At 41.9% G+C, this 57671-nt stretch carries 50 protein-coding genes, 1 tRNA gene and 1 pseudogene (2 of these 52 running past the window's edge); 34 read left to right on the top strand and 18 right to left on the bottom strand.

Annotated features, from left to right (window positions below; genetic code table 11):
- A protein-coding gene (locus LRM44_RS00585) for a hypothetical protein (protein ID WP_243804083.1) crosses the window boundary here: on the bottom strand, positions 1 to 263 show its beginning. Its footprint begins 328 nt before the window's first position; the window shows 263 of its 591 coding nt (coding positions 1–263); it begins with the start codon at positions 261 to 263; its stop codon lies beyond the left edge, outside the window.
- Between the two features lie 53 nt (positions 264 to 316).
- The gene (locus LRM44_RS00580) at positions 317 to 2320 is read right to left on the bottom strand and encodes a DUF7657 domain-containing protein (RefSeq protein ID WP_243804081.1); all 2004 of its coding nucleotides are present in this window, start codon (positions 2318 to 2320) and stop codon (positions 317 to 319) included.
- 136 nt (positions 2321 to 2456) lie between these two features.
- Here LRM44_RS00580 and LRM44_RS00575 point away from each other — a divergent pair, with 136 nt between their 5' ends.
- Genes LRM44_RS00575 through LRM44_RS00555 form a run of 5 tightly spaced genes read left to right on the top strand, consistent with a single transcriptional unit; the run spans position 2457 to position 7168 of the window.
- A complete protein-coding gene (locus LRM44_RS00575; RefSeq protein ID WP_243804079.1) occupies positions 2457 to 3551 on the top strand; it encodes a DegT/DnrJ/EryC1/StrS family aminotransferase in 1095 nt (364 codons plus the stop codon).
- Positions 3544 to 4539: a Gfo/Idh/MocA family protein gene (locus tag LRM44_RS00570; RefSeq protein ID WP_243804077.1), complete on the top strand. Its 996-nt coding sequence runs from the start codon at positions 3544 to 3546 to the stop codon at positions 4537 to 4539. The genes LRM44_RS00575 and LRM44_RS00570 overlap by 8 nt, the downstream gene beginning before the upstream one ends.
- 9 nt (positions 4540 to 4548) lie before the next feature.
- On the top strand, positions 4549 to 5634 hold the full coding sequence (locus LRM44_RS00565) for an ATP-grasp domain-containing protein (protein ID WP_243804075.1): 1086 nt from the start codon (positions 4549 to 4551) through the stop codon (positions 5632 to 5634).
- Positions 5635 to 6528: an NAD-dependent epimerase/dehydratase family protein gene (locus LRM44_RS00560; protein WP_243804072.1), complete on the top strand. Its 894-nt coding sequence runs from the start codon at positions 5635 to 5637 to the stop codon at positions 6526 to 6528.
- Positions 6512 to 7168, top strand: a complete 657-nt coding sequence (locus LRM44_RS00555) for an HAD family hydrolase (RefSeq protein WP_243804070.1) — start codon at positions 6512 to 6514, stop codon at positions 7166 to 7168. The genes LRM44_RS00560 and LRM44_RS00555 overlap by 17 nt, the downstream gene beginning before the upstream one ends.
- A gap of 9 nt (positions 7169 to 7177) precedes the next feature.
- Here the strand turns inward: LRM44_RS00555 and LRM44_RS00550 are convergent, their stop codons facing one another.
- Positions 7178 to 8134 carry a glycosyltransferase family 2 protein gene (locus LRM44_RS00550; protein ID WP_243804067.1) on the bottom strand — a complete coding sequence of 319 codons (957 nt, stop codon included), beginning with the start codon at positions 8132 to 8134 and terminating at the stop codon, positions 7178 to 7180.
- A 32-nt stretch (positions 8135 to 8166) separates the two neighbouring features.
- On the opposite strand from LRM44_RS00550, the gene LRM44_RS00545 reads away from it, so the two are divergent.
- Positions 8167 to 8616, top strand: a complete 450-nt coding sequence (locus LRM44_RS00545) for a GtrA family protein (protein WP_243804065.1) — start codon at positions 8167 to 8169, stop codon at positions 8614 to 8616.
- 130 nt (positions 8617 to 8746) lie between these two features.
- Here the strand turns inward: LRM44_RS00545 and rfbA are convergent, their stop codons facing one another.
- From rfbA to rfbB, 3 genes and pseudogenes are all read right to left on the bottom strand, one after another.
- Positions 8747 to 9592 carry a glucose-1-phosphate thymidylyltransferase RfbA gene (gene rfbA, locus LRM44_RS00540; protein ID WP_243804466.1) on the bottom strand — a complete coding sequence of 282 codons (846 nt, stop codon included), beginning with the start codon at positions 9590 to 9592 and terminating at the stop codon, positions 8747 to 8749.
- A gap of 89 nt (positions 9593 to 9681) precedes the next feature.
- Positions 9682 to 11104: pseudogene (locus LRM44_RS04190) on the bottom strand (sugar nucleotide-binding protein).
- Between the two features lie 2 nt (positions 11105 to 11106).
- Positions 11107 to 12120: a dTDP-glucose 4,6-dehydratase gene (gene rfbB, locus LRM44_RS00525; RefSeq protein WP_243804058.1), complete on the bottom strand. Its 1014-nt coding sequence runs from the start codon at positions 12118 to 12120 to the stop codon at positions 11107 to 11109.
- Between the two features lie 47 nt (positions 12121 to 12167).
- Here rfbB and LRM44_RS00520 point away from each other — a divergent pair, with 47 nt between their 5' ends.
- The gene (locus LRM44_RS00520; RefSeq protein ID WP_129631885.1) at positions 12168 to 12605 is read left to right on the top strand and encodes an adenylyltransferase/cytidyltransferase family protein; all 438 of its coding nucleotides are present in this window, start codon (positions 12168 to 12170) and stop codon (positions 12603 to 12605) included.
- On the opposite strand, the gene LRM44_RS00515 is transcribed toward LRM44_RS00520, so the two are convergent.
- From LRM44_RS00515 to LRM44_RS00500, 4 genes are read right to left on the bottom strand one after another with little or no spacing between them, the layout of a single operon-like run.
- Positions 12602 to 13705 (bottom strand): glycosyltransferase family 4 protein, encoded by a 1104-nt coding sequence (locus LRM44_RS00515; protein WP_243804055.1) that lies wholly within the window; start codon positions 13703 to 13705, stop codon positions 12602 to 12604. The genes LRM44_RS00520 and LRM44_RS00515 overlap by 4 nt on opposite strands.
- Positions 13689 to 14831, bottom strand: coding sequence for a glycosyltransferase (locus LRM44_RS00510; RefSeq protein ID WP_243804052.1), 1143 nt, complete (start codon positions 14829 to 14831; stop codon positions 13689 to 13691). The genes LRM44_RS00515 and LRM44_RS00510 overlap by 17 nt, the downstream gene beginning before the upstream one ends.
- Positions 14831 to 16252, bottom strand: a complete 1422-nt coding sequence (locus LRM44_RS00505) for a sugar transferase (protein WP_243804050.1) — start codon at positions 16250 to 16252, stop codon at positions 14831 to 14833. The genes LRM44_RS00510 and LRM44_RS00505 overlap by 1 nt, the downstream gene beginning before the upstream one ends.
- Entirely contained in the window at positions 16236 to 17633 is a 1398-nt protein-coding gene (locus LRM44_RS00500; protein WP_243804048.1) for an O-antigen ligase family protein, read from the bottom strand. Before LRM44_RS00500 ends, LRM44_RS00505 begins: the two co-directional genes overlap by 17 nt.
- A gap of 34 nt (positions 17634 to 17667) precedes the next feature.
- Between LRM44_RS00500 and LRM44_RS00495 the strand changes: the two genes are divergently transcribed.
- From LRM44_RS00495 to LRM44_RS00475, 5 genes are all read left to right on the top strand, one after another.
- On the top strand, positions 17668 to 18000 hold the full coding sequence (locus LRM44_RS00495) for a LexA family protein (RefSeq protein ID WP_243804045.1): 333 nt from the start codon (positions 17668 to 17670) through the stop codon (positions 17998 to 18000).
- A 41-nt stretch (positions 18001 to 18041) separates the two neighbouring features.
- Positions 18042 to 18116: transfer RNA gene (locus LRM44_RS00490), tRNA-Asn, on the top strand.
- A gap of 101 nt (positions 18117 to 18217) precedes the next feature.
- Positions 18218 to 18595, top strand: a complete 378-nt coding sequence (locus LRM44_RS00485; RefSeq protein ID WP_243804043.1) for a hypothetical protein — start codon at positions 18218 to 18220, stop codon at positions 18593 to 18595.
- 65 nt (positions 18596 to 18660) lie between these two features.
- Positions 18661 to 21306: a mannosyltransferase YkcB-related protein gene (locus tag LRM44_RS00480; RefSeq protein ID WP_243804041.1), complete on the top strand. Its 2646-nt coding sequence runs from the start codon at positions 18661 to 18663 to the stop codon at positions 21304 to 21306.
- Positions 21307 to 21335: 29 nt separating this feature from the next.
- Positions 21336 to 21767, top strand: coding sequence for a hypothetical protein (locus LRM44_RS00475; protein ID WP_243804038.1), 432 nt, complete (start codon positions 21336 to 21338; stop codon positions 21765 to 21767).
- 64 nt (positions 21768 to 21831) lie between these two features.
- On the opposite strand, the gene LRM44_RS00470 is transcribed toward LRM44_RS00475, so the two are convergent.
- Positions 21832 to 23496: a family 16 glycosylhydrolase gene (locus LRM44_RS00470; protein WP_243804036.1), complete on the bottom strand. Its 1665-nt coding sequence runs from the start codon at positions 23494 to 23496 to the stop codon at positions 21832 to 21834.
- A gap of 241 nt (positions 23497 to 23737) precedes the next feature.
- A complete protein-coding gene (locus LRM44_RS00465; protein ID WP_243804033.1) occupies positions 23738 to 24931 on the bottom strand; it encodes a glycoside hydrolase family 16 protein in 1194 nt (397 codons plus the stop codon).
- Between the two features lie 238 nt (positions 24932 to 25169).
- Here LRM44_RS00465 and LRM44_RS04185 point away from each other — a divergent pair, with 238 nt between their 5' ends.
- From LRM44_RS04185 to LRM44_RS00390, 16 genes are all read left to right on the top strand, one after another.
- Positions 25170 to 25343 (top strand): winged helix-turn-helix domain-containing protein, encoded by a 174-nt coding sequence (locus tag LRM44_RS04185; RefSeq protein WP_445083026.1) that lies wholly within the window; start codon positions 25170 to 25172, stop codon positions 25341 to 25343.
- 47 nt (positions 25344 to 25390) lie between these two features.
- Positions 25391 to 26959: a hypothetical protein gene (locus LRM44_RS00460; protein WP_243804031.1), complete on the top strand. Its 1569-nt coding sequence runs from the start codon at positions 25391 to 25393 to the stop codon at positions 26957 to 26959.
- A gap of 88 nt (positions 26960 to 27047) precedes the next feature.
- Positions 27048 to 28052: a class F sortase gene (locus LRM44_RS00455; protein WP_243804028.1), complete on the top strand. Its 1005-nt coding sequence runs from the start codon at positions 27048 to 27050 to the stop codon at positions 28050 to 28052.
- 24 nt (positions 28053 to 28076) lie between these two features.
- Positions 28077 to 29078 (top strand): aminoglycoside phosphotransferase family protein, encoded by a 1002-nt coding sequence (locus tag LRM44_RS00450; RefSeq protein WP_243804025.1) that lies wholly within the window; start codon positions 28077 to 28079, stop codon positions 29076 to 29078.
- 185 nt (positions 29079 to 29263) lie between these two features.
- Positions 29264 to 31390 (top strand): ribonucleoside triphosphate reductase, encoded by a 2127-nt coding sequence (locus LRM44_RS00445; RefSeq protein WP_243804023.1) that lies wholly within the window; start codon positions 29264 to 29266, stop codon positions 31388 to 31390.
- Positions 31341 to 32081: an anaerobic ribonucleoside-triphosphate reductase activating protein gene (locus LRM44_RS00440; protein ID WP_243804021.1), complete on the top strand. Its 741-nt coding sequence runs from the start codon at positions 31341 to 31343 to the stop codon at positions 32079 to 32081. Before LRM44_RS00445 ends, LRM44_RS00440 begins: the two co-directional genes overlap by 50 nt.
- Positions 32066 to 32728, top strand: a complete 663-nt coding sequence (locus tag LRM44_RS00435) for a ferredoxin--NADP reductase (RefSeq protein ID WP_243804019.1) — start codon at positions 32066 to 32068, stop codon at positions 32726 to 32728. Before LRM44_RS00440 ends, LRM44_RS00435 begins: the two co-directional genes overlap by 16 nt.
- Entirely contained in the window at positions 32725 to 34668 is a 1944-nt protein-coding gene (locus LRM44_RS00430) for a hypothetical protein (RefSeq protein WP_243804016.1), read from the top strand. Before LRM44_RS00435 ends, LRM44_RS00430 begins: the two co-directional genes overlap by 4 nt.
- Before the next feature lie 97 nt (positions 34669 to 34765).
- Positions 34766 to 35410, top strand: coding sequence for a RadC family protein (gene radC / locus LRM44_RS00425; RefSeq protein ID WP_243804014.1), 645 nt, complete (start codon positions 34766 to 34768; stop codon positions 35408 to 35410).
- Positions 35411 to 35479: 69 nt separating this feature from the next.
- On the top strand, positions 35480 to 36445 hold the full coding sequence (locus LRM44_RS00420; RefSeq protein ID WP_243777890.1) for an ATP-binding protein: 966 nt from the start codon (positions 35480 to 35482) through the stop codon (positions 36443 to 36445).
- Complete coding sequence (locus LRM44_RS00415; protein WP_243777891.1) at positions 36442 to 36747, top strand: STAS-like domain-containing protein; 306 nt, start codon at positions 36442 to 36444, stop codon at positions 36745 to 36747. Before LRM44_RS00420 ends, LRM44_RS00415 begins: the two co-directional genes overlap by 4 nt.
- 1 nt (position 36748) lies before the next feature.
- Positions 36749 to 38590 carry a site-specific DNA-methyltransferase gene (locus LRM44_RS00410; RefSeq protein ID WP_243804011.1) on the top strand — a complete coding sequence of 614 codons (1842 nt, stop codon included), beginning with the start codon at positions 36749 to 36751 and terminating at the stop codon, positions 38588 to 38590.
- A complete protein-coding gene (locus LRM44_RS00405; protein WP_243804009.1) occupies positions 38590 to 41736 on the top strand; it encodes a TrlF family AAA-like ATPase in 3147 nt (1048 codons plus the stop codon). The genes LRM44_RS00410 and LRM44_RS00405 overlap by 1 nt, the downstream gene beginning before the upstream one ends.
- Before the next feature lie 13 nt (positions 41737 to 41749).
- Entirely contained in the window at positions 41750 to 44506 is a 2757-nt protein-coding gene (locus LRM44_RS00400) for a restriction endonuclease (RefSeq protein ID WP_243804007.1), read from the top strand.
- Positions 44507 to 44596: 90 nt separating this feature from the next.
- On the top strand, positions 44597 to 45199 hold the full coding sequence (locus LRM44_RS00395) for a hypothetical protein (protein ID WP_243804004.1): 603 nt from the start codon (positions 44597 to 44599) through the stop codon (positions 45197 to 45199).
- Positions 45200 to 45205: 6 nt separating this feature from the next.
- Complete coding sequence (locus LRM44_RS00390; RefSeq protein WP_243804002.1) at positions 45206 to 45427, top strand: DUF167 domain-containing protein; 222 nt, start codon at positions 45206 to 45208, stop codon at positions 45425 to 45427.
- A 2-nt stretch (positions 45428 to 45429) separates the two neighbouring features.
- Here the strand turns inward: LRM44_RS00390 and LRM44_RS00385 are convergent, their stop codons facing one another.
- A complete protein-coding gene (locus tag LRM44_RS00385) occupies positions 45430 to 46866 on the bottom strand; it encodes a polysaccharide deacetylase family protein (RefSeq protein WP_243803999.1) in 1437 nt (478 codons plus the stop codon).
- 95 nt (positions 46867 to 46961) lie between these two features.
- Here LRM44_RS00385 and LRM44_RS00380 point away from each other — a divergent pair, with 95 nt between their 5' ends.
- Both LRM44_RS00380 and LRM44_RS00375 read left to right on the top strand, forming a co-directional pair.
- Positions 46962 to 47723, top strand: coding sequence for an ABC transporter ATP-binding protein (locus LRM44_RS00380; RefSeq protein WP_243803997.1), 762 nt, complete (start codon positions 46962 to 46964; stop codon positions 47721 to 47723).
- 1 nt (position 47724) lies between these two features.
- On the top strand, positions 47725 to 48843 hold the full coding sequence (locus LRM44_RS00375) for an ABC transporter permease (RefSeq protein WP_243803995.1): 1119 nt from the start codon (positions 47725 to 47727) through the stop codon (positions 48841 to 48843).
- Between the two features lie 107 nt (positions 48844 to 48950).
- Here LRM44_RS00375 and LRM44_RS00370 read toward each other — a convergent pair whose 3' ends face one another.
- From LRM44_RS00370 to LRM44_RS00355, 4 genes are read right to left on the bottom strand one after another with little or no spacing between them, the layout of a single operon-like run.
- Positions 48951 to 49667: a DsbA family protein gene (locus tag LRM44_RS00370; protein WP_243803993.1), complete on the bottom strand. Its 717-nt coding sequence runs from the start codon at positions 49665 to 49667 to the stop codon at positions 48951 to 48953.
- Positions 49664 to 50266, bottom strand: coding sequence for a hypothetical protein (locus LRM44_RS00365; protein ID WP_243803991.1), 603 nt, complete (start codon positions 50264 to 50266; stop codon positions 49664 to 49666). Before LRM44_RS00365 ends, LRM44_RS00370 begins: the two co-directional genes overlap by 4 nt.
- Before the next feature lie 8 nt (positions 50267 to 50274).
- Positions 50275 to 51150, bottom strand: coding sequence for a class I SAM-dependent methyltransferase (locus LRM44_RS00360; RefSeq protein WP_243803988.1), 876 nt, complete (start codon positions 51148 to 51150; stop codon positions 50275 to 50277).
- A 7-nt stretch (positions 51151 to 51157) separates the two neighbouring features.
- On the bottom strand, positions 51158 to 53305 hold the full coding sequence (locus LRM44_RS00355; protein WP_275973366.1) for an ATP-dependent Clp protease ATP-binding subunit: 2148 nt from the start codon (positions 53303 to 53305) through the stop codon (positions 51158 to 51160).
- 149 nt (positions 53306 to 53454) lie between these two features.
- On the opposite strand from LRM44_RS00355, the gene galE reads away from it, so the two are divergent.
- Positions 53455 to 54468 (top strand): UDP-glucose 4-epimerase GalE, encoded by a 1014-nt coding sequence (gene galE, locus LRM44_RS00350; protein ID WP_243803986.1) that lies wholly within the window; start codon positions 53455 to 53457, stop codon positions 54466 to 54468.
- Here the strand turns inward: galE and LRM44_RS00345 are convergent.
- Complete coding sequence (locus LRM44_RS00345) at positions 54465 to 56030, bottom strand: LTA synthase family protein (protein WP_243803984.1); 1566 nt, start codon at positions 56028 to 56030, stop codon at positions 54465 to 54467. The two genes, galE and LRM44_RS00345, sit on opposite strands and share 4 nt — an antisense overlap.
- 52 nt (positions 56031 to 56082) lie before the next feature.
- On the opposite strand from LRM44_RS00345, the gene LRM44_RS00340 reads away from it, so the two are divergent.
- The 3 genes in view from LRM44_RS00340 to LRM44_RS00330 are tightly spaced (each overlapping or abutting the next) and all read left to right on the top strand, a layout consistent with a single transcriptional unit that may run on beyond the window.
- Positions 56083 to 56874: a basic amino acid ABC transporter substrate-binding protein gene (locus tag LRM44_RS00340; RefSeq protein ID WP_243803982.1), complete on the top strand. Its 792-nt coding sequence runs from the start codon at positions 56083 to 56085 to the stop codon at positions 56872 to 56874.
- The gene (locus LRM44_RS00335; protein ID WP_232272879.1) at positions 56871 to 57581 is read left to right on the top strand and encodes an amino acid ABC transporter permease; all 711 of its coding nucleotides are present in this window, start codon (positions 56871 to 56873) and stop codon (positions 57579 to 57581) included. The genes LRM44_RS00340 and LRM44_RS00335 overlap by 4 nt, the downstream gene beginning before the upstream one ends.
- Positions 57568 to 57671 carry the start of an amino acid ABC transporter ATP-binding protein gene (locus LRM44_RS00330; RefSeq protein WP_232273264.1) on the top strand. Its footprint extends 613 nt past the window's final position, so the window shows 104 of its 717 coding nt (coding positions 1–104); its start codon is at positions 57568 to 57570; its stop codon lies off the right edge, out of view. Before LRM44_RS00335 ends, LRM44_RS00330 begins: the two co-directional genes overlap by 14 nt.

The following is a 57671-nucleotide window of genomic DNA, read 5'->3' as shown; positions in this document are numbered from 1 at the left end:
GAAGGATCGCTTCCTTGTAGTGTTTTAGATTTTTGACCTGATGACTCTTTTTCTGACTTATTGGATGCATCATTTAATGATCTTTTTTTTATGTCTTGACCAGCTGTTTTTTGTTCCTCGGTGGCTGTGTTAAATTGATTCTGGATGAAGGGCCAGAACTTAAATTTATAGGAAATTAAGCCATAGCCTGTTATAGACAATAGTATAATAGCTATCAGAATCAATACTTTATTTTTTTTATTTTGTTTTTTCTGTATTTTCATAATTGTTACCTAATCAACACTACTATAGCAGATATAGATAAAACGGTAAAGCTTTAAAAAGTTCTTTTATAGAATAAAATATCTCCATTATGTACAGTGACTTTATCGATTAGTTCGTAACAAGGTAGCTGTAGTGGCGTCGTAGATAATACACGAGTAACAGATTTTCCTATATGATTACTACAACTCAATTTTGCAATAAATACGTCCGGCTGAATAAGTGCGAGATCTTTATCTATGGTATCAGATAGAAGTATATGTGCATACCTGTTATAAATTGTCCTATCTTTTGATATTTTTGACCAGAAATCTTTATCAGGGTAAGTATTGACTCCCGTAATTGATTTTCTATTTGCCATTTGAGGGAAATTTTCTAGCACGCTTGTGCCAGACAATCCCCATATATCGTCACTAGACGAGGTAGAGATAATCTTTTTGGTTATAATATTATCGTTATATCCACTTCCTAGACCTCTATATAACGGCTGTATAGTTATTGTCGACATAATACATAAAGAAGAAAGCACTAACAGTCCGAGTTTTTTCTTTTTTATAAATATAAGAGCTAGTCCACCAGAAAGGCTTATTGCGGCTAATAATAATACGCGAAGATCTCCGGCAAAGTTACGATTGAACTTTACGACATATACGATGGTGCAGACGTAAATAATAATCACCATTGTTGAATATAGATATGGTAAATAGCGATATTGTGATGAAAATTTTATAGTATTGGCAAGCGTGTATATTAATGAAAAGATTCCTATAAAACCTAATCCAAGCTGCAATCTTGTTATCGGTACGAGATGCATCATGAAAGGCTTTGCTATTGAAGAGAATCCTGGAATAAATAAATGAGATATGAATATTAAGCAGGAGACAAAAATAGCAACCCCAACCCAATCTATAGTTTTATTTTTACGCCATTTGCTATATAAAATAAACAGTATGGGAATGATAAATGCAAAAGGCGTGATGATAAATGCAGACATTTCACTTTGATTAATGGATCCTTTACTTGGATCTATCGATGAAATGGATGCGTCATCCATAAGTCGGTATTGACTATAGCCAGTGAGACCGATTAGATCAGCCTGTGATGGAATTCCCGAATGTACGAATCGCGCCCCGGGATAATCTGTACCAGAAATGGCTTGTACGGCATCTATTCTGGTGATTAAAAATATACCAACTATGCCGATCGCTGCTAGAGCGGATCCTACTATGAATGCTGTATTTACATATAATATTTTTCGCACTTTTTTGGGTGTTTTTTTCCAAGTATTTATGTAATAGCCAATCGCCACTAGAAATACAGTGATGACAACAGGTATCTGAAAGGCTGGATACAATAGTAGGGCGAAGCTTACCATTGAATAGGTTAATAAAAGTGATAGTGCGAGATTCGATATTATATCACCATGTTTATATCTCTTTAAAAAAGGCAAAGGTTTATTTTCTATTAATTTCATTATTAATAGCAGTATGACAATTCCCCAGACGATACTCATTATAGTAATGGTTTGATACCACCAGAATATAAAAGGGGCAAAAGAGCCTATGATGGCGATAGATCCTGACAGCGCGTATTTATTGGGAAGAAATTTTAACGATAGAAAGTATATACTTAATAATAATGATGCCAATAATAGCCACCACTTAAAGGCAAAAGCAAACTCGAAAGGAACTATTAAAAAGGCAAGATTTTGAGGTCGGAATACTGTTGACCATTCTTTATATGGAGCATCGGACACAAGGCTCATATTCTTGCCAGAATTGCCAAAGTTCTTATTTATTAGTGGATATCCAGCTTCTTTTTGTGCAATTGTGAATTGTGTAACGACTAGCCACTCGTCGCTGCGAATAGGTCGAGCTTCGCCTGATATGAGATTAGATGATTTGCCATTAAGGAAAGAGTCATAATATAAGCCAAATGAAGATCCAGATATCTTAAATCCTGTCGCAAAAATTAGACAAAAGATAATAGTAGACGGGAAAATCCATTTTTTATACGAATCGTCTTTTAATTTTGTAAAAATAGAACGTAGAACTTGCATAACATTTATTAGTATACAATAAAAATAGCAAGTATAAAGATTGTGTTTTTTGAGAACAAGTCTAAAAAACGAAAAATAAAAAATGAGTAATGTGCTATAATTGTTGAAGGTAGTAAGAGTATAAGGAGGCTACGTAATGATAAATATTGCATCACCCGTTATAGAGGAAGAGGAGCGTCGGGCAGTAAATGAAGTTATAGAGTCAGGTATGCTGGCTCAGGGTCCGAAAGTCGCTGAACTTGAAGAGAGTTGGGCTAAATATTGTGGAGTGAAGCATGCTTTAGCTGTGAATAGCGGCACGGCTGCTATCCACTGTGCTTTATATGCAGCAGGAGTTGGTGAAGGCGATGAAGTTATCACTACGCCATATAGCTTTATTGCTACGATCAACCCTATACTAATGTTGGGTGCTCGACCAGTTCTTGTAGACATAGATGAGGAAACATTTAATATCGATGTTTCAAAAATAGAAGCAGCTATTACAGATAAGACTAAGGCTATAATCCCAGTTGATTTGTATGGTCAACCTTGCGATTGGAAGGAATTGCGAGAAATTGCAGATAAGCACGAACTAAAAATTATTGAAGATGCATGTCAGGCAATTGGCGCAGAATATGACGGCGTGAAAACTGGTGCCTTGGGTGATTTTGGATGTTTTTCACTGTATGCTACAAAGAATATTATGTGTGGTGAAGGTGGCGTTGTTACCACTAATAGCGATGATGCTGCGGCTGCTATTCGCTCATTCAGACAGCACGGAATGACTTCATCTTACGAGTACGCTGATTTGGGATATAACTATCGTATGTCAGACTTGCACGGTGCTATCGCCGTTGAGCAATTAAAGAAAGTAGAAAACTTTACGAATAGGCGACAGCATAACGCTAATATGTTAAATGAAGCGTTGGCTGGAATTGAAAAGATAGTCCTACCGAAGATTGCAAGCAACAGAAATCACGTATATCACCAATATACTATTTTACTAGATAAGAGTATACGAAGAGATGATTTTATAGCTAAATTAAGAGAAAAAGGAGTTGGTACTGGAGTTTATTATCCAAAACCGTTGCACGTATATCCACATATTTCAAAACTTGGGTATAAAGTGGGAGATTTTCCTGTTGCCGAAGATTTGGCTGCAAGAGTTGTGTCTTTGCCTGTTCATCCAAAAGTTACAGATGCTGATATTGAAGTAATTGCTAGCGCAATTAAGGAAGCTGTAAATGACTAATAATAAAGAAGGTAAAATAAGGGTTGCTGTCATTGGCACTGGAAATATGGGGCGCAATCATGTGCGTAATTATTTCATGCTTCCAGAATCTGAGCTAGTGGCAATAGCAGACGTTAATCCAGCCGCAAAATCGCTAGCTGACGAATACAAAACAAAATTCTTTACTGATTACAAGGAAATGCTTGAGAGAGTTCATCCAGATGCCGTGTCTGTGGTTGTGCCTACTCCATTTCATCTTGAAGTTGCAACTGAGGTGATGTCTCGAGGTATTAATTGTATGCTTGAAAAACCAATTGCATCTTCGGTGGAAGAGGCTGATAAGCTAATTGCTTGTGCTGAGGAAAATGGAGTTACGTTTACAGTTGGTCATATAGAGAGGTTTAATCCAGTTATTAAGAAGCTGAAGCAGATGATCGATGATAATGCTATAGGTGACATAACATCGGTAGTATGTAAGCGTGTTGGTGGTTTTCCTGCTGTCGAGCCAAAAACGGATGTGATTATTGACCTTGCAGTTCATGACGTTGATATAGTTAACTATCTATTAGGACAAAAACCTAAAGCTATTCATAGCCACGGATCGCGTACTCGTCATAGTAAAAAAATTGACTCAGCAGAAATATTAATGGATTATGGTAGAGCGTCAGGATTTATTCAGGCTAATTGGCTGACTCCAGTAAAAATTCGCACCATTGCACTGACTGGATCGTTAGGTTATCTAGAGGCTAATTATATAACACAGGAGCTTACATATTATAAACATAATATGAAAGAAATTCAGAAAGATGGATTTACTGAATTTGTTTTGCAAGTTGGTGATCCAGAAAAGCGTGTGATAAAAGTTGATTTTGAAGAGCCTTTAGCTGCTGAATTGAAAGCTTTTATGGCTAAATCTATGGGCAGGACGGCATCAATTGTTGATCCGGTAGATGCGCGCGAAGCGTTAAAAATATCATTAGAGGCTGTTGCGCCTTTTGACGTTAAATAGGAGGATAATATGAAAAGAATTTTAGTAACAGGTGCTGGTGGATCGCCTTCTGCAAACTTTATTCGATCCCTTAGAGCTGCGGATGAAGAATATTACATTGTTGGCACAGATGCTGATAAATATTATTTACAGCGTGCTGAAGTTGATGTTAAATATCTAGCACCGTTGGCAAACGACCCAAAGTACATTGATTTTTTGAATTACATTATAGAGAAGGAAAATATTGAGTTTGTACACGCTCAAAACGATGTTGAGGTTGGGTTTTTGAGCGAGAATCGAGAGAAAATTAAAGCCAAAACATTCTTTCCAGCCAAAGAAACCGTTAAGATCCTTCAAGATAAGTTTGAGTCGTTTAAACTATGGGAAAAGGCCGGTATTAAAGTTCCTAAGACTAAACTAATTGAAGGTAAAGATACTGATTTAGATGCTCTATTAGAGGAGATGGGTGGATCTATGTGGATTCGCGCAATATCAGGAGCTGGTGGTCGTGGATCTCTTCCAGTTCACGATGTTAAGACTGCTAAGAACTGGTTAGATTTCCAAGAGAAAAATGGCTCTTGGTCTGGTAATTTTACAGCATCAGAATTGCTTGAACCAGAGACGGTTACTTGGATGTCGTTGTGGAAAGATGGCGAGTTAGTTGTTGCCCAGGGACGCAAGCGCTTATATTGGGAGTTGTCAAAAATTTCTCCATCAGGTGTTACTGGTGCTACTGGAACGGGATTAACTTACTCGGATGCTGAACTTGATGATATTGCTCGTAGGGCTGTGTTGGCTGTTGATAGTAGACCAGATGGTCTATTTGGTGTGGATATGGCTTACGACAAAAATGGTGTACCAAATCCAACGGAAATTAATATTGGCCGATTCTTTACGACTCACGAATTCTTTACACAAGCGGGTCTTAATATGCCTGAAATGTTTGTTAAGCTTGGCTATGGTGAAGAGATTCCTGCGATTGATAATAACACCAATCCTCTACCAGACGGTCTAGTATGGATTCGAGGAATGGACTTCCGACCAGTTTTGTCGGATATGGGAGTTGTAGAAGAGAGTGTTGCTCAGCGTGATCGTATCCTTAAGGAAATATCATAGGTGAAAATTCTCGTTACTGGTGCATCTGGTTTTGTTGGCAGGCGTTTTTTGGAAATGGCGCCTGCCAGCTGGGAGATAATTTGTTTAGGCAGATCTAATATTGATTATGATGATGTTAAGTGGGTTGAATGCGACTTGTCTAGTAAGGAGAGCTCAAAGATAGCTGCTGATGTATTGGCTGATAAAGAGTTTGACGTTATAGTTCATTTGGCGGCTTTTGTACCAAAAAAATCTATCGAAGACAGTTTAGAGAAGTGCAAGGAAGGTAATATAGATGGGACTATTAATCTTCTAACGTATTTTGGTAAAAAGGCAAAAAAGATTATTATCGGCAGTACTGTAGAAGCTTATGATAAAACAAAAATTAATGGTCCGATTACGGAAGATAATGTCGTGTCTGGTAGTTCATATTATAGTTCCACTAAGATAGCTAGCGAAGTAATTGCTCAATCATTTGCGCAAAAAAATAATAAAGAGCTTACCATTCTGCGATTTTCAATAATGTATGGCGGATATGACCCAATTGCTAGAGCTATCCCTAATTTCATTAGAGCGGCTAAGTCTGGAGATAATCTGACTATCAATGGTCCACTAGTTCTTCGCGACTATGTACATATTGACGATGTAGCTAGTAGTATTATATGTGCAGTTAATTCGGCGGGTGCTGGAGTGGTCAATATTGGGACGGGTAGGGGAGTCTCTATTAAAGAAACAGCGGAGTCAATTATTAAAAGTATGCGATCTAGTAGCTGTATAAATATTATGTCCGATAGCGGTGGTTGCGATATAGTGATTGATATATCAAAGGCAGAGAGTCTACTTGATTATCATCCTAAAGTGTTCTTTCCAGATAAAATTAAGGAGATGGGTGATCTCTATGAAAATTGCAAATAGAAATATATTTATAGATTTTGACGGTACTTTGGTCGATATTGCTCCTCGTCATTATAGAGTATATAAGAAGTGTGTCGAAAAAATGGGCGGCACACCTCTTGATCGGAAGAAATATTGGGAATTGAAACGTGATAATATTTCCTGGAATGAATTATTGCCGATGAGTGGACTTGAGGTAAATAATAGGGATGATTATCTCAAATTATTTATTGATCGCATAGAATTGTTGGAAGAATTGTATAGAGATGAGCTTTTTGTGGATAGCTTGTCTACGCTAAAAAAGCTATCCTCGAATGGTAATAAGCTATACTTACTTAGTTTAAGGCGAAATTCAGACGCTCTAGATAAGCAGATTGAAAAGTTGGGGATTGGGCGCTTTTTTGAGAAAATTTTATCAGGACATAGCGACACAAAAGAAGGCACATTATTAAAAAAGGCAGATATAGTTAAGCAAACAATAGATAATCCCGAAGACTCTATTATTATTGGAGATACTGAAGCTGATGTTGCTGCGGCTCAGCAGCTCAATGCGACCAGTATTGCTCTTTTGAGTGGAATTCGTAGTAAGGAGTTCTTGAAATCAATGGAGCCAGACTATTTAGTTGACGGTATTGGTGACGTGGCTAACATTAATCTTTAATCTGGTAGCCTATTTCTTAAAGTTATTATTTTCGTTGGATACATCGATTGTAAGGGCTGTCAACGTTAGCTGTATTCCTAGTATAAACGGCAGTACAGCTAGCATTACGCTGCCTGCGGTTGGTGATTGGTGGGCGAATAACTTAACGTATAACAGAAATATAGCCAATAATAGCGATATTATTAAGAAAAACATACCTGTAAATAAGAATAGTGCTACGGGATGAAAACCGTATAATACATATTTGTAATAAATCCTGCGCCAGAATCCTTTCCATACAGCCTTTAGATTTCTCCAGGCTGTCGGGATTAGTTTGATGGTTGATTTTTCGTCGCCGTAATGTGCTGGTACAGCATGGTCAATGACTTTAGCGTTAGCTATCGACAGAGCAGTCAGCATACTAGTTTCGTAATCATAACGTTTTTCTACTATAGAAAAATCGACTTTTTCGATTATTTCACGACGTAGCCAACCGCACCCGTTAGTGATGTCTGTAATAGAATAATACCCAGTAGAAAATTTGGTGAGTAGAGATATGAATATGTTTCCAAATTGGCGATATTTTGGCATAGTCTTGAAGGCTTCTCGATGGAAAAACCTACTTGCTTTTACGTAGTCTGCTGATTGATCTATGAAATCATCCAGCATTGCCTTTAGATATGATGAATCAAACTGATCATCTCCTGCGACTATACCGATAGCTGTTGCTTTAGTATTTTTTATCGCATAATCATATCCAGCGATAAGAGCTCCTCCGACACCTTGATTTACCTTATTATCAACAATAATAAGTTTGCTATATTGTTTTTTTAGTTTTTTCAAGACTCCAATAGTGTTATCAGTGCTAGCATCATTAACGGCTATAATGTGGTCTATGTATTCTGGTATTTTCTTTATTGTTTGAGTGATCATTTTCTCTTCGTTATAACAAGGTATAACGACTGCGGTCTCTAGTTTTCTGTACATATAATCAATTATACTACAATCGTATATGCATTATGAACGAATATGATATTCTTAATAAAGATAATATGAAAAATGGTATATTTTTAAAAATCTTTTTATTTCTTGTTGTAGGCGGTATTACGCTGCTAATAGATGCGTCAATATCGTATATTTTATATCACAATATACATTTGCCGGCTTTTTTAGCTAGTAGTATTGGCTTTTTGTCGGGATTTGTTTTTAACTTTCCTGCGAATCGTAAGAAAGTTTTTAATCATAGTCAATATGATAGATTCTCTTTAAGGTCGCAAATTATTCTCTATGCACTACTTAGTATTTTCAATATGGTGGCAACTTCAGTAATTATTGCTACATTAGTAAACTCTAACATACTGGATATCCAATGGGCGAAAGTTATAGTGACTGCAGTATTTGCAATTTGGAACTTTCTGGTTTTTAATTTATTTATTTTTTCAAAGGATAATGACAAAAATGTGGAATAAAAAATGGCTTATTCTAACTAGGGATGATTTAACTAAGAATACTGTATATAACACCCTCGGCTATGACAGAGCTGTGGTTGTGAATGTGGACGGATTGTCTACGAACGATGTCATCAGTGCTTGTAGGAGTTTATAGATATTTGCCGTACCCAGATTTTTTTAATGGTTCGGCAAGTATTTCTAACTGCTCCCTGGAAATCCAACCGTTTTGAAAGGCGGTTGCCTCGGGTGATCCGACTATTTGTCCAGTCCTTGTTTGGATTACACGTACAAAATCTTCGGCATCGGTTAAGCTATTTATCGTGCCAGTATCAAGCCATACATCACCGTTATCTAAAGTCTGCACTTTGAGTTTTTTGCGATTTAGATATTCAGCATTTACGGATGTTATTTCCAGTTCTCCTCGGTCGGATGGCTTTACATTTTTAGCAATATCTACTACGTCATTGTCATAAAAATATAAGCCGACAACTGCGAAGTGGGATTTTGGATGCACTGGTTTTTCCTCGATGGAAACAGCTTGATTATTCTCGTTAAATTCAACCACTCCATAGCGTTCAGGATCAAGCACTTTATATGCAAATACAATGCCGCCGTCGGGGTCTGTGCATTCTTGTAGTGAATTATCAAGGGCGGCTCCGTAGAATATATTGTCGCCAAGTATTAATGCCACTTTATCATTGCCGATAAAGTTTTCGCCGATAATAAAAGCTTGTGCTAGACCGTCTGGTGTAGGTTGAACAGCGTATTCTAAATTTATGCCCCACTGCGCGCCATCACCAAGAAGTTTCTTGAAGCCGTTTTGATCGTCTGGAGTAGTGATTATTAAAATATCACGAATTCCTGCTTGCATTAACGTGGTTAGCGGATAGTAAATCATCGGTTTATCATAAATGGGCATCAACTGTTTACTTATGGCTTTTGTAATTGGCCATAGACGCGTACCCGAGCCACCCGCTAAAATTATTCCCTTCATCATATTCTCCTTTGTGTTGTATGATTATATATCTATGATTCGACAGTATCAAGGTTAAACGGTTTTGATATTAATGGAGGTTGTATTTTTTAGGCGTTATTTGAGATGTATTGCCTTAGATCTTCCTCCCAGTTACGGCTTTGAAATCCTGTAGAGTGTAGTTTATCTAGGCTCATATCACTATTGAGCGGTCGTGGCGCAACCCCCGGCTTGTTGGCAAAATATTCTGCGGTAGTTGTATTAGAAACGATTAAGTCTTTATGATTAGATAATTCAAATATTTTTCTAGTAATGTCTGCCCAAGAAGCGAGTGGTCCGTCATTTGTCGCATTGTAAGTTCCGAATGGAGCTTTAGTTGACAATAAATGATCTATAATACGTACTAGCTCACTGGTGAATGTTAAGCGACCTATTTGGTCATTAACAACGGTTGGCGAGATGTTTTTTTCCGCCAATCCTAGCATGGTGCGGACAAAATTTTTGCCTTCACCAATTACCCATGTGGATCGAAGTAGATAGAAGCGGTCTAATTGCTCAACTAATAGATCTCCCGCAGCCTTGCTCTGACCATAGACGCTAAGCGGGCTAAGTGGCTCGTCCTCTGTGTGGGGTTTTTGGGTTCCGTCGAATACGTAATCGCTGGAAATGTGAACCATTGTCATATCATATTTTCGGCATACTCGAGTAAGGTTAGACACCGCAGACGCATTAACCTTCCAAGACGCTACGCGACCTTCTTCGGTTTCTGCTCCATCGACATTAGTAAAGGCAGCAGCGTTAAGTACAATATCAATGTTGGACCAGTCGAAAGACTCAACTGATTCTAAGTCTGTGATATCAAGAGTATCAATGTCAGCAGATTTGGCATTAGGGTATTGTCTTTGTAGGGCTAATCCTAGTTGTCCGTTAGCACCAATAATGAAAATTTTATTATCGTCCATAATTTTATACCTCCATAGGAATTACATTACTTAATAGTGGATGTGCAGCGTCTTTTTCGGAAATAATTGCTTGATCCTTATTGATTGGCCAGTTGATCTTTAGTTCTGGATCAAATAAATTAACAAAAGTATATTTAGCATCCGGGAACCAATGAGCGTCAACTAGATATGTGTAGGCTACATTATCATCAAGTGTTTGATAGCCGTTAGCTACGCCTTTAGGAACGAAAATTGCCGTACCCGGATTAATCTCGTGGGTAAATACTTGCCCAAAGCTATCTCCTTTACGGAGGTCACACCAGGCACCGAAAACGCGACCGTTAGCAGTTGAAATGAATTTGTTCCAAGGCTCAGCATGAAGTCCACGAGTGGCGCCAGTTTCGTCATTGAAACTGATATTGTTTTGTACGATATTAAACGATGGTAAGCCTAAGGTTTCCATTTTTTCTTTTTGATAATTCTCTTTGAACCAGCCGCGATTGTCGCCATGTACGGGTAATTTAATAACAAATAACCCTGGAATTGACGATTCAGTAACTGTAAGTTCATTGTAATCAGTCGGGTCAAACATAATTATTGTCCTTGTTTTGCATAAGCTGCTTCAACGGCGTCTTTTTGGGCGCGCCACCAGTCTTCGTGTTCGCGATACCAGTTAATAGTTTGCATTAATCCATCGTGCATACCGGTTTTATTATCTGTGTATTGCGGTTGCCATCCTAACTCGCGGCGTAACTTGCTGGAGTCCATTGCGTAGCGCATATCATGACCTGGACGATCGTTAACATGCTCGTACCAATCTTTACCTTTGCCCATTAGTTCACAAATCAATTCAATCACCATCTTATTATTAACATGATCATTATCTGCGCCAATGATGTAGGTTTCTCCTAGAACGCCTTTTTCTAGGATTAAATGAACCGCTGAGTTATGATCATCAACATGAATCCAGTCGCGTACTTGTTCGCCGGTACCATAAAGTTTTGGCTTGATATCACTTAAAATATTGGTAATCTGACGCGGAATAAACTTTTCAATGTGTTGGTATGGCCCGTAATTGTTAGAGCAGTTTGAGATAGTTGCTTTAATACCAAAACTACGAATCCAGGCACGAACTAGCATGTCGCTGGAAGCTTTAGTACTAGAGTAGGGGCTGGAAGGCTTGTATGGAGTATCCTCTGTGAAGCGATTTGGATCATCAAGCTCTAGATCACCAAAAACCTCATCAGTTGAGATGTGATGTAGTCTCTTATCATGTTTTCGAATAGCTTCTAGGATGGTATATGTTCCAATTATATTTGTTTCAACAAATGGCCATGGATTACGCAGAGAATTGTCGTTGTGACTTTCGGCAGCGAAGTGTACAACTATGTCATTTTCAGCGACTAATTTGTCTATTAATTCGGCGTCACAAATATCGCCCTCTACGAATGTAATTTGGTCGGCTACAGTTTCCAAATTAGCACGATTTCCGGCGTAGGTTAATTTGTCAATAACAGTGACTTCATATTCTGGCTTGTGTTTTACGGTGTAATGCACAAAATTCGAGCCAATGAATCCCGCGCCTCCCGTGACTAGCATCTTTGTCATAAGTATAGTATATCAGGTATAATAGAGAAGTTATAGAGGAGGATGTTATGAAAGTTGTAATTGTTAGCGGCTATTTTAATCCATTACACGGTGGACATTTAGATATGATTGAAGCAGCTGCAAAAATGGGTGATTATTTGATTGTAGTGGTGAATAACGACAAACAGCAATTGCTAAAAAAAGGAAAAATTATCCTTAATGAAGAAAATCGACTCCGCTTAATGCGAGCATTAAAAGGCGTGGATCAGGTGATGCTTTCTATTGATGAGAATCCTCCGGTTACAGAAACCTTAGAGATGATCGCTCGGCAATATCCGGGATGTCAATTGGTGTTTGCAAATGGTGGCGATAGATCGGCACCGGAAGTCGTTCCAGAACGTGATGTTTGCGAAAAGTACAACATTGAAATGGTCTATGGGGTTGGCGGCTCAAATAAAGCAGACTCGTCTACTCGAATTAATCAAGCTACTGGACAGGAAAGCTAACTTCGACTTTTCCGACCATATTTTTCATATACAGCTAAAGTTTGCTCTGCCATGCGTTGCCATGAAAATGTCTTAACGTGTTTCTTGCCTTTTTTAATGAGTTCATTACGTAACTTGTCATCAGATAAGATGTCGTCAATTGATTTTGCTATATCCTCGACACTGAAAGGATCAAAATAGTGAGCGGCATCGCCGTGGGTTTCTGGTAAGCAAGTGGCTGTGCTCGAAGCGACTGGCGCGCCGTGTAACATTGCCTCTAATCCTGGCAAACCAAATCCTTCACTGAGCGAAGGGAAGCAATAAACTGCCGTATTTTCATACATCCAGCGCAATTGTTCGTCTGATATAAAGCCAGTAAACACGACGTTTTTAATTCCGTGATCATTTACATATGTCTCGTGGCGAGCGTAATTGCTATCTTTTTTACCCGCCAGAGCCAGCGTTAAATCTGGATATTTTTTCTGTAACAAAGCGAACGCGTCAATCAGCCGTCGAAGGTTTTTATGTGGCGTCGGTCTACCGATATACATAATGAATTTTTTACCAATCAACTCGTCAACAGGCTCGTTACCTTTTGGCAACTCATCCGCTGATTCCAAAGTTACAGTAATTTTCTCTGGGTTTACGCCGGTGAATTTAATCAAATCATTTTTTACGAAGTTAGAAATTGTGATGATGTGCGAAGATTTTTTCGCGACTTTTTTATTGACCCATTTGTAAATTTGCTGCTTAATCCAGAAAACGATAGGATTTTTATCTGGATTCCTGAATCTAACAGTAGTCAAATCTTGCATCGTAGTAACAACTGGGCTGGAATTATACCAAACAGGTTGCTGAACCATCGCAAAATGAACTAAGTCTGGATGGAGACTTTCAAGTTGTTTTTTAAAGCCGATTTGTTCAGCAAAAGTGTATTCTTTATATGGGCAAATAACTTTTTTAAAGTGTGAGTTGCTCGGCTGCCAACTATCAAAATCCTTTGACTTGAGCAGAATAACATAATCGTTTTTATTATCAATTTTCTGCAAATAATGAATCAGCCGTTCGATGTACCGACCAGTGCTAGTCCTTAATGTTCGGGCGTCAATTACGATTTTCACGATAATGTTCCTTCCATGATTTATCAACTATATTTTTTATCGCTTTATGGAAAATTGCAGCTGAAAATTCGTTTGCCGTGGCTGAGATTTTTGTTGGTGAAACTTTTTTACCAGGAAGTTTCTCTAAAGTTTCTATCAATGAAGAATCTGTTTGCTCGGAAAAGAACCAGCCGTTTTTCTCAGATTTTATATAATCAAGCGCGCCGCCAGCTTCATACGCAACCACTGGAATACCAGACGCCAACGCTTCAACTGGCGCGATTCCAAAATCTTCGTGTGAACAAAAAATAAACAAATCTGCCTTTTTAATATATTTTTCTCGCGTGGCATTATCGACGAATCCTAAGAAATTAGTATGTTTATCGGCGATATTTTTTAGGCTATCAACGTCTGGACCTTTTCCAATAATATTTAATTGCCAGCCAAGTTTCTGGCAAGCTTTAATAGCAATGTCAAGCCGTTTCATCGGTACAATTCGCCCCCAAATCAGACAGCGAGGTTTTTTTGGGATGGATGTTTGCTTGCGATTTTTAGCAAGTGGCGAAAAGCTCGATACGTCAATTGGCGGAAAAATAACCGTACTTTTTCGCTGGTAAAACTCTTCAACATCAGCCTGAATTCCCGTAGAGTTGGCGATAAAAATATCAACTTGCTGAGCAGCGTTAAAATCTCGTTTTTTCAGTGGTCGGACTAGGGTCTTTAAGCCTAGGCGCGCCAGCCATTGCGGACGGAAACTTGGTCGTTTGATATATTCGTCGTAGTGCCGCCAATAAAAATGCGTCGGCGTGTGGCAATAACAAATATGAAGTTGATCCGGTCTGGATTTACGGACGAATTTTGCCTCGCCATTTCCCGAACTGGAGATGATAATGTCAAATTCGCTAAGATCAAGCTTGGCGAACCACCATTGTCTGAGAAGTGGCAATAATCGTCGAATTTTTGAAAACGGCCATCGCTGTAAATAGCCAGTAACGACTTTATTATCTAATCTTTCTCGCCATTCATCGCTACAAAAAGAAGTGTAAATTGGCGCATCTGGGTACAATTTGTGAATTTCCAAAACGACCTTTTCGGCTCCGCCTCCGTAAATCCAATCGTGAACTATGGCAATTTTTGGCTTACTCATTAATTATCTTTCTGGAAAATAACCAAGCAGGTTTTTAATAAAATCGTGATGTCCATCCAGATACTCCAGTTCTGGACATAATATAAGTCAATTCGTCGCCGTTCTTCAAAGCTGATACTGCGCCGACCAGACACTACAGCCAGTCCAGTGAGTCCTGATTTGACCGCTAATAAAACGTGTTTTTTGTCGTAGGCGCTTAATTCGTGTGGCACCAGCGCTCGTGGTCCAACTAGGCTGATATCTCCTTTAACAACGTTGAATAATTGTGGCAATTCATCAAGGCTGAAGCGACGAATAAATCGACCAACTGGCGTCACGCGGAAATCATGGTCAAGCTTGTCGCCGTTTTTACGGTATTCTTCAATTAGTTCAGGCTTGCCAACCATTCGAAAGACTTCTTCGTCGGTTTTGCCGTCAAACTTTGCGTAATGCGAGCGAAATTTGTAGACCTTAAACGGTCGATTGTAGCGAGTGAGACGTTTCTGTTGTTTGCCGTGCATTAAAATCGGTCCCGCTGGGTCGCTGATTTTTACGGCGATTGCCACCAAGAGCATAATTGGCGAGGCGATGATAATTCCAATTGTCCCGCCTACAACATCCATAATCCGCTTAACAATTCGCCCATAGCCCATTAGCGGTGTCGGATGAGTGTGAATTAGCGGTACGGAGTCGATGATATCAATAGTGTGTTTGGTGGTCATAATTCCGTCGAATTCTGGCGCTTGATAAAAATCCAGATAATGTTTCTGGGCAATTTGATAATGTTCGCTAACGTTTTTTGAATCGGTTTGGATGATGACGTCAATTTTATCTCTGGTGAGCGCCGATTCTAATGACGAGCGTCGAAGCTTTTTTAATTCAATAGGAATGAACTGAGTTTGCGCAACAATTCCGCTAATCTTAAAGCCGGTCAGCGGATTGGTTTCTATAAAATCAGCCAAAACGTGAGTTAAATCACAATTGCCAATTAATACAACACGGCGAGCTCCTAAACCGCGTTTTAATAGTTTCAGACGAACAATATTGGCGGCGCTGCGGAAAATCATTAGTAAAATAAAACCAATTCCTGTGGCATAACCAGCGACGAGTTTGGCTGGGAATAACGGAGTGTTAGTAAAGAATGTCACGGAAATCATAATCATAATTCCAGTTATTGATGCCAAAAGTATTCGCCCGAAATTTCGTAATGGGTGCGTGTAAACCTCTCGGTCGTATAAGCCAAAGAAATAGAACATCACGATCCACAACGGCAGTGTCATAAAGATGGAAGTAATAAAATCTATAGCATTGATGCTGATATGGAATGGTCTAGGGTCTAGGGAAATTCGCAAAATATAGGCAATAGTAAATGCACTTAATAAAGCTAAGATATCAAGAATGACCAGAGCAATTTTGAAGTAAAAATCAGACTTTTTCCGCATAATCTCTGGGGTAATTATACAAAAATATGCCGATTATAGCAAAACAATGAATCGTATTTATAAAACTGCCAAAAAACCAGAAATGCACAAACATCGCGATGGTTAGAGATAAGATAAATTGAGCTTTAATTTTATGGATGTTTTTTATGGCGAGAAATATGATTATCAATGGGGTAATTAGAAGGGCAAATAGCCCGATGATTCCCAGTCCGCTGAGTAATAATATGTAAAAAACGTAGACCGTTTGGTCCGCTGGGACGTTTATATGAAGGTGTTTTTGTATGAAATTTCCTAGGTTGCCGAGTCCGACGCCAAAGAAGAATGTTCGTGGCGATGACAGCCAAGATTTTATAGCTAAGTCACTGGCGCTGAGCCTGTCATTGGCGGAAGCTTCAACAAAACCGGCAGGTTGGAAAGAATTGTTGCTTGACGGAATGTTTTCGGCGGGTTTTGGCGATGGATTTTTGGCGATGGATTTTTGCGGAATCTTAATTTTCCCGAGAGATAATTGATCGACCATACTGACGAAGGTATTGTGTGCGATGAAGGGCGTGTTGGCATATCTAATGTTGGCTGATGAGAATAATAAGATGAATCCAAATAATAATCCAGCGAAGATGATTGGAAGTTTTTTACGGATAAAAGATGCGTCAATTCGTTTTACAAAAGCGATTATAAATAAGGCTGTGATGGCGATAAAAATTGCCAAAAATCCGCCACGGGAAAATGTTAAAGATATGGCAAGAGTCGTGAAAAATAGGCTAAATTTGGCTAGGCGAGATTTTGATTGAAAGAGCGCAAGGAAGAATGCTGGAAGTAGAGAATTGGCGAAGAATTGCGGTTCGGCGGCTAATAAATTGATTCGTGGAAACCCAAAAACGTCGGCCTTACAACCAGCGCAAAGCGTACCAAACCCTGTTGGTTCAAAAGTGGCGACGATGAGCTGAATGATTGCTAAAATCCCAAAAACCAGCCCGCTCCATAATCCGACATTGATGAGTTTACGTTTTTCTGATTTTGACAATTCGCTGTAAATTAAGCCAGCGGATAATCCGACGGCGAGTAAGAATAATAGCGATAACGAATATAACGTGGTGCGCAGGCGTGCTTCTGCGAAAAATACGCCGACGGTAATGGCGATAAAAATTGCTAAAAATCCGCCGATTAGCCATCGGTTTTTTAATAATTCTTGGCGTTTTTTAAGTAATAATGGTAAGGAAAATAACAGTAGGCTTATGGCAACGATTTGATATAATCCTACGCGCAGTGACGGGAAATCCAGAATTGATAAGCCGACGCTGGGATGCAGGGCAAAGCCGCCACCAAAAATAACAATAGCCAATAGCCAGAATCGAACGTCGTTAATGTATTTTTTTGCCATACTTTAAGTATAGCGTATGGTGTATACTTTAGATATGAAACTGACGAAAAAGCAAAAAATAATGTTGGATTTTATCGATGGATTTATAAAGGGCAATGGCTACAGTCCGACGCTTCGGGAAATTATGCGCGCCTTGGGCTATAAATCGGTATCGACGGTAGCAAAACATGTTGATAATTTGGTGGTTGCGGGATTTTTGGAGAAGCAGGATGGCGAAGTTAGATCTTTGACGCTGAGTAGTGAGAAAAAAGAAGTTTGGTGGCAAAATTTAGCGAAAGAAATTAAGAAGAGAGAAGCTGAAGATGACGAAAAATCACGCTCGGAAGTGGAGATTTTAAAAAAAGCATTGGAAATTGTCCGTCAGTAACTTTACAACTATTCAAAAACTCGCTATAATACAAGACATATTCCGGCATAGCTCAGTGGTAGAGCGGTTGGCTGTTAACCAATAGGTCGCTGGTTCGAGCCCAGCTGCCGGAGCCAAATCGAATTTTAAGACTTCAACAAGTATAGTTGAGGTCTTTTTTATTGATTTTGCGGTTATATATTTATAATATCGCGGAATAGGTGAGATAATAATGACTATGAATAACACTTATTGTGATGGTATGTGGGCTAGATTTCTTTCTAGCCAATGTTTACGGGATGATTTTAAGAGCGGTCCAAAGAGTAGTGACTTAAAGAATATTTTTAACTTTGCTAGCAGTTCGACGGAGAGCGCTGGAGATTTTGAACGGCGATTTCCAGTGATTGCGCATGTTGATCTTTATGGACATACCGCTGTAGACGGCTACTCATATGTTCGGCTAGTAGAGAATGAATTGCCAGAGATACGAAAGTTAGCGGAAGAGAGGCGAGAGGCTGGCGTCGTTAAGCAGATAGATGATTTGATGAGGTTTATAGAGCTGGGCGTTAATGGCGTAGATAACGATGTAGTTTTATTGGTCTTTGATGGTATGTAAACGCTCTGAGATATTTGCAGATGTCTTAAAGCATTTTTACAGAACGCTTGTTTATAGTGGTTTGCATGAGAGCAATAACCACATCTCAACCATTAGCTAGGTCGCGACTTATTACGTCCGATTCTAGTCCATCGCCGTTTCGGGCGATAGTTAATCCATTTGTCGACATAGTCGTGCCGGTGCTGAACGAGGAGAAAATTCTTCAAAGCAGCATTGAAACGATTGACGAATATATGATGGAAAATTTGCCATATCGCTATCAAATAACGATCGCGGATAATGGCAGTCAAGATAACACTTTAAAAATAGCGAAAAACTTGGCGCAAAATCATCAATCAGTTCGTGTTGTAAGGCTGGCTAAACGCGGTCGCGGGCGAGCATTAAAGCAGGTTTGGCAAAGCAGTCAGGCGGATATCCTGACATATATGGATGTCGATTTATCCACTAGCTTGGATGATTTTCTACCGATGATTCAGCCGCTTGTGGCGGGCGAAGCTGGCGTGGCTATTGGTTCTCGATTGATGAAAAAATCAAAGACTAGCCGCGGTTTTAAGCGGGAGTTTATTTCACGGTGTTATAACAAGATTATCAAATTGACGTCGCGCACCAAATTTAGCGATGCGCAGTGCGGATTTAAGGCAATTCGTCGTGACGTGGCGAAGAGATTTTTGCCAAAAATTAAGGACAATGAATGGTTCTTCGACACGGAACTTTTGATTAAAACGGAGCGCGCGGACGTGCCGATTCACGAGCAACCCGTTACTTGGATTGAGGATACTGATAGTCGTGTGAAGATTGTAAAAACTGCGGTCGATGATTTAAAAGGGCTGCATCGAGTTAATAAGGAATTGGACAATCGTTCGTGGCTTGAGAAAATGGCTCTTCCGATTCTGTTGATTGCGACGGGTGCGTTGTATATGTTTGGCGCGATGCATAATGGTATGGCGAACAGTTATTACGCGGCGGCGGTGCAGGCAGCAAACCAAAACTGGACGGCGTGGCTGTTTGGTAGTTTGGACGCGGCGAATTATGTTTCAATCGACAAACCTCCACTGGCGACGATGATAATGGGACTTAGTGCTCGACTGTTTGGATTTTCCAGCTTTTCAATGTTACTACCAAGCGTATTAGCGGGCGTCGGTTCGGTCTGGTTGTTATATTCGGCAGTGAAACGGCAATTCGGCTTTACTAGCGCGATAATTTCCGCAGTCACATTAATGCTAACTCCTGTTGCGGCGTTGATGTTCGGATTTAATAATCCAGACGCTATCTTGACATTTATGCTCACCGCCAGCGGTTACGCATTTCTCAGGTCATTAGAGGGCAGGCGTCCGCTTTTATGGCTTGGTCTGGCGGGATTGTTCACGGGATTAGCATTTAATACAAAAATGCTCCAGGGCTTGATGGTTTTGCCTGCGATGGTAATTGTCTATCTAGCGTTCGCCAAGCCGCCAATTGTTACGCGATTTCTACATTTGATGTTTGCGGGCGTGATTACGACGGTGTCGACTTTATGGTGGAGTGTGCTTGTTTGGCTGACGCCATCTGGCAATCGACCGTGGGTTGGTAGTACGAATGACAATAGTATTTGGAGTTTGATTTTTGGCTATAACGGTTTTGGTCGGCTATTAGGAAGCCACGGCGGCGGAGGTGGCGGAACTCCTCCGAGTGGTGGAATGGCAATAGCAAGCCCTGGCGGAATGGGTGGCGCTCCTAGCGGCGGTCATGGTCCTGGCGGCACTGGATTTGGCGGGCAAACGGGAATATTTAGGATATTTAATAACGATTTTGGGCCGAACATTGCATGGTTGCTAATCTTGGCATTAGCGAGCGGCGGACTACTCTTATGGATTTTACGCAAGACTCCGCGGACTAATCGTGGACGAGCGGCGGTGATATTCTGGATGCTTTGGCTGATCATTCACATCGTAATATTTAGTATGACTAGCGGCGTAATTCATCCGTACTACGTGGTGGTTATGGCACCGGCTGTGGCGGCTCTGGTTGGGATTGGCGCGCCGTTTCTGTGGGGCGCGTACATCAGACGAAAGTCGTATGCTTGGATTTTGCCTATGCTGGTCGGTGTGACGGCGGCGATTGTGATAATTATCCTTAGCTACGCTGGTACGATGATTTGGCTAATGTGGACGGTTGGTGTTCTGGGAGCTATCGGTATGATTGGGCTATTGGTCAATCTATACATGCCGAAACGTTGGCTTCAGAACCTGGCAATTATCACCTCCGTGGCTGCGTGTATGATTGCTCCGGTTGTTTACACGCTGTCGACTATCAACGTCACGCATACGGGCAGCATTCCGACGGCGGGTCCAAATTCAACAGCGATGCAGGGAAGCAATAATGAAAAATCTCAGGCAGACAGCGCGTTGGTTCAGTATCTTTTACAAAACAAAAATGGTGCGACTTGGTTGGTGGCGGTGGATAGCGCGAATGAATCGGCGGCAATTCAGCTAACCAGCGGTCAGCCAGTCATGGCAATTGGCGGATTTAATGGCAGTGACACGCCACTCACGCTTGAACAATTTAAGCAATTGGTGGCGGACGGTAAATTGAAATATTATGCCGCTAGCTCGCACGGTCATGGTGGCGGTCCAAACGGTGGAAATAGCGAAATCGCAAATTGGATTAAGAAAAACGGTAAAGTCGTTAATTATGGAGGTAGTGATGTAACATTATACGAACTATCTGCATAGGAAATAAATTTAACCAAAGGAGAATTATTATGAAAAGATTAGATCAAGAATCTCAAACAACACCAGAAAATATCTTTAACAATTCGGAAAGCGCTTCGAACGAAAAACGCTCAATTAGCGTCGGCGCGGCAATGGGAATAGCAATTGGTGGCGTGGTTTTGTGTGGACTGGGATTTGTTGCGGGTATGCAAGTTGGCGGCTCGAGCGGAAGCCAAATGGGCGGGCAAGCTGGTGGCCCTCCAGGGATGAGCCAATCTCAAGGCGGTCCTGGCGGATCTAGGCAGCAATCTGGCGGAAACGGCGGCACGTCTCAAGCTCAATCTGATCAATCAGGACAATCGGGCTCATCTTCAGTTGGGCAAACTCCGTCAGCTCGAAATAACACAACTAACACGCCGCCATCAGACGCTTCACAGTCTGGCGTAGCACCGCAACCAACTTCTCAATCCTCTCGACAATAAAAACCAACTCCTCAATAAAAAATTACCACCTCATCACGGGGTGGTAATTTTATGTAGTTGCAGGTTAGCGTAGAATTAATAGTCCTGCAGCAACTAATGCTAGAGTGGCGACAACACCTAAGAAGACATTAAATCCTGTGTTTGCGAGTAGACCACTTACAGCATTTTGAGGCTTATTAGCTGGATTGTGGGCGGCAGCTGATGGACTAGCAGGCTGTGGCTGTGGCTGAGGTTGTGGCTGAACCGCTCTAGGGATTGCTGATGTGTCAATGGCTAGAGTACCGCTAAACGTAGCTGAAACTGCCCCGATTGTTACGCTTCTTGTCCAAGGGGTATTCATGATAGTGGATGCTCCGTTGGCTGGCAGTGATAGCAACTGAATGTTTCCAGGAGTCGCTGTGTCGTTAATAACGTCTGCTGAGTTGGTCACGGAAACTACGTTTCCTGCCAAATCTCTCAATGGTGAAGCAAACGATTTGTCGTTAGGTTTAGCATTAGCTCGCTGGTCTTCAAGATTCAGTGAAGTTAGAGAAGTCAGTCCAGCCAGTGGGCTTATATCTGTAATCTTGTTTTCTTTAAGTGATAGAGTTTTCAGAGAAGTCAGTCCAGCCAGTGGGCTTAGATTTGAGATTGAGTTGTGATTTAACGACAAATTCTTAAGATTCTTGGCGGCTTCTATTCCAGTTAGGTTGGTAATGTTTGAGTTATCTAAGTTAAGATCTGTCAATTTTTCCAACTCTACGTCAGTAATTTTTTGATCTGCCGCACGAGTTGTACCAAGTTTTTCTCCTAGTTTTTCATTGAGCAGCTTGCGCAGTTCCGTGTCTTTGACTTCAACCTCTTTAGGCTCTCGCTTTTGATATACACGAACGTAGTCAACTGACATAGTTGCAGGGAATGTGCCTGGTTCTTCTGCTACGACATTGTAGGCATTCGACCATTTACCACCAGGGCCGTCGATATAAGTACCGCCAATTGCCATGTTAAGACGCAGGAAGAATGGTACGTCGAATGGTCCGTGCGGTGTGTTTGCGGCATTTGGTTGACCAAATCCTTCAACTGTATGATAGCTTTTTCCATCAATGAAGTATTCTAGCTTTCCTTCGGTCCATTTTACTCCATATGTATGCCAGTCAGTAGTATTTGAAAAGCCTGCCGGTAGGTCCGATTTGTGGCTGTTCTTGTGTGTCTTATTGGTTATGGATTTTCCCCAGTGTGCATCCGCGGCAGCATAGTCCAAATCAGAGCCCTTTGTTTCTACGATGTCGATTTCGCCATTCATAGGCCACCCGTCGCCGTATCTTTTTTCATTAGGGCTCATCCAGAATGCTGGCCAGGTGCTCTTATTATTTGGCATTTTTATTCGAGCCTCAAAATATCCGTAAGTCCAGGTTTTCTTGTCTCTTGTTTCTATAAATCCAGAGGTAAAATCTTTATTTTTGCCCTTATTACAGGTTACGCCTGGTTTATATAGACCGATCAGATTTAGGCTACCTCCACTGACGTTTATATTTTCCGCGGAGCCTGTATAGCACCCCTGAACCTCACTAGCGTTCCAGCCTCCTATGTATGGAGACCACACATTCGTGTCTAATGAACCTTCATTAAACTCGTCTGACCAGACTTTCTCATATTCACTATCTGTTGGCGGATATGGACTTCCTGCGCTTTTGGCATTGTCTATAGGTAGGGTGAATATCGATCCACTAATAATAGCTGTAGCTATCATTAATCCAGTTACCGCCTTAAACTTTGTATTTAAAAAACGTTTTTTTATTAACATTTTTTATCTCTCCCAATATTTTGATATTTAACACCACTATAACAATAAGCGGAATAAAAGTAAAGTTTAGTATATTGTTATTTTAACAACAGAATTATAGAGGTGTCGAATGCTGAAGTTTCGGCTGTAATAAAAAAATTGCCGTCCCATAATGAGATGGCAATTTTCCTATAAACGCCTAAGCTAATTAGCGATTAATCGTTAGGTTTATTGACTTTAGAGATTTGATGTTAGAAACTGCTCTTAGGTCGAAGACAGAGTTGTTCTTAAGAGATAAAGTCTTAAGGTTTTTAGCTGCCTCTAATCCCGTTATATCGTGAATCTTATCTGCTTCTGACGCGTTGTCGGCTGCATCCAAGTTAAGATCTGTCAATTTTTCCAACTCTACGTCAGTAATTTTTTGATCGTCTTTACGATTAGTACTAAGTACTGTTGACAGTTTTTTATTAAGTTGGGTGCGCAAATTGTTATCTGGTACATTGACTTCCTTAGCTGTTCGTCTTTCGTATACACGGACGTAATCGATTGACATAGTTGCTGGGAATGACTTTGGATATTTAGCTAGGGCATTGTAAGCGTTTGACCATTTACTACCTTGACCGTCAATGTAGTCACCACCGATTGCTAAGTTAAGACGCAAGAAGAATGGCTTGTCGAATGGACCGTAAGGCGTGTCTGCTGCGTTTGGCTGACCGAATCCGTTGACGGTGTGGAACTTTACACCGTCAATGTAATATTCCAATTTTCCTTCAGTCCATTTTACGCCGTAAGTGTGCCACTCTGTAGTATCTTTAAATACAGCTGGCAAATCTCTACCTTGAGCATGTTTTTTATTGCCTGTTGAAAGTCCCCAGTGAGCGTCTGCGGCGGCGTAATTTAAGTTAGAGCCTTTAGTTTCCACGATGTCAATTTCACCACTGCGAGGCCAGCTGCCGTATGTAGATCCATTAGGGCTCATCCAAAAACCAGGCCAAGTACTCTTATTATTTGGCATTTTTATGCGCGCCTCAATATAGCCGTAAGTCCAAGCTTTTTTGCCCTTCGTTTCTACGAATCCAGAGGTGAAATTGCCGCTTTTTTCATTGCCACTACACTTTTCGCCTGGCTTATATAACCCAACCAGATTTAGACTGCCATCTTTAACATTCACGTTTTCTTCTCTATTTCTATAGCAACTTTGAACGTGGTTCGCACCCCATCCGCCACTGCGCACATTCCAAGATTCTGCGTCTAATGACGTGCCATTAAATTCATCACGCCAAACAGGCTCTTGATTCCAGTTGGCGCTATCATTTAGTGGATAATCATCGCTAACAGTATTCTTAGCTTGTACGGTTGGCAAGGTAAGTAGTGATCCACTGACAACTAATCCAGCTATCATTATGCCGGTTAATATTTTAACTTTTGTATTTAAAAAGCGTTTTCTTATTAACATACACTCCCCTTAAATTTATGTTAGACACCAATTATAACAACAAGCATTATAAAAATAAAAGAAGAATAGTCAATTTTACAGCAAAATTAAAGAACCATTATTTACTATATAAATAGCATTAATTAGAGGAATAATTACCATGAAAAAGGTATAAATGAGAACAAGTTAATTTAACAACAAACCTATGGCGACGATGACCTCGCAGGAGATTAACTTGACCGCTAAGGAATATGGTGTTCTGGAATATTTGATGCGGAACAAAGGTAAGGTTTTATCGAAAGAACAGATAGAATATATAGTTTTTTGTTGTATTTTATACAATTATGCTTGTAAAGCTCATTTAGTAATGATATTGTGAAGTCACAAATTAAATTAAAACACAAACGTGTATGGGAGGGAAACAAAATGAGTGTTTCTTATACTAAAATAATCGGCGCCGCGTCGGTGGCGGCTATTGTTGGCATAGTGGCGCTTCATTCGCCGGTAAGTGCTGCGCCAGCTTCATTTACGTGGACTGGCTCAGCTGGTGACCATAAAATGTCAACCGCTGGTAACTGGAAAGAAGGTCAAGTACCAACAGAAGGTTCTAAGTTGGTATTTAAGTGTATTGATAGTCCTAATGAAAACATTCAGAATGATTTAACGGTAACTCTGTCAGGTTTAGAGCTTAAAAAGCTAGATAGTTCTGATAATAAGTCATGCACCTACTATAGTATTGATACGATGCGATTTACGCCAGATGCTGAATTTACTGGAGGTTATACCAGTATCGATAGTGGAGATATATATAAAGCCCCTAGCGTTCATGTTACTGGCGCTGTCACTGGCCTGTCAAGCCTGAAATCGAATGGATTTGATGGTAGATTTGACAGCAAACCGACAATAAGCCGTTTTGAGGTTACTAATGCTGGATGTAATGATATAGATTTTTCTATAAAAGCTGCAGAAAAAATTGTCGGAGAAAATGCTAGTGTGTCGCTAGATGGCGCTAATAGTATCTTGGTTAAAAATAAAGGCCAGTTAGGGATTAGTTCTTATAACACTGAGACAAGTTCTAGTAAAATCACTTTTGAAAATGGCTCGATGATTTCTCATGGAGTACATTGTCAAAGATCTGCCAATGTTGGTTTGAACGCAACGACTGTTCTGTCTGGTGATATCGTACTTAACGGTGATGTTGAATATCGGTTAAGTTCAAATACTACATTAAAAATCACAGGTAAACTTAGCGGTCCTGGTAAGCTGGTTGCTCATAAAGATAATGAAGGTACAGTACTAGTTGAATCTTCAGAAAATACCAGCGGCACCCCGAATGGTCAGTATGGTAATGACCATGAAGCTAAAACAATACAACTAGACGGCGACAAACCTGATGAGTCTGTGACTGTTAAAAAAGGTGAAACAGTTTTACTAAATGGCAGTCGTTCTGATGTATCTGTTAATGAGGGCGGCGTGTTCGGCGGTGACGCTACGGTAAAGAGTCTTTATGTATCAGGTGTTGTTGCTCCGGGCAACTCACCAGGTAAAATTACTGTACTGGAAAACTTCTATCTAAAGAATACCGGTGTATATAAGGCGGAAATCTTAAACAAGGATCACTATGATCAGATTGTTGCGCATGATGTTCATCTAAATGGTAGTCTAGACTTAACATACTTGGCTGGTGGTGTCATTAAGAAGGGCGATACCTTTACGATCGTCAGCAACAACGGCACTAACCCTGTCCAGGGAACGTTTAAGGACTTACCGGAAGGTGCAGAGGTAACTGTAAGCGGCGCAACCTTCAAGATTAGTTATGTTGGCGGTGACGGTAATGATGTTGTACTGACGGCACAGAATGACTCAAAAGCTCCAAAAGCTCCAAATACAGGTGGTGAAAAATTGTCTGTTAATTTGATTGGGGCCATAGCTGGAGTAGTTTCAGCAGCCGCTCTACTATTCGTAACAAAGCGAAAGAGTCTTAGTAAGAAGTAAAGAGCCGAAGTAAAGGCTTAAAAAAATCGACAGGCACGCCATAAGCGGTTTGACGCAGAGCGTGCCTGTTGGCTACAATGAGGTAGATATGGTACGGGGAGAACGAAATATACGCAATTTACAGACACCGCCAAAGGCTAGGGGTCGAGTGGTTGTACCGCGACGCAGGCTGATGAGTGATATTGTTGTAAATGTGACTGATAGTGTGAATATGAAGCATGCTGCGAATATTACTCATCATTCTGTGTCGACTAAAACAAAACAGCCTCGGCAGTGTATAAAATCAAAGAAACCTACGCTAATTAATAAAAAACTGACTCGAGCAGCCCGCTTGCTAGATATCTATGGAGAGTCTGTGTTTGCCGGTGATTTTCGGGGTAGTAAGCATAGATATATTAAGCAATCTTTGCGAAATATTTTAGGCGGTAATTTTCGTAAAAAGCTTCCTGGCGTAATTGCAGTTATTCTATTGACAATCTCGATATATTCATTTGTTGATTCTTGGCTGTTGAATAGTCGAATAAAGAACGCCGTTAATGGGGCGCCAGTAACAGCACGCAGCGATGATTCTAATGATCGTAGAAGTAGTGAAGGTAAAGATGAAACTAAAGTATCTAATGATGCTATTGCCAAATATAGGGTTGCTGCAGATTTGCCGCGAGTCATCACCATTGAGAAGTTGGGGGTTAAGGCTAGGGTTTTGCAAATGAGCGTCAATTCGGACGGTTCAATGCAGTCACCTGTCAACATCTTTGATGCTGGATGGTATACCGGCAGTGTTAAGCCAGGTCAGTTAGGCGCATCAATAATTATTGGGCATGCGTCCGGTACAACATTGGGTGGAATTTTTAATAAACTAGAATCTCTAAATACCGGTGATACGATTAGTGTCGAGCGTGGCGACGGTAAAATACTGCGTTATCAGGTGATAAAAAAACAAACAGTTAAATTATCTGATGTGGATATGAATAGTTTTATTCGGCCAGCTGATGGCGTATCTGAGGGTCTGAATTTGATGACGTGCGCAGGGGAATGGATAAAAAATTCCCAAACTCGTGATCGTCGAGTGATGGTATTTACTAAGCGGATTTAAGTTGTCTGGTGTTATAATTTACGCATGAAGACATTGCCAGATCACGATAAATTATTAACCGACAGAGCTTTGCGGTGTGCGGCGACGGAGCTGAACGTTGATTCATCTGAATTACGGATCACGCCAGTAAGTGGCGGCTTTTCGCTTAATCGTCGAGCATTAGTGTCGTCTGGCGATCGAACGATTTTCGTTAAAGAAGTTGATGCTAATTTATTGTCGGATGAGGGTGAGCGGGAATTAGGCTGGCTAAAAAAAGATTATGCAGTAACGCGCTTGTTGCAGAAAACTTATCCGCAATATGTTGCTGATTGGACTAAATTAGCTGATGACGGTTACGTGTTGATGACGAGCAGTTACGCTTCGTCAGATGGGTGGTTGTGGCAACCTCCAACGGATAACTCTGTCGCGGAACGTTATATTTCGACGGTGATAACCGCGGTTCAAGAGTTGGAAAAAATAAAATTGCCACAGGAGTTGATTGAAGAATTGCAACTACAACCGTTTGCGGCGAGAGAGCTTGGTTTAGATGATGGGATTGATCAGATTATTGCTGACGCTGATATTCGTCGTCGGTTGATTGATAACTATCAAAAACTATTGCCAAATCAGTTGGAGATTAATCAGTGGCGTTGTCAGGCTATAATTGAGCTGTTAGAAAAGCGCGATGAGTTAATTGATATTTCGGTGCGCGCTAAAGAATTTGCCAAGCAGACGGAAGATTGCTTTAATCATTCGGATGTTCGTAGTGACAATTTGGCATTTAATCCGCAAACTGGCGAGTTGAAGTTGGTTGACTGGAACTGGGCTTCCTATGCGCCCCAGGGCTCTGGTGCGACAGAATTTCTGGTTGATGTGGCGCGCCATGGCCATGACGTAACGCCGTGGCTAGGTGAGTTGAACGCGGAAATGCTGGCGTCATTTGTCGGATTTTTCCTTATACGTAGCCTCAAGCCATCACTCAAGCCGGGTGATAATCTTCGTCAAATGCAGGCGTTATCAGCGGCTGTTGCTTATGATTTATTGTAATCTATGTAAAGAAATCATAAATGTAAATAATACAATGTACTTTCATTGACAGACGCTATATATCGCGTGTATATTCAATATTAAGCACTACATATGGTGTTTTAGAAAATAAATAACGTTTTTTGCAACATGCGCCCACTGGAGAGGTTGGGCTAGTTTGCTATTTTTATAAACAAGGAGGGGGAATGTATAAATCAATTAAAAAACGCGACGGTCGAACTGCTAAATTTGATCGGAAAAAAATTGAAAAAGCAATTGAAAAAGCAGGACTGGAAACTGGTGAATTTGACGCCGCTCAAGCAGTTGAATTGACCGACAAGGTTTTGGGAGTTTTGGAAACTCGTAACCAAAAGCGTCTACCAAGCGTTGAAGATATTCAGGACATTGTTGAGGATGCGTTGATTGACTCTAAGTTTAAGAAGACTGCAAAGGCGTACATTATTTACCGCGATCAGCATAAAAAATTGCGCGAAATTACCTCTAATGCACACGTTGATTTGATTGATAAATATCTGGAAAATTTGGACTGGAAAGTTAATGAAAACTCTAATATGGGCTACAGTCTTCAGGGTTTGAATAACTATGTTTCAGCGGAAATTACGAAGACTTACTGGCTGGATAAGATTTATACATCGAAGATTGGACAAGCTCACAAAGAAGGCGACTTGCACATTCACGACCTTAACTTGCTAAGCGTTTATTGTGTTGGTTGGGACTTGACTGACTTATTACAAGAAGGATTTACTGGCGTTGCTGGTAAGGTTGCCTCTAAGCCGGCTAAGCATTTCCGATCAGCGCTTGGTCAAGTCGTGAACTTCTTTTATACATTACAGGGCGAAGCGGCTGGTGCGCAGGCTTTTTCTGATTTTGATACACTATTAGCACCGTTTATTCGCGCCGATAAATTGAGCTATGAAGAAGTAAAACAGGCTATTCAAGAATTCGTCTTTAATGTTAATGTGCCGACTCGTGTTGGTTTTCAGACGCCGTTTACCAACATTACACTTGACCTTGAATGTCCAAAGCATATGGCAGATAATCCAGTGATTATTGGTGGCGAAATGCAGGACACGACTTATGGCGAATATCAAGAAGAAATGAATATGCTAAACAAGGCGCTGCTGGAGGTTCTTTCTGAAGGCGACGCTAATGGTCGAGTCTTTACGTTCCCGATCCCAACAGTTAATATCACCAAGGACTTCAATTGGGACAATCCGGTGATTGAAAGTTTGTGGGAGGCTAGCGCTAAATACGGCATTCCGTACTTCTCAAACTTTATTAATTCCGACATGGATCCAGAAGATGCGCGCTCGATGTGCTGTCGATTGCGAATTGATAATCGTCAATTGGAATATCGTGGCGGTGGACTGTTTGGTTCAAACCCAATGACCGGTTCGGTCGGTGTGGTAACGATAAACTTGCCGCGACTGGCGCTAAAATCCAAGAACGAAAAAGAATTCTTTAATGGATTGGCTGAACTTATGGATATGGCAAAAGACAGTTTGGAAACCAAGCGTAAAGTTTTGGAGCGATTGACCGACGCTAATTTGTATCCGTACACCAAGTTTTATTTGCGAAACATTAAGCAACGCTTCAATCAATATTGGAAGAACCATTTTTCAACTATCGGTTTGATCGGCACAAATGAGGCGGCGCTTAATTTGCTGGGCGTTGATATTGGCACGGAAAAAGGTAAGGCTTTTGCTGAGAAAACGCTTGATTTTATGCGTGATCGTTTGGTGGAATATCAGAAGGAAACTGGCAATAATTACAATCTTGAGGCAACACCAGCTGAAGGCACAACTTATCGATTGGCACAACTTGATAAAGCCAGCTTCCCAGATCGAGCACACTTTGCCAACGGAATTGGCGCGGAAGTTAAATGTCCGTTTTATACCAACTCTAGCCACTTGCCAGTTAATTACACGGACGATTTGTTTGAGTTGATGGATCTTCAGGACAATTTGCAAACCAAATACACGGGCGGCACGGTGATTCACTTCTTCTTAGGTGAGCGCATGGATGATCCGCAAACTTTGAAAAAATTGGTGAAGACAATTTGCGAAAATTACAAATTGCCATACTTTACGTTCAGCCCAAGCTTCTCAATTTGTAAGAATCACGGCTATATTGTTGGTGAGCATCCAGAATGTCCAAAGTGTGGTGAAGCGACTGAAGTTTACTCACGTGTGGTTGGTTTCTTGCGTCCAGTTTCTCAATGGAATAAGGGCAAGCAAGCGGAATTTGAAATGAGGGAGCATTATGACGATGCCGCCGAACACCAGCGACTTAGCGCCGTCGCGGCAGCTTAAGGTGTCAATCGGTGGAATTCAGAAGCTGTCGCTCGTGGATTATCCAGGGCACGTGGCGGCAGCTCTGTTTCTCTCTGGTTGCAATATGCGCTGTGGTTATTGCCATAATCCTGAATTGGTATTGCCTGAACGGTTAGTGCCGAGCCTTCCAGTTGATGAAGTGATGATATTTCTAAAATCGCGAGTTGGTCGGTTGGACGGCGTGGTGATTTCTGGCGGTGAGCCAACGGTAAACGAAGATTTGCCGGAGTTATGTCGGATGATTAAGAAACTTGGTTTTGATATTAAATTGGATACCAACGGCACGCATCCAGATATAGTTCGCGGAATGGTCGAAGAAGGGCTGATCGACTTTATTGCGATGGATGTAAAAGGTCCGCTGGAAAAATATGTTGAGATTGCGGCGCGACCGATTGATTTGGAGGCGATTAAGGAGAATGTTCGGTTGATGATTGATTCGGGAATTGGTCACGAATTCCGTACGACAATTGTCCGCGAGCAACTAGAAGTTAGCGATTTTGAGAAGATTGGCGAGCTGGTCAAGGGCGCGAAGAGATTTGCCTTGCAGCATTTTCGCACAGGCACGACAATTAGTCCAAAGTTTGCGAATTACCACACTTTTACTGACGAAGAATTTAGAGAAGCTCAGAAAATAATGGAAAGGTACGTTGGAGAATGCGTGATTCATTAGAGGTTGAAATTGTGCGCGTCCGTCAGGAAAATCCTGAAGTGAAGACGTTATATTTTGCGCGACCGTTCGACTTTACCGCCGGACAATATATTACGGTTTTTATTGATGGTAGCAGCGTGCGTGAAGGGAAGGCTTATAGCATTTCTTCTACTCCTGACGATGAGCTAATATCAATTACTGTGAAGAATGTTGGTGGTGAATTTTCTAGCTATTTATGTTCACGGAATGTTGGCGATAAATTACAAATTAGCCACGCTTATGGCGATTTTAATCCGCAAACAGAAAGTCCTTTGGTCGGAATTGCTGCGGGCTGTGGGCTTAGTCCAATTTGGAGTGTTATGGCAAGTTCTAGTCAGCCGACGTTTTTATATTTTAGCCAAAAATCGCCAGAATATATGGTTTTTGGAAATGAGCTAGCGGCGTCAAATATTAAAGTGAAGAAGTTCAGTACTCGCCAGCAGATTGAGGAAAAAGATGGTTGGTTTAACGGTCGATTTAATGTGGAAAAAATTGTTCACGAAACGCCAGAAGATGCGCATTTTTTGGTCTGTGGAAGTTTGCCATTTGTTAGAGATGTTTGGCAAAAATTATCCGCCGCCGGCGTAAGTGAATTGAAGATTTCAACGGAGACGTTTTTTGAGCAATGATTGGGGTGACGACTACAGTAGAATTATCATCGACAGTAATTGATGGTGATGATTTTGATGTGTTTTTGTCGCTGAGAGATGGCAATATTAGCGAGGATTTTTCGTCTAGTGTTGGTGAAGAAGTGACTGATGGTGTAGGTCGGTTTGATTTGGTGGCGGTAGCTAGCGGTGAAGCAGAGTTACCTTCTACCGAGAAAGTATCAGTGTCAATTGGTCAAACGGCATGTGCGACATGTGTTGGCTGCCCATTTCTTAGTCAGTGCGTAAAACCTCAGGCGTTAGTCATGAAACAGGAGTCGGAAAGACAGGAGAATGTATCTGATGATATGAATTCTGCGGATGAAGAGGCGATTCCTAATTTGTTGGAAATGACACCAAAACAAAGCTATTTGGATAGACTATTGGCTCCAGATGATTTCGATAGTCTGGATGAAAATGGACGCGGAGAATTGGTGTTGGCGGGATATTCAGAGTCTACCGATTATCAAGAGCCTATTATTAAAAAAGCACCTGAGCCAGTGGTATCAGAGGCGAAGCCCATAGATTTGACAACTAAAACAAATAAGTCAACTGAGAAACTCATACCGCAGGAACGAGAAGATAAAACTTCGACTAACCAGGCGGTTGAAGCTTCGGGCGAGGATGTGGGCATTGAGAAGATAGGGGTGGTCAGTCCTTCGGTGGAGATGAAGCCGCACATTATTGATTCTATTTCTGACGCAGTGCATAATGACAGCAAGAAGCCGGCACCAGAGTCCTTAGATGCGCCGACAAAGACGGAAAATGCGCCGGTATCGGTAGTGATAGATAAGAACACCCAAACCGTTGATGATAATAGCAATTCGCTGGAACATGAAACTGTTTACCCTGCGACTAGCGATAATAAGATTGCCGCTAAGGTTGTAGAGTCTGAGCCGAGCCGAGCAGCAGAAAATGATGAAAGTGCTTTTACGTCAATTTCCGAGCAGCAGCACTTGGCAGCACAATTTGATGCAGTAGGGGCGGATAAATCTGCGATTACGGGACCAATTGACAATTCTGGTACGAAAGCACCAATATACATTCAATCTAACGAGATTAATATAGATGCGACGCCGGATTATAATAATTCTGTCGAATCGACTGACATTGTTGATAATGAGCGGCTGGTTGATACCGCAATAGTTGATGAAGCTAAGGTTGATCCTCCAAACGAGGAGATTGACATATTGGCGGCGGATCAAATTTTCACTGATACACAGGTCTTGTCAATTGAGCAACTTGACTATAGTGGTACGGCGATAGAGCGTAGTCATGGTAAGGATAATGATTTTTGGGCTGAAGAAGATGCGGTTTTCTTTATCGAACGGCAGGAGTCCCCAGTAGTAGAGTCGGAAGCGTCTTCTGCTGAAGCAGTGACGATTGCGCTGCCGGTAGAAACGATTACAGTGCGTGGAGAAACTGATGACTCTGAGCCAGTGGAACAAGTAATTATTTCCACCTCACCGATTATTGAGCCAACACTTGATGTTGAGTCGGACGAGGTGGCAACGAAAATTCCAGAGGAATGTCTCGTGCTTCGTGAGGAGTTTGTGAAAATATCGGAAAAAAGCGATTTGCTGCGCAGTGATGATGAAATTGAAAGTGTAATTATGGATGTTAGTGACATAAAATCAGGCATCAACTTGTCCGGAGAGAAAGCAGAACTTAACGATATTCTGGATGATTGTGTCTATAATGGCGAAGAAAGTGTCGCGAATGGTGATGATTTGCTGATGAATGCCCATCCATCATCTGGTTTATGGTCAGACGATAGTACGCTAAATCCAGAAGAGGGGTTAGTGACAATGACTCAATCGGCTGCGGATGACTCATCATTGGTATCGCGGCTGGTTGGTGTGTTGGTGGTGGCGATGTGTGTGGCGCGCGGCCGACAAGCTAGAGCGATTCCGAATAGCTGATGATCTTTGCGTGGTGTAAGCGATAAATAGGGCTGCGCGAAATGATAGCGCGAAGATTGGCAGCTGATGAATGGTTAAAGCCTGATATAATGAAACTATGAAAGTGCTCGACAAGCCGAAAATTGATCGTCCCCGCGAGAAGTTGGCACGTTACGGTACGGCGCGGCTGAGCGACTTGGAGCTGTTGATGGCGATTATTGGCAGCGGTAATGCTCGGGCCGATGTCGGCAAGATTGCGCGCGAGGTGCTGAAAATTTTGCGTCAAAAGGGCGGTGATGTTTCGTATGATGATCTGCGTAGTGTGGTTGGTTTGGGTGAAGCGAAAATCCCGGTGATTTTGGCGAGTTTGGAACTGGCGCGGCGGTACTTGCTGGACAGCGACCAGCCAATCATCGACAGTCCAGAAAAGGCGGTCGAGCTACTGGCCGACATTCGCGACAAAAAGCAGGAATATTTTGTTTGCCTGACACTGGACGGTGCGAATCGTTTGATTGCCAAGCGGGTGGTGACTATCGGTACGTTGACGGCCAGCCTGGTACACCCGCGCGAGGTTTTCGCCGACGCCATCGCCGATCGTGCCGCCAGCATCATCGTGGCACATAATCATCCGAGCGGGAGTTTGGAGGCGAGTCAAGCAGACCGGGAAGTAACGCACCGTTTACGCCAGGCGGGTGAACTGTTAGGAATTAGTTTGGTTGATCATATTATATTGACAAAACATTCGTACAAGTCAATTACATAAAATCACGTATATTTCCCCGTAGGATACATATTGACAAGAAATGTATCCTACGGGTATACTGTTTATAGTATGAGGGTATTTCTGTCGAATCAGGGGAACTTGCGCAATATACAAACCTTTTTGCGGTCTATTGATTGGTCTAAACCTAAAGAGCTGGAAATTGCGACGCACGATAAATGGATAACAGTTCACCCGGCTAACCTTGCCTTGGTGGCTGCTTTGGCCATGCAAGTTGGTAAGAATAAAACGAAAATTATTGGTACAGTCCCAGCTACCGGTATTTATCTTGATAGAATGGGGCTTTACAACTTAGCAAGCACAGTATCGCCATTTACATATCAAGAAAAAGAAGCAGCTGGGCGATTTGTGCCGCTAACTGTCATAAAAACACCCGAAGACCAATCTTATTTTATCGCCGAAATGATACCATTGCTGCACCTGCCGGAAAAGGACGCTATGGTTATCAAATATATTATTGGCGAACTGGTGCGCAATGTTTTAGAGCATGCTAACGCAAAGTGCGGCGCTATCGTTGCCGCGCAATACTATAAAAAAACGAATAAAGTCAGTATCGCCATCTGTGATACCGGTATAGGAATCTGGAAAAGCATGAACGAGACGTGGCATCCAAAAGATGATCTGGAAGCGGTACGGTACAGTCTTACTCCGGGCATAACAGGAACAACTTCGCGAGAGGGTGGTACGAGTGAAAATGCTGGTGCCGGATTGTTTTTTATTAAATCAATTGCCAAGATTACCCGCAGTTATTTTACGATATACAGCGGCAAGGCAGAATATACGCTGCTGAAAAATAGGACCGACCAAAAATCGATTACATTATACGCCGACCCGTTTCGCGACAATAGTAGGCGGACTAATGATTTGGGAGATTTTCACGGCACGCTAGTTGCTGTAGACATCGCGCTGGATAACACACCAGAGTTTAAAGCAATCATGTCTCATATTGGCAGCGTATACGGCGAAGCGATTCGTGAACGAAAGAGAATAAAATACAGGAGGCCAAATTTTATATGATCATCCATTTGCAGCCAGTTGTCGGCTCGTTTGCTGAGAATAAAGAAAAGGCTAAGGAGCTGCGTGTAAACAAAATTATGCCAACCCTAGCTCAGCGAAAAAAAGTCACATTAGATTTCAAAGGCGTTGATGGTGCAACCCAGTCGTTTATTCACGCTCTCATCAGCGATCCAATCCGCAAGTATGGCGACGAAGCCTACGATAAGTTGTACTATAAAAATATCAACGAAGATGTGAAAGAAATCGTATCTACGGTCTACCGATACATGCAAGAAAGCCTAGACGGTGGGAGTGGCGAATAAAATGAACGGCTACAACGACAACATACATCAACAACAGATTGACAAGCTGGTACAGCTCTTCCCCGAGGTGGTCACCGAAGGTAAGATTGACTGGCAGAAACTCCAGTCGACACTGGGCGAGGCGGTTGATTTGGGTGAGCGCTACGGCCTCGGATGGAAGGGCAAGGGCGACGTCTTCGCTGCTATCCAGGAGAAGACCGTCCAGACGCTCCACCTCGACCGGGCGAATTCCGTCGATTGGGATACGACGGGCAATATGTTTATCGAGGGCGATAACCTGGCGACGCTGAAGATTTTGCACAAGGCGTATTATGGCAAGGTTAAGATGATCTATATCGACCCGCCCTACAATACTGGTAATGATTTCATTTACAACGACGATTTCAAGCAGACACGCCGTAGCTATGAGACAGAGGCGGGCATCACTGATGATGAGGGTAATGTTGTGCGAGATGACGGCCTGCGCACCAATACCGGCGGGCACAAGCACAGCAACTGGCTGAACATGATGTATCCACGCCTCTTTTTGGCACGCAACCTGCTTCGCCAAGACGGCGTCATCTTCGTCTCGATCGACGACAACGAAGTCCACAACCTCCGACTGATGATGAATGAGATATTTGGGGAGGAGAATTTTGTAGCGCAGATTGTGTGGGAGCGAGCATATGCGCCAGTTAATCTAAAGCATCATTTTTCGGAGAGTCATGATTATATCGTTTGTTTCGCGCGTAATATTGGTTTGTTGGATAAACTGTCTTTAAAGCGCAATGAGGCGGCTGATGCACGATATAAAAATCCAGACAATGACCCACGAGGTATATGGCAGAGTGATAATTTCTCAGTTGGACCAGCAAATCAAAAGAATATTTATGAAATTATAACACCGAGCGGACGAAGGGTATTGCCTCCGAGTGGATATTCTTGGCGTTTCTCGGAAAAGAAAACACAAGAGTTAATAGCCGATAATCGTGTTTGGTTTGGAGCTAGTGGCAGTGGTGTTCCACGCTATAAGCGCTTTTTATCAGAGGTTAAAGACGGTGTAACACCAATGACGGTTTGGAAATACACTGACGTTGGACATTCGCAAGATGCGACAAAAGAAGTGAAGGATTTGTTTGACGGTGTTGCGTATTTTGACTATCCAAAACCAGTTAAGCTGATTAAGCAGCTAGCGAGTTTGTGTACTGATGGCAACGATATTATTCTCGACTTTTTCTCCGGCTCCGGAACCACCGCCCATGCTGTTGCCGAACTTAACGCCGAAGATGGCGGCAATCGCCGCTGGATTTGCGTGCAGTTACCTGAGCTGACTGATGAGAAGTCGGAGGCTTATAAAGCTGGCTACCGCACCATTGCTGACATTGCTCGTGAGCGCATCCGTCGGGCGGGTGCCAAAATCCAGGCTGACCAGGCGGATAAGCTAGCGTCTCGCAGTGTCCCGCTTGACCTTGGTTTTCGGGCGTATCGGGTGGGTGATAGCAATTTCAAGCAGTGGAACGAGCTGGTTTCCGACCCGGAGGAAATTCGCCAGCAGGCGCTCGCCAATCTCGATCCGCTGGAGGAGGGCACGACCGATGACGACTTGCTGACCGAGCTCCTGCTCAAGCGTGGTATCTCACCGCTGGCGCAGATAGATCAGCATGACGACTTCTGCTTTGTCTCGTCCGAAAAGCTCGTCATTTGCCTGGTGCACTCCATGACAGAAGAGTTATTTGCGACCATCCTCGCCGCCAAACCATCATCCATCATCATCCTCGACCGAGCTTTCGGCGACGACATAAATCTAAAAGTAAACCTACTCCTGCAAGCCGAGCGGCAAGGTGTTGAGGTGGAGGTGGTGTGATGCGTGATTTTCCTCGTGGATCCGAATGGCGCAGATGGGATCTGCATGTACATACTAAGGGTACGAATAAAAATGATCAGTTTAAAAGCAAAGACTTTAAAGCATTTTGTGAGGTATTGTTTCGCAAAGCCATAGATAACGATATAGCAGCAATTGGCGTAACAGACTATTTTAGTATAGATAATTATAAAAAGGTCAAAGACTACGTTAAAAATATTGATGATGAAACGAACTTTACTGAGGATGAGAAGAGGCAGATAAAAAACATCTTGATATTGCCAAATGTAGAGCTGAGAATGCTTCCAGCTACGGATAAAGGTAGGCTTGTAAATATACACTTTATTTTTAATCCGGAAGAAGATTTTATTGACTATCTTGATAATAACTTTTTTAGTAAGTTGAAATGCGGTAACTACCTAATGAACAGACGGGGTGTAATCGAGTATGGCAAGTCATTATTAGGTAATAACCAGAAGTCAGATGACGCCGCCGCTTATAAAAAAGGGATAAATGAGTTTCATCTAGAGACTAGTCAAATCAAGGATGTGCTTGAAGATAAGAAGATTGCCGACAATGCAGTAGTTGTTGTTTGTAATTCAAAAAAAGACGGAGCCTCTGCTTTTCAAGAGCATTATGATTTATTTGAAGGTGAGCCTGGTAGTCTAGATGGCATAAGAAGAGGTATCTATCATATTTCTGATATGGTATTTTCGAGCAATGAAGGTGACAGGGAATATTTTTTGGGACAGAAAAGTGATAGTCCAACGGAAGTAAGGGAAAAGTGCGGTTCATTGAAGCCTTGCATTCACGGTAGTGATGCTCATACTGAAGATAAGCTTTTTGCTCCAGATAATGATCGATATTGTTGGATTAAGGGAGATTTAACATTTGACGGGTTAAAGCAACTGAGGTGTGAGCCAGAAGATCGGGTTTATATTGGTAAAGAGCCGCCGCTATTGGAAAGAGTAGCTAGTAATAAAACAAAATACATAGAGTCATTGAATATAAGAAAGAAAGCTGGCTATAACGGTAAAAATGGTATTTGGTTTGATGGAGTGAGTCTAGAGCTTAACAAGGAACTGGTGGCTATAATAGGAAACAAGGGAAATGGAAAAAGTGCACTATCTGATATTATTGGTTTATTAGGTAATACTCATAATGCTGGCGATAAGCAGAATAATCTTTCTTTTTTAACAACAAAGAAGTTTAAGAAGAAGGGGTATGCTGAGAACTTTGAGGCAAATCTTGTATGGTCTGATGGCTCTGGTGCAGACGAGGGAATATGTCTAGCTGATGAAACTGATAAGAATGCACCAGAAAAAGTAAGGTATCTTCCTCAAAATTATTTCGAACGGTTAACTAATGACCTAGAAGCTGAGGGGTTTGAGAGCACGCTTAAGAGTGTTATTTTCGCCCACATACCAGAACAAGATAGGCTGGGCTGCGGGTCGTTTGATGAGTTGATAGAGAATAAAACTCGGGTAATAGATTCTGACTTGAGTACGATACGAAATGACGTGAATAGTATCTCAGGAAGTATTATTAAGCTTGAAGAGAAGAAACATCCTGACTACCTGAATAAAATAAACGAACAAATTAAAGAAAAAGAAAAAGAACTCAAGTCTCATATGACTAATAAGCCGGAGGAGGTTGCAGACCCATCAAAAGATCATAGCTCTGAAACGAAAGTAAAGAAATCAAAAACATATAAGATCATTGAGCAGCTCAATCAGCAGAACGTTGAATTAACTGGAGAGATTGAGAAGGCAAAACAAAGATTAAATACAGTTACTCGGAATAAAGAGGAAGCTAAACAACTAACTGACAAGATATCGCAACTAGAACTAAGCCTGACTAAGTTTAAGCAGGAAAACGGAGATGTCTTTAGCAAATTCAAACTAAACATAGATGAGATTATAAAAGTTAGTTTTGATAAAAAAGCAATTAACGAGAAGCTTAAAGAAATAAATAAAGAACTAGATGATTTAGGGGGGAAATTACGATCAAAAAAGGATATTGATGCAGACCAAAGCATTAAGAGTGATGTGGATAGGGAAAAGGTATATCAAAGTAGCTTTGTAGCTAGCCAAGAAATAGTCCAGCAGGAGATTAAATGCAAGTCAGATGAACTGAGTAAGCCGGAAAAAGAATACCAGGCATATATAGAAAAACTTGCGCAGTGGGAGAGACGCAAAAAAGATATTGAAGGAGACAATGGTAAAGTCGACAGTCTGAAGTATCTTAAGGCGGAGAAGCGATACATTGAAAGGAAGTTGGATAATGATTTGTCAGAAAAAAGAAAAGACAGACTGGATAAATCTTTAGAAATATTTAATAAACAGCGGGAAATTATCAATATATACAATACCCTTAAGAAGTCTGTTGACAGTGCAATTTCGCAAGGTGGTGAATTCGCTAATAAATTTAATATGATGATTGATGTTAGCTTTAAACTTGATGAGGGATTTGTAGATAATTTCCTTGGATATATTAATAAAACAAAAAAAGGTACGTTCCAGAATGCTGATACTGGGACTGTTAGTGCAATGCTTGACTCTATGAATCTATCAGAGGAAGACGGAGTAAGGCAATTGCTTGACACTTCGATAAGATGGCTGGAAGAAGACGAGCGCAATGAGAGTGATATACAAAAGCGAAACATATCTGATCAAGTAAACAAAGTGAAGGAATTCTACGATTTCTTGTTTTCGTTAGAGTATTTGACGCCAAGCTACGATTTGAAACAAGACGGAAAAAGTCTTGATCAATTGTCGCCAGGAGAAAAAGGTGCTGTACTGTTGGTATTCTACTTGATGATTGACAAAGAAGATATACCACTAATCGTGGATCAGCCTGAGGATAATCTTGATAATAAAAGTGTCTTTGAAGTCCTCACGCATTTTATACGAATTGCAAAAAAGCGTCGTCAGATAATAATGGTCACTCATAACCCAAACTTGGCTGTGGGTGCGGATGCGGAGCAGATTATATATACAAGACTAGATAAAACTAGTGGCAAGAATAAGTTCTCTGTTGAATGCGGTTCAATAGAAAATGTTAATATTAATAAGCGGATCGTGGACATTCTCGAAGGTACTAAACCGGCATTTGATAAAAGAAAGCTACGGTATAGAGAAGAGCTGTGAGGAATAGATAAAAATGAAACTAAAATTCGACCCCAACCAGCAGTACCAACTCGACGCCATCAATGCGGTGGTGAATGTATTTGCTGGGCAGCCAGCAGATAGTGACGATGCGACTCGTCATATGGATCAGGATGGGCAGTTAAGCTTGGAGGCAACGATAGCCAAGGGAAATAGCCTGACGCTAGATGTGGCGCAGATAATTGAGAATACACATAAAATTCAAGAGAAAAATGGTATCGAGAAAAGTGAAACCAACGAAGATGGCTTTAGTTCTCCAATGACTTTCCCACTAGAAATTAGTGAAAAATCTCTGAATCACGGTATGAACTTCTCCATTGAGATGGAGACCGGCACAGGTAAAACGTATGTGTACTTGCGGACGATTCATGAGCTACACCAGTATTATGGTTGGAAGAAGTTTATCATCGTGGTGCCGAGTGTGGCGATTCGTGAGGGTGTGCTGAAGAATTTGGCGATTACCCGAGAACACTTCGCCAATCTCTATAACAAGCCGGAGATGGACTACTACGTCTGGGACAGCAAGAAGACAGGTCAGGCTCGTGAGTTTGCGACGAACGATACCTTGCAGATCATGGTGATTACTATTGATAGCTTTGCTAAGGCACAGAATGTGATGAATCGGCAGAGTGACTATGGCCGGCCGCTCGATTTCATCAAGGCTACTCACCCGGTAGTTATTCTCGATGAGCCGCAGAATATGGAGACGGACATACGGCGGAATGCTATTGCCAGCCTCAATCCGCTGTGCACGTTGCGCTATAGTGCCACACACAAGCACTTATATAATTTGCTTTATCGGCTGACTCCGGTCGATGCCTATGACAAAGGCTTGGTCAAGAAGATCGAGGTGCATAGTGTCCAGAGTGAGGACAATTATAATGATGCGTATATCAATGTATTGTCACTGGAGCGTCAGTCGAAGACTCGCTCATTTGCCAAGATAGAGGTGGATGCGAGTGATGAGTATGGCTTGCAACGCAAGGTCATTAAGGCGTTTCCGGGTGACGATTTGGAGGTAAAAACGGGACGTTCGGTCTATGCCGGCTACTATGTCGAGTCGATCAATCACGATGATGATTGCGTCGAGTTCAGTAATGGTAAGGTAGTTTACGTTGGTCAGCGTGATGAAAGTCTACATGATGACATCATCAAGCGACAGATTGAGCTGACGATTGATGATCATTTTGATAAACAGCGCCGACTGGGGAATGGTGTCAAGGTGCTGAGCCTATTCTTTATCGATAAAGTGGCAAATTATCGTGAGTATACGGCGAATGGTGCTAAGAAAGGTAAATTTGCCAAGTGGTTTGAAGAAGCCTACGCCAAGGTAGCGTCTAAACCAAAATATGCCGGCGTGATGGAAGGTTTGTTGGCGAGTGAGGTGCATGACGGCTACTTTGCGGCGGACAAGAGTGGTCAGTGGAAAGACTCTCGTGACACTAAGGGCGAGGGCGGTCGTACTAAGGATGATGATACGGCGTATAACTTGATCATGAAAGACAAGGAAAGACTACTGGATACCGGCGAGCCGTTGCGGTTTATCTTTAGCCACTCCGCACTACGTGAGGGCTGGGATAATCCTAATGTGTTCCAAATTTGTACGCTTAACGAAACGTCGAGCCAAATGAAAAAGCGCCAAGAAATCGGACGAGGACTGCGTCTGCCGGTGAATGTTGACGGACAGCGAGTGTATGATGATAGCGTCAATATACTGACAGTAGTGGCCAACGAAAGTTATGCAGAGTTTAGTCGTAAGCTCCAGACGGAAATTGAGGAAGAAACGGGCATTCACTTTGGTGGGCGAATCAAGAATCGTGATAATCGGCAAGTCGTCAGCTTTCAGAAATCACGGGCGCTTGATCCGGCTTTCAAGGAATTATGGGATAAAATTAAACATAAAACGACCTACCGGGTGGCAATTGATACAGACAAGTTAGTGACGGAGGTGGCAGGTGAATTAGCGCAGGTCACTATTAGCAAACCGCATATCGCTGAGACAAAAACACTGATTGATTCTATGAATAGCGACAGCGGTTTTATGGTACGTGAGACTGGTTTTAACACGTATGCGGCACGCCAAACTGAGGTAAAGATACCGAATTTATTAGCGGATATTCAGCGTCAGACACAAATGACCCGCCGGGTGATATTTGATGTGCTTGATCAGGCGGGGATGTTTGAGCAGATTGCTATTAATCCACAGCAGGTTATTGATGAAACAGCTCAAGCGATTAATCGGGTGAAGCAACGCTTGGCAGTTGATGGTGTTAAATATCACAGGACAGGCGAGTATTATGACATGACATTGTTTGAGAATGATGAACTACAGGCATACTTGTATGATGCAGCGATGAAGAGTGGGGCAGTTGCAGTGACCGACCTGGCAAAAACCATCTACGATTATGTGGCGGTTGATTCGGAAGTTGAGCGTGAATTCATGCAGTCGCTGGAGGACAATACCGACGTTAAGTTTTATATTAAGCTACCAAGTTGGTTCAAGATTGATACACCGGTTGGTAAGTATAATCCAGATTGGGCAGTAGCGTTTGACGGCGATGAGCGGATTTACTTTGTTGCCGAGACGAAAGGCTCAGATGATATTAATGATAATCACTTGAGTGCTAATGAACGAGCTAAAATTACTGCGGCCCGCCAGCATTTTGCAGAAATTAATGTACCATATGCGGCGCCGGTGCGGAGTTTGCGGCAGGCGTTGACTATGGTCGGAGATGGTAATTGTGACACCTGATACACACGCAAATTATTATGTTCGCCCGTTGTTGGCTACTGGGTGCTTACAAATGCTTTTGGAGCGGAGTAAAGATGCTAAGGAGAATGTATGAACAAAACAAACAAAACCATCACTATCGCTCGCGCCATCATCCGCATCGGTGATGCTGCTAGAAATGCCAATGATTATAGTTTGCTGGGTGCGCTGCATGAGATGGTGGAGCAATTGTCACAGCATGGTGTTAACGACACTGACGTTGATATGAATTTGCTGCTGGAATATGTTAAGTCATTGAACGATTGTGAATATTGCCGAGAATCTAACGGCGAGATGAGCACTGCTGATTTGGTGAATGAAATAAATCGACAATTAGCGCGTCTTAGTCAGGAGCAAGTGGATAATTCTAGTAAATTGGCTTTGGAATTTGAGCCGACAGTTCATTTAGTGACTGCGAATTATGCCAAGGATGAGAATGGGACGACTTCTGGCGTATCAATAGCTTTGGTTTTTAATAAAGATGGCTCGGTAAGTGCGCCGCGTGATCATTTCTTGAATGCGGAATTGCTTAATTATTTTAATGATAAACATCAGGTCGATTATCAATTTATTGAAGATGATTTACCGCCGAAACTTCAGGATTATCAATTAGTTGCGGGAACGGCGGAAGTACGAGAAATTTTGCCACGGGAATTGGAAGTGATAGATTTTTAAGGTTTTATGAAAATCTCCGTACACATTAAACTAAACTCTCGCCATCGTGAGGAAGTTGTGAAAAATGACGACGACACATTGACGGTTTATATCAAAGCTCCGGCAATTGAAGGTCGAGCCAACGCGGCGGCTATTAAATTATTGGCAAAACATTTTAAGGTCGCATCGTCCAAGGTTAAATTAGTGCGTGGTGCAACTTCAAAATATAAGATATTTGAGATTGATTAAGTTTACGGATAAACAGCGCCCGGTGTCATATCGCCGATTAAATTTTGTACCGTTACGAATGAATAGCCCTGCTGTTTGAGTGAATTAAGGATACAAGGAACGGCATTCACGGATGTCGGATGAATGTCGTGCATTAAAATCACAGCTCCGTTGCGAGCGCCAGCGACAGCCCTTGAGCAGACGATTTCGCTATTACGATCAGCCCAGTCGCGCGTATCGACAGACCAAACAACTGCCGACATTCCGCGTTGACGGAATTGCTCCAAAACCGCTCGATTAAACGCGCCGTACGGCGGACGTATGATGTTAGGCTTGGTGCCGACGGCTTGTTTTATGGCGTTATTTGTCTGGTCAATTTCACTAGCGAGTTGCTCTGCTGAAACCTTATTTAACTCTGGATGCGACCAAGAGTGATTGCCTAATTGATGTCCACGCGACTGCATGCGGCGTAACGTGTTGGCGCGTGCTGAAACTTTGCTGCCGATTAGGAAAAATGTCGCCTTGGCGTCGTACTTATCTAATATGTCCAACAGTTTTTCGGTGTATGGTCCAGGTCCGTCGTCAAAAGTTAGAGCAATTGTTTTATTTGCGACGGTAGGCGTTGGAGCTACGGGCGCTGGTTTTGGTTTTTCTGCGGGTTTGGGAATATTGGCTAGTTTCCGAGCTGTTGGGTTTTGTAGATATTTAGAGACGGAGGAAATTGGCACGGTAATTGTCAATTCGCCGTAAGATGATGGCAGTAGCGATGCCTGACCGAGTGGCCAAGCCAACGCATTGCCATTATTGGTGATGATGAAATTAGACAAAGCTTCTTTATTTATGATTTCGTTTAGGTCAATTTCTGGTTGCTGGCGCTGTTTGATGGTCTGAGAAACGCTATTTTTGGCAGCGGATATGATTGCTTCGGCGGCTTCATCGGACTGTTCTGTAAAATCAGCCAAGCCGACAACTTCGCCAGATTTTTTGTCGAAAGTCCAAAATTGCGTCATTGATGCTGGATGTGCGCCATTCATATCCTGCTTAATATTGACGACAATTGACAGTGCTTCTGAAGTGTTGTGTGTGACTTGATAGCCAATTGTTTCGGTCATTGGCTTATCAAAAACTGTCGCCAGTAAAACCGTATTTTGAAAATCACGATCAATTTTATCAATCGACTCGCTAATTAAGCGATTAATCTTTTCATTTTCCGTGATCGGATATTCAATTGAAACTTTTTCCCGTTTGTTATCTCTGGTGACGAACTTTGAGCGAATGCCAGAATATTTCGAATCGGCAAAATAATACTTTTCGTCAGAGGGCGCAGTCGTTTGTCGCGAGTGTGATTGATTGAGGAAATATATCCCAAATAGCCCTGCCGAAAATAGCAAAATCAAAAACGGTATGATAATAAATAGTTTTTTCGATTTTGGTTTTGCTTTTTTTCTTTGAATGCGCATATTATAAGTATAGCACTAGTATTTTGGTTTTGTTATTATTGATAATAAGTAGAGACTAGCTTGATCAAAAATTACAACAGAGAGGAATTTGCGGAGTGGAACTCGAGCCAATTATAAAAGTCGATAAACTTGTTAAGACTTATGGTGGAAATAACGTGGTCGACGGCGTGTCGTTTGAAGTTAAAAAGGGCGAGATATTTGGGATTCTTGGCCCTAACGGCGCGGGCAAAACAACAACGTTGGAAATGCTGGAAGCGCTCAGACCAATTGATGGCGGCGTGGCTACAATTGACGGCATAGATGTCGCTAAGAAACCTAAGGATATTAAGAATATAATTGGCATTCAGCTTCAATCGACGGCTTTTTATGACAAGCTGACTTTGCGTGAACAATTGAAAATGTTTGGTAGTTTATATGGTCGGACAGTTGATACTGAGGTACTGCTCGCTAAGGTTCAATTGACAGAAAAAGCTAAGAGTTATGTTGAGCAACTTTCTGGCGGTCAAAAACAGCGTTTTGCGATTGCTTCGACATTGGTAAATAATCCGAAAGTATTGTTTCTGGACGAGCCGACCACAGGGCTTGATCCGCAGGCGCGTAGAAATTTATGGGACTTGATTAAGGAAATTCGCGACGAGGGAATTACGATTCTTTTGACGACGCATTATATGGACGAAGCGGAATTATTGTGTGACCGTCTGGCAATTATGGATAGCGGTAAGATTATCACAATTGATACGCCGCATAATCTCATCCAGCAATTATTAGCGCGCGGTTTTAAGAAGGAGCAAGTTGTCGAGCAAGCCAACTTAGAGGACGTGTTTATTGATTTAACAGGAAAGGCAATTCGGGATTAGCATGAAAAAATATTGGATTGGAATATTCGGTCAAGTTCGCGCTCAGCAAAAGCGTTTCGTCCGAGATAAAATGGCGCTATTTTTTACTTTCCTTTTTCCGCTGATTTTTCTATTAGTGTTCGGGTCGGTTTTTAGTAATGATTCGACCAGTTTTAATATTGCAATTGTCAACAATTCGCAGACAGAATTTGCTAAAAGTTTCGTTAAAAATGCCAAAGAAAATTCGAAGGATTCGATTCTCAAAATTAAAGATGTTAAAGATATGAATGACGCGCGCGAAAAAATGAAGCGGTCGGAGCTTAACGGTATTATTGAGCTTCCGAGTGATTTTGGCGCGATAAAAAATAACGACAATCATCCTATTCCAACAGGCACGATGAATGTTCTTTACGCCAAAGGTTCTGAACAAGCGGGTAACACGTTAGTGGCGGTGATGAACCAAATTACCAATAACATCAATAGTCAGATGGGTCAACCTGAAGCTCCGCTTAAAGCTGTTGGTAAAGCGATTGGCGATGAGCAATTGAAATCGTTTGATTACATATTTACGGGACTATTAACTTTCAGTTTGATAAGCATGGGTATTTTTGGCTTAGCTAATCAAATGCCGGCCGAAAAGAAGCGTGGCTCGTACCGACGCTTACGTGCAGCGCCGTTTACTTCTGGTCAGTTGATTATCTCTACAGCAATTCACTATACGATTATTTCCTTGCTTAGCTTGATCATGATGGTTGTCGCTGGCGCTTTGATATTTCACTTTAATATGCGAGGCGATTGGACACTGTTTGTCGTTATATCTATATTATCGGCATTCATGATGGTGGGAATAGGGCTATTGATTGCTGGCTGGTCGAAAAACGAAGATCAGTCTTCTGCATTAAGCAATTTGATTTCTTTTCCAATGATGTTTCTGTCTGGCACATTTATCCCGCTTTATCTATTTCCAGAATGGTTGCGAAGCGTTGCTCAATTTGTTCCTATAACTCCAATCACGGATGGTTTTCGGCTAATTATGACCGAGCACGCAAGTTTTATGGAAGTCTTGCCACAATTCGGTATTATCGCGGCTTGGACTTTCGCTGTTTATTTCTTAGCCATTAAGCTATTTAGATGGGAATAACTATTCAAGGATAGCGAAACAAATAGAAAAACGTTATGTTTATCGTAAGCGGGTGCTTGTTATTTTTATCACGGGAGTTGCTTAATTCCGCGCGACAAATCAAATAATTATTCGACGCCGCCGGCTTTAAGAATACTTCTTAATCCGTTTTCTCCACCGACGAATCCGCTGGTTTGATAGTCGTTAATAACCATATATGGCAAGCCATTCACGCCAAGCGACAGAGCTTTTTGTGTGTTGCCGTCAATTTCTTTTTGGTGCGGTTTTTTAGTCATACAATCGGAAAATTGCGATTCATTCATGCCGACGTTTTTGGCGGAAGTTAGGAAATATTCCAGTGGAAGAACAGGGATTTTTTTCGGCACAGCAACGTTTTTTACACCAATTCCTTTATCGAAGTAATCACGCTTAATGCGCGGGACGATATCGTGGGTGTACTGCCAATATTTATCTTGATCAGCAGCACAAAACGCAGCGTGAGCACCGGTTTCGGTATTGTTGGTCATTTCTTTTAATAGTGTTACTACGCGATGCTCATAACGAACTTTTCCGGATTTAATATAGTCATTTTTGAAGAATTCTGTGCTGGTTGCGGCTTCGACCTCGGCGCAAAATGAACAAAAATAGTCAGTATAATCAATGAATACGTTTTTCGCGTCGGCGGATCCTTGCGACATTTTTTCGTTCCATGGTTTATTGTCACCAATGTGACGATTCGGCGGGCGATTGACAATTCCATAAATAAACAAAGCCACAATTCCCACGATTACAATTCCCGAAAGAGCCCAAATAAGCGCTATGCCTGATGATTTTTGTCGATTCATATTTTCTCCTGTTTAGATAATTCTGTGTACATAAAAATAATTTGACCTGATTTATATAGCGAGAATAAACTGAGCAGTAAAGCTAACAACAGGACTATTGTGCTGGCGATATTTGCGGCGGTGGCGGCGGCAGCTCCTGAGAAAAATAGGGTTACAATTGGCAAGATTAGTGATGTTCCGCAGGGAACGCAGCCGAGTCCAATTGTTGCGGCAATTGATGCGATTCCGCTTAATCCGACTTGTCGAGATACAGTTTTTTCATTGTCGCGATTATTCTTTGATGTAAAAATTACAGCGGCGATCGATACACCTTGAAGAATTGACACTACCATAAGCAACGCACTATTTGGTGAAGTGAAACTTTGTTTGAAGATGTCTATAATCATCGAACCGAGCAGCGCGATTTTATCGATGATTGGTAAGCGCGACATCATCAGCGGCCCGTAAAAATTGGCGTTGATTGCGAAATAAATTATCACGGCGAAGGCGACGGTCGCGACAATTGTTATCAGGAAATATTTCGGTAAACCAAGCATTCTGCCGACTCCTAGAAGCGCCGATTTGATGGTTAGTTTGTAGTGATTATCGTTGTAGTTCATCGTGGTAGTTATGCTATAAAGTTTGCTGGTGTGTTATTTACGATGTCCTTTTTTAGTTCGTAAATAACCTTTGTTGGCCATGGAATATTATCGATTTTGAAGTATTTTTGTAAATGTGGCAAATAGGTTTCATCGAATTCATTCTGCGACTGTGTTATTTTGTAGCCATGTGGCGCGCAAATCCATTTGTGAATAAGGTGATCCACGATAACGTACGATTCTTTTGATTCGCGTTCAAGTGAATCCAGCCCCCAAACCGCGTGAAACATGATTTCATAAATAGTTTGGCTATTTGCCTTGTAAATGTACGGAGCGATAGGATTATCATTGTCGTCGCAAACGATAGTAGGCATGCTAATCACTGAATTTTTAACAAGCGCTTTGATCCATGTATAAACTTCATCGTTAACATCCTCAGATGCTACTTCGATAGACGTGACTAGGTTTGGCGTATCGCCGGGACCCCAATCGCGGATGATAATGACGCCGTCGGGCTTGAGTGCTCTATCTAGCATTGCGAATGTTTTAGTGCGCTCAGGTCGAGATAGATAGCTCATCAATTCGTGAAATACACTAGACATGTAGATGATGTCGAATTCATCTTCGATGTTTTCAAGTTGTTCTTTAGTGATGAAATCAATGTTATTTTCTTGAAGTTGAGATTGAACAATTTGTGAAACATCATAGGCTACGTAGTGAGTTCCTGTTTGCGTCACTTGTTTGATGAATTCTGGCGAGAAACCAGAACCAAAATCAAGCAATTTAATGTTCTTACCAAGGTGTTTTTCGATGGCTCCGAATTTGGATGACGCTGTTTGGTTCATCCGCTCTTGATAGGTTTTGTTGGTATGATTTTCCAAGTGCTCGCTGCGAATTTGGCTCATGTATCTATTATACGATATTCGTAAAGGCAATTCGATCATCCACTGCAGCAACTTTTACCGTATCTCCGTCATGAATTCGCCCGTCGATCAGTTCGAGTGCCAAAGGATCAAGCACGCGTTTTTGAATCAAACGCTTAAGTGGTCGAGCGCCGAAACTCGGGTCGTAGCCGTCTCGCGCCAACATATCGCAAACGCTATTGTCAAAATCCAGCGTTATGTCGCGACTATCCTTAACTTGGCGAACAACTTTTTCTAATTGCACGTCAACAATCGCACGCATCGATTCAGGGTGAATGCGATCAAAAATCACGATGTCGTCAATTCGGTTTAAGAATTCTGGACGGAAATGACCACGAAGTGTCTCTAAAATTTGATTGTCGAGAGAGCTAATGTCGTCGCCCGTGTAGTCCATAATCATTTGCGATCCGACGTTGCTGGTCATGATGATAATGGTGTTGCTAAAGTCAATCGTTCGTCCTTGTCCGTCCGTCAATCGACCGTCGTCCAAAACTTGCAATAGTACGTTAAATACGTCGGGGTGTGCTTTTTCGATTTCGTCAAACAAAACCACGCTATAAGGGCGTCGCCTAACGGCTTCCGTCAATTGACCGCCCTGATCGTAGCCGACATATCCTGGAGGCGAACCGATCAATCTGGCTACGGCGTGGCGTTCCATATATTCACTCATGTCAATTCGAATCATGGCATGCTCGTCGTCGAATAATTCACGGCATAAACTGCGCGCGACTTCTGTTTTTCCCACGCCAGTAGGTCCGAGGAATAGGAATGAGCCAATCGGTCGATTAACGTCGCCGAGTCCAGCGCGCGACCTACGAATGGCGCTTGCTACAGCTGCTACAGCGCGATCTTGCCCGATGACTTGGCGGCTAATTGATTCTTCCAATTTGGTCAATTTGCTGGATTCACTTTCCATCAATCGTTCCACTGGAATTCCGGTCCAGCGCGCTACCACGCCAGCAATATCGTCAGGCGTAACTTCTTCGCGGAGCAATCGGTCGTGAGTTGGAATTGCCGCTAGTTCTTCGCGGGCGCTTGCTAATTTTTTCTCCAGCTCCGGCAAATCGCCATACTTAATGCGGCTGGCGGTGGCTAGGTCTGCGTCGCGTTCAGCAATTTCTAATTGTGAGCGCAGATTGTCCATTTTTTCGGTAGTCGTGTTGACGGTTTGCAAAATGTCTTTTTCGTGTTGCCATTTCTTATCAATCACTTCGGCTTTTGCGCGAATCTCGGCAATTTGCTCTTTGATTTCATCTTTGCGAATATTGGCGTGGTCGGATTTGTCCTTTTTCAACGCCGCTTCCTCGATTTCCAATTGCAAGCGTCTATTGTTCAATCGATCCAGCGCAATTGGCACACTTTCTAATTGCATTTTGAGTGAGCTGGTCGCTTCGTCAAGCAAGTCGACTGCTTTGTCTGGCAAGAATCGGTCAGGCAAATATCTGGTGGACAATCTGGCGGCTGCCACGATTGCGTCGTCAGCGATTTTTACTCCGTGATGAATTTCGTATTTTTCCTTCAATCCGCGCAAGATGGCGACAGTGTCGTCAAAACTTGGTTCGCCAACGTAAACTGGCTGGAATCTTCGCTCTAAGGCGGCATCTTTTTCGACGTATTGACGATATTCAGCGAGCGTTGTCGCGCCAATCATGTGCAATTTTCCACGAGCCAGCGCTGGCTTTAACATATTACCCGCGTCCATACTGCCTTCGCTTTTCCCAGCGCCAACCATGGTGTGAATTTCATCGACAAAAAGAATAATCTCGCCGGCTGCGTCTTCTACTTCTTTTAAAACGGCTTTCAATCGATCCTCAAATTGTCCGCGGAAACTAGCGCCCGCCAGAAGACTGGAAATTTCTAGGGAAATTAGTCGCTTATCCTTCAGTGAAGCGGGAACGTTGCCTTTGACAATTCGCTGCGCCAACGCCTCAACAATCGCGGTTTTACCAACTCCTGGCTCACCGATGAGGACGGGATTGTTTTTAGTGCGGCGACTTAAAATCTGCATAGTGCGTCGAATTTCTTCATCTCGACCGATCACTGGATCGAGTTTGCCTTCTCGCGCCAATGCCGTTATATCTGTACCAAATTTTTCGAGTGGTTTAGTTGTTTCTTCTTGATTCATATTTGGTGGCATAAAATCCTCCTTTTGATTTTTAGTCCTAATTTGTTGCGCCCCAGTAAAAGACAGAATGGTGAAATTTGATATAGTTATCATAACAAATTAGCACTCTCAGTGCAAGAGTGCTAATAAAATAAATAGTCATTTTGTGATATGTTAAATGTATGAATATTCTTGTCACTGGTGGCGCTGGATATATCGGCAGTCACACTATCATCGAACTATTATCATCAAATCATAACGTAGTGGTGGTCGATAATTTATCAAATTCATCCGCCGAGAGTCTGAGGCGAGTTGAAGAAATCACTGGCCAATCAATACCGTTTTATGAATTCGATTTATGTGATCATCAGCGACTATCAGAATTATTTAAGACTGAAAAAATTGATGCTGTGATTCACTTTGCTGGGTTGAAGGCGGTTGGCGAATCGGTTGAAAAGGCGCTTCTTTACTATAAAAATAACCTTGAAAGCACGTTGGTTTTGCTTGATGTGATGCAAGAATTTGACGTGAAGAAATTGGTGTTTTCTAGTTCGGCAACAGTTTACGGCGACCCAGCTCGATTACCAATTACCGAAGATATGCCGTTGTCCGCCACGAATCCATACGGTCAGACGAAGCTGATGATTGAGCAAATGCTTCGCGATATTTCTGCGACAAATCAAAATTGGCAATTTACATCTCTCCGCTATTTTAATCCAGTTGGCGCGCATCCGAGCGGTCGCATCGGGGAAGATCCTTCGGGAATTCCAAATAATCTTCTGCCGTTTGTGTCGCAAGTTGCTGTTGGTAAGCGAGAGTATTTGAGCGTTTTTGGTGACGATTATGATACTCCAGATGGAACTGGCGTACGTGATTACATCCACGTAGTTGATTTAGCGAAGGCTCATGTGGCGGCTCTGGAGAATTTGGGTCGACCGAACGAATATAAAGTCTATAATATCGGTACTGGTCGTGGTACTTCGGTTTTGGAATTAGTGAAGGCGTTTGAGAAGGCGTCTGGTCGCGATGTCCCATATCAAGTTACGCCACGTCGAGCAGGTGACATTGCAGCGTGTTATGCAGACCCAGGATTGGCAGAAAAAGAATTAGGCTGGCGAGCAGAATTGACAATTGAAGATGCTTGCCGCGACGCTTGGAATTGGCAAAGTAATAATCCAAACGGCTACAATGGCTAATTGCCAGATTTGGTGAAAATCTTATTTTCGTAATAAGCGGAACGTTTGGAAAGTTCTGAATTTAAGTTTTCAATTCCGCCGTATTGTTCGACCAAGGTTTTCTTTCCAGAAAATAAGTTTGTGCCCAGACCTAATCGGTCGCCGTCAATTTTAACGCCCAACGCTGCCAAAGTTGACGGATACATATCGAATGTCGTGAATTGACGACTCTTTGAGTGACTAGTTGAAATGGCTGGATTTATAAACGTGTTGTAAATGGTTCGCTGATAATTAGTTCCGCCAATTTTTTCGTCGTAGTATGAAGTTTGCATTCCTAAATGGTCGCCAGAAATGATAATTGTGGTGTTTTCATAAAATGGCTGAGATTTAACCCAATTGACGAATGCAGCGACTTGTTTTGAGGAGCAAGCGTGGACATTGTCGTATTGATTACTGAAGGTTTTGGCGCAGGTTTCGTCCAAATAACCATCGGTAAAATGCGTGTCGGCGGTCAATAATTGCAAGTTGAATGGCTTGTCTGACGCCGCCAAGCGTGAGGCTTCTTCGCGGGCAAATTGAAATAATTTTTTATCTTCATAACCCCACCAAACTTTGTAATCTTCGGAGATTTTTCCGTGTTTTTTGGCGTAATTGTAATCTTCGATATTGAAGTTACCGTGTTGAGTTAATAATTTATCGCGTCCGCCAAAACTCGCCTCAGATCCCATAACAAATGTTTGATTATAACCTTGTTTTTCTAAAATCTCACCAAGACTATAAGCGCCTGGCAAGAATTTTTTAAACTCGCCCAGGGCGTTATGATCGCGCCCACCAACCAAGTTCTCTTTCAGTGGTACGCCGGCAGATTGCGCGGCCATTCCCGCCACAGTCCAACCAGTGTTTGTTGCGGGTAAAGCGCCGCCGACACCGGATGCTTTGTTTGAGAATGAGGTATTTTTTAACGCCAATTCTTCCAGTTCTGGAATGATGGAGGTTTCGGAGCTGCCGCCATTAGCCTTTGACGCCAAAGTGTTTTCCATTGACTCTAAATAGATGTATATTAAGTTGCGTTTTTTCTCTGGAAAAGTTAATTTGGCGGTTTTTGGATTGACGTAATTTTCTTCGTATAATTTGGTCGATTGGGTCAGGGCGTAAATATAATTAGGGATGCCGAAACTTTGAATTAGAAGGACGATCGCAATTAAAAACATACTTAGCGAGTAAATTGCTTGATTTCGTAATCTCAAAAACGGCAGGGTGAGTTTTCGTGATGATTTGATTTTTTTCAAGCAGAAGGCGATTATGCGATTGATAAAAGAGATCGATTTGTCGAACATTGGGATTAATAAGGCGCCGAATAATAGGAAAACTAGCGGAAGATTTTGCAGGACGGCCGACCATAAATTGTCAGATTTGCCACCAGCTAATCCGTTAACAAAATAAAAAATTATCTCGTCGATTTGCGAATTTTTAAAGACGATATATTTATATCGTGCCGCAATTAAGCAAAATGCCGCCAAAAAAAGCAGGATGATTGATATTGATTTAATCCAGAAACGTTTGGTAAATTTAATTTTTCTCACCATTCTATTATATCACTTACGTTTTTTGCGGATGAAGGGGTATAATAAAAGTATGAGCAAGAATAAGACGCGCACATTCGGAATTAGTTGGTGGATTGGGCTGGTTTTATTTGCGGGGATGATTTGTTTGATGTTGGGCGATATTTTACATCGAGATGGTGTAATTGGCTCAAAAACTGATGTTTTAGTGATGGGTACGAATGCTGGATTTAAGCCGTTTGAATATATTGATAATAATCAAGTAGTTGGCTTTGACGTTGATCTGGCGAGGGAAATTGCTAAAAGCTTGGGCAAAGATTTGAAGGTCGAAGATATGTCGTTTGACGGGCTACTTCCGGCGTTGGATAGTGGACAAATTGATATGGTGGCGGCTGGAATGACAGTGACGCCTGAGCGAGAAAAAAATGCGTTGTTTTCAGATCCGTATTATTCGGCGTCGCAGAGAATAATTGTCAAAAAAGGCAGTTCGATTCGTAATAAATATCAATTGCCAGGGCGAAAAATTGGCGTACAGCTGGGTACGACTGGCGATACTTTGGCGTCTAAAATTGCTGGAGCATCAGTCACACAATTCCAAACCGCGCCGAGCGTTTTGCAGGAATTAAGTTCGGGAAAAATTGAAGCAGTTATTCTGGACGACGCTCCCGCAAAACAGTACTCGGCTGGATTTTCTGACTTAGAAATCTTGCCGGGCGCGCTCAGCGATGAAAGTTATGCGATTGCTATTAAAAAGGACAATAAAGACCTCTTGGAAAAGGTTAATAAAGAAATTGCTAAGATGAAAAAAGACGGTCGCTATGAAAAGCTGATCCGCAAATATTTTGGTGAGGAGGCTAAATCGTGAATTTTTGGGAAGTGATTTTTGGCGGCGGCCGATGGCTATTTTTATGGCATGGATTAGAAGTGACGCTGGTTTTGACTGTGTTGTCGCTGATTTTAGGATCGGCAATTGGTGTACTTGTCGCCCTGATGCGCACGTCGAATTTACGACCATTTGGCAGGATGAAAACAAGCAGACTCGCGAACTTTAATCCGCTGGCTAGTCTGGGAAAAATTTATGTCGATATCATTCGCGGCACGCCACTTTTGGTTCAGCTATTGATTATGTATTACGTCGTTTTTGGGTCGTATCAATTTATGCCGAAGATTTTTGTGGCGGCGGTGGCGTTCGGGATAAATAGCGGCGCGTACATCGCCGAGATTATTCGTGGCGGAATTCAGAGTATTGACAAGGGACAAATGGAAGCAGCCAGGTCTTTGGGTCTGAGTAATTGGCAAGCAATGCGGCTAGTTATTTTGCCGCAAGCAATGAGAAATTCATTGCCAGCGTTGATTAGTGAATTTATCGCGCTATTAAAGGAAACTTCGGTTGTTGGTTGGATTGGTTTGAATGATATTATGCGAGGCGCGGACAATATTCGTTTTCAAACGGCGACAGCTTTTCAATCGCTATTTGCCGCTGCAGCGATGTACTTAATTTTGACGGCGATTTTTACGCGAGTAATGGCGCGAGTAGAAAGGAAATTGAAGCATGACGATGATCAGCGTTAAAAACTTGAAAAAAACGTTTGGCACAAATCGAGTTCTTCGCGATATTGACGTAGAAATTGAAGAGGGTGAGATTGTTGTTGTGGTTGGTTC

This window comes from Candidatus Nanosynbacter sp. HMT-352, from assembly GCF_022819385.1.
GTDB lineage: Bacteria > Patescibacteriota > Saccharimonadia > Saccharimonadales > Saccharimonadaceae > Nanosynbacter.
Note: the sequence above shows the minus strand (reverse complement) of the source record. Positions and strands in the feature narration are given on the sequence as shown.

Bases quoted from the DNA above. Each gene is read 5' to 3' on its own strand.
- LRM44_RS00580 (WP_243804081.1), bottom strand. From the start codon at position 2,320: ATGCAAGTTCTACGTTCTATTTTTACAAAATTAAAAGACGATTCGTAT.
- LRM44_RS00575 (WP_243804079.1), top strand. From the start codon at position 2,457: ATGATAAATATTGCATCACCCGTTATAGAGGAAGAGGAGCGTCGGGCA.
- LRM44_RS00570 (WP_243804077.1), top strand. From the start codon at position 3,544: ATGACTAATAATAAAGAAGGTAAAATAAGGGTTGCTGTCATTGGCACT.
- LRM44_RS00565 (WP_243804075.1), top strand. From the start codon at position 4,549: ATGAAAAGAATTTTAGTAACAGGTGCTGGTGGATCGCCTTCTGCAAAC.
- LRM44_RS00555 (WP_243804070.1), top strand. From the start codon at position 6,512: ATGAAAATTGCAAATAGAAATATATTTATAGATTTTGACGGTACTTTG.
- LRM44_RS00550 (WP_243804067.1), bottom strand. From the start codon at position 8,134: ATGTACAGAAAACTAGAGACCGCAGTCGTTATACCTTGTTATAACGAA.
- LRM44_RS00545 (WP_243804065.1), top strand. From the start codon at position 8,167: ATGAACGAATATGATATTCTTAATAAAGATAATATGAAAAATGGTATA.
- rfbA (WP_243804466.1), bottom strand. From the start codon at position 9,592: ATGAAGGGAATAATTTTAGCGGGTGGCTCGGGTACGCGTCTATGGCCA.
- rfbB (WP_243804058.1), bottom strand. From the start codon at position 12,120: ATGACAAAGATGCTAGTCACGGGAGGCGCGGGATTCATTGGCTCGAAT.
- LRM44_RS00520 (WP_129631885.1), top strand. From the start codon at position 12,168: ATGAAAGTTGTAATTGTTAGCGGCTATTTTAATCCATTACACGGTGGA.
- LRM44_RS00510 (WP_243804052.1), bottom strand. From the start codon at position 14,831: ATGAGTAAGCCAAAAATTGCCATAGTTCACGATTGGATTTACGGAGGC.
- LRM44_RS00505 (WP_243804050.1), bottom strand. From the start codon at position 16,252: ATGCGGAAAAAGTCTGATTTTTACTTCAAAATTGCTCTGGTCATTCTT.
- LRM44_RS00500 (WP_243804048.1), bottom strand. From the start codon at position 17,633: ATGGCAAAAAAATACATTAACGACGTTCGATTCTGGCTATTGGCTATT.
- LRM44_RS00495 (WP_243804045.1), top strand. From the start codon at position 17,668: ATGAAACTGACGAAAAAGCAAAAAATAATGTTGGATTTTATCGATGGA.
- LRM44_RS00485 (WP_243804043.1), top strand. From the start codon at position 18,218: ATGAATAACACTTATTGTGATGGTATGTGGGCTAGATTTCTTTCTAGC.
- LRM44_RS00480 (WP_243804041.1), top strand. From the start codon at position 18,661: ATGAGAGCAATAACCACATCTCAACCATTAGCTAGGTCGCGACTTATT.
- LRM44_RS00475 (WP_243804038.1), top strand. From the start codon at position 21,336: ATGAAAAGATTAGATCAAGAATCTCAAACAACACCAGAAAATATCTTT.
- LRM44_RS00470 (WP_243804036.1), bottom strand. From the start codon at position 23,496: ATGATAGCTACAGCTATTATTAGTGGATCGATATTCACCCTACCTATA.
- LRM44_RS00465 (WP_243804033.1), bottom strand. From the start codon at position 24,931: ATGATAGCTGGATTAGTTGTCAGTGGATCACTACTTACCTTGCCAACC.
- LRM44_RS04185 (WP_445083026.1), top strand. From the start codon at position 25,170: ATGGCGACGATGACCTCGCAGGAGATTAACTTGACCGCTAAGGAATAT.
- LRM44_RS00460 (WP_243804031.1), top strand. From the start codon at position 25,391: ATGAGTGTTTCTTATACTAAAATAATCGGCGCCGCGTCGGTGGCGGCT.
- LRM44_RS00455 (WP_243804028.1), top strand. From the start codon at position 27,048: ATGGTACGGGGAGAACGAAATATACGCAATTTACAGACACCGCCAAAG.
- LRM44_RS00450 (WP_243804025.1), top strand. From the start codon at position 28,077: ATGAAGACATTGCCAGATCACGATAAATTATTAACCGACAGAGCTTTG.
- LRM44_RS00445 (WP_243804023.1), top strand. From the start codon at position 29,264: ATGTATAAATCAATTAAAAAACGCGACGGTCGAACTGCTAAATTTGAT.
- LRM44_RS00440 (WP_243804021.1), top strand. From the start codon at position 31,341: ATGACGATGCCGCCGAACACCAGCGACTTAGCGCCGTCGCGGCAGCTT.
- LRM44_RS00435 (WP_243804019.1), top strand. From the start codon at position 32,066: ATGCGTGATTCATTAGAGGTTGAAATTGTGCGCGTCCGTCAGGAAAAT.
- LRM44_RS00430 (WP_243804016.1), top strand. From the start codon at position 32,725: ATGATTGGGGTGACGACTACAGTAGAATTATCATCGACAGTAATTGAT.
- radC (WP_243804014.1), top strand. From the start codon at position 34,766: ATGAAAGTGCTCGACAAGCCGAAAATTGATCGTCCCCGCGAGAAGTTG.
- LRM44_RS00420 (WP_243777890.1), top strand. From the start codon at position 35,480: ATGAGGGTATTTCTGTCGAATCAGGGGAACTTGCGCAATATACAAACC.
- LRM44_RS00415 (WP_243777891.1), top strand. From the start codon at position 36,442: ATGATCATCCATTTGCAGCCAGTTGTCGGCTCGTTTGCTGAGAATAAA.
- LRM44_RS00410 (WP_243804011.1), top strand. From the start codon at position 36,749: ATGAACGGCTACAACGACAACATACATCAACAACAGATTGACAAGCTG.
- LRM44_RS00405 (WP_243804009.1), top strand. From the start codon at position 38,590: ATGCGTGATTTTCCTCGTGGATCCGAATGGCGCAGATGGGATCTGCAT.
- LRM44_RS00400 (WP_243804007.1), top strand. From the start codon at position 41,750: ATGAAACTAAAATTCGACCCCAACCAGCAGTACCAACTCGACGCCATC.
- LRM44_RS00395 (WP_243804004.1), top strand. From the start codon at position 44,597: ATGAACAAAACAAACAAAACCATCACTATCGCTCGCGCCATCATCCGC.
- LRM44_RS00390 (WP_243804002.1), top strand. From the start codon at position 45,206: ATGAAAATCTCCGTACACATTAAACTAAACTCTCGCCATCGTGAGGAA.
- LRM44_RS00385 (WP_243803999.1), bottom strand. From the start codon at position 46,866: ATGCGCATTCAAAGAAAAAAAGCAAAACCAAAATCGAAAAAACTATTT.
- LRM44_RS00375 (WP_243803995.1), top strand. From the start codon at position 47,725: ATGAAAAAATATTGGATTGGAATATTCGGTCAAGTTCGCGCTCAGCAA.
- LRM44_RS00370 (WP_243803993.1), bottom strand. From the start codon at position 49,667: ATGAATCGACAAAAATCATCAGGCATAGCGCTTATTTGGGCTCTTTCG.
- LRM44_RS00365 (WP_243803991.1), bottom strand. From the start codon at position 50,266: ATGAACTACAACGATAATCACTACAAACTAACCATCAAATCGGCGCTT.
- LRM44_RS00360 (WP_243803988.1), bottom strand. From the start codon at position 51,150: ATGAGCCAAATTCGCAGCGAGCACTTGGAAAATCATACCAACAAAACC.
- LRM44_RS00355 (WP_275973366.1), bottom strand. From the start codon at position 53,305: ATGCCACCAAATATGAATCAAGAAGAAACAACTAAACCACTCGAAAAA.
- galE (WP_243803986.1), top strand. From the start codon at position 53,455: ATGAATATTCTTGTCACTGGTGGCGCTGGATATATCGGCAGTCACACT.
- LRM44_RS00340 (WP_243803982.1), top strand. From the start codon at position 56,083: ATGAGCAAGAATAAGACGCGCACATTCGGAATTAGTTGGTGGATTGGG.